General features: G+C 72.7%; 54 protein-coding genes and 1 riboswitch (1 of these 55 running past the window's edge). Of the genes, 25 read left to right on the top strand and 29 right to left on the bottom strand.

Annotated elements, in window-relative coordinates; translation table 11 throughout:
- Window positions 1-153, bottom strand: partial view of a CoA-binding protein gene (locus tag HW130_RS30590; protein WP_177153016.1) — the start only. It extends 255 nt beyond the left edge of the window; only the first 153 of its 408 coding nucleotides appear in the window; its start codon is at window positions 151-153; its stop codon lies beyond the left edge, outside the window.
- 78 nt (window positions 154-231) lie between these two features.
- Between HW130_RS30590 and HW130_RS30585 the strand changes: the two genes are divergently transcribed.
- The 3 genes from HW130_RS30585 to HW130_RS30575 are packed head-to-tail and all read left to right on the top strand — an operon-like array spanning window position 232 to window position 5,528.
- Window positions 232-858: a YigZ family protein gene (locus HW130_RS30585; RefSeq protein ID WP_177153015.1), complete on the top strand. Its 627-nt coding sequence runs from the start codon at window positions 232-234 to the stop codon at window positions 856-858.
- A 42-nt stretch (window positions 859-900) separates the two neighbouring features.
- Window positions 901-2,067: an exonuclease SbcCD subunit D gene (locus tag HW130_RS30580; protein WP_177153014.1), complete on the top strand. Its 1,167-nt coding sequence runs from the start codon at window positions 901-903 to the stop codon at window positions 2,065-2,067.
- On the top strand, window positions 2,064-5,528 hold the full coding sequence (locus HW130_RS30575) for an AAA family ATPase (protein WP_177153013.1): 3,465 nt from the start codon (window positions 2,064-2,066) through the stop codon (window positions 5,526-5,528). Before HW130_RS30580 ends, HW130_RS30575 begins: the two co-directional genes overlap by 4 nt.
- Before the next feature lie 23 nt (window positions 5,529-5,551).
- Here the strand turns inward: HW130_RS30575 and HW130_RS30570 are convergent, their stop codons facing one another.
- Window positions 5,552-5,998: an Lrp/AsnC family transcriptional regulator gene (locus tag HW130_RS30570; protein ID WP_177153012.1), complete on the bottom strand. Its 447-nt coding sequence runs from the start codon at window positions 5,996-5,998 to the stop codon at window positions 5,552-5,554.
- A gap of 94 nt (window positions 5,999-6,092) precedes the next feature.
- On the opposite strand from HW130_RS30570, the gene HW130_RS30565 reads away from it, so the two are divergent.
- A complete protein-coding gene (locus HW130_RS30565; protein ID WP_177153011.1) occupies window positions 6,093-6,593 on the top strand; it encodes a rhodanese-like domain-containing protein in 501 nt (166 codons plus the stop codon).
- 184 nt (window positions 6,594-6,777) lie between these two features.
- Here the strand turns inward: HW130_RS30565 and HW130_RS30560 are convergent, their stop codons facing one another.
- Together HW130_RS30560 and HW130_RS30555 are read right to left on the bottom strand one after the other, a co-directional pair.
- Entirely contained in the window at window positions 6,778-8,460 is a 1,683-nt protein-coding gene (locus HW130_RS30560; RefSeq protein ID WP_177153010.1) for a DUF885 domain-containing protein, read from the bottom strand.
- A 38-nt stretch (window positions 8,461-8,498) separates the two neighbouring features.
- Complete coding sequence (locus tag HW130_RS30555) at window positions 8,499-8,999, bottom strand: Lrp/AsnC family transcriptional regulator (RefSeq protein WP_177153009.1); 501 nt, start codon at window positions 8,997-8,999, stop codon at window positions 8,499-8,501.
- Window positions 9,000-9,058: 59 nt separating this feature from the next.
- On the opposite strand from HW130_RS30555, the gene HW130_RS30550 reads away from it, so the two are divergent.
- On the top strand, window positions 9,059-10,318 hold the full coding sequence (locus tag HW130_RS30550) for a PLP-dependent aspartate aminotransferase family protein (RefSeq protein WP_256356441.1): 1,260 nt from the start codon (window positions 9,059-9,061) through the stop codon (window positions 10,316-10,318).
- On the opposite strand, the gene HW130_RS30545 is transcribed toward HW130_RS30550, so the two are convergent.
- From HW130_RS30545 to HW130_RS30520, 6 genes are all read right to left on the bottom strand, one after another.
- Entirely contained in the window at window positions 10,254-11,645 is a 1,392-nt protein-coding gene (locus HW130_RS30545; protein WP_177153008.1) for a GNAT family N-acetyltransferase, read from the bottom strand. The genes HW130_RS30550 and HW130_RS30545 overlap by 65 nt on opposite strands.
- Window positions 11,646-11,721: 76 nt before the next feature.
- Entirely contained in the window at window positions 11,722-14,418 is a 2,697-nt protein-coding gene (locus tag HW130_RS36600; RefSeq protein ID WP_177153007.1) for a DUF6493 family protein, read from the bottom strand.
- Entirely contained in the window at window positions 14,415-15,812 is a 1,398-nt protein-coding gene (locus tag HW130_RS30535) for an SWIM zinc finger family protein (RefSeq protein ID WP_177153006.1), read from the bottom strand. The genes HW130_RS36600 and HW130_RS30535 overlap by 4 nt, the downstream gene beginning before the upstream one ends.
- A 162-nt stretch (window positions 15,813-15,974) precedes the next feature.
- Complete coding sequence (locus HW130_RS30530) at window positions 15,975-17,234, bottom strand: S8 family serine peptidase (RefSeq protein WP_177153005.1); 1,260 nt, start codon at window positions 17,232-17,234, stop codon at window positions 15,975-15,977.
- A gap of 501 nt (window positions 17,235-17,735) precedes the next feature.
- Window positions 17,736-19,313: an alkaline phosphatase gene (locus HW130_RS30525; RefSeq protein WP_177153004.1), complete on the bottom strand. Its 1,578-nt coding sequence runs from the start codon at window positions 19,311-19,313 to the stop codon at window positions 17,736-17,738.
- A 146-nt stretch (window positions 19,314-19,459) separates the two neighbouring features.
- Complete coding sequence (locus HW130_RS30520; RefSeq protein ID WP_177153003.1) at window positions 19,460-20,290, bottom strand: alpha/beta fold hydrolase; 831 nt, start codon at window positions 20,288-20,290, stop codon at window positions 19,460-19,462.
- 165 nt (window positions 20,291-20,455) lie between these two features.
- Between HW130_RS30520 and HW130_RS30515 the strand changes: the two genes are divergently transcribed.
- A complete protein-coding gene (locus HW130_RS30515; RefSeq protein ID WP_177153002.1) occupies window positions 20,456-21,349 on the top strand; it encodes an RNA polymerase sigma-70 factor in 894 nt (297 codons plus the stop codon).
- 249 nt (window positions 21,350-21,598) lie between these two features.
- Window positions 21,599-22,366, top strand: coding sequence for a GntR family transcriptional regulator (locus tag HW130_RS30510; protein ID WP_177153001.1), 768 nt, complete (start codon window positions 21,599-21,601; stop codon window positions 22,364-22,366).
- A 118-nt stretch (window positions 22,367-22,484) separates the two neighbouring features.
- On the opposite strand, the gene HW130_RS30505 is transcribed toward HW130_RS30510, so the two are convergent.
- Complete coding sequence (locus tag HW130_RS30505) at window positions 22,485-23,642, bottom strand: ROK family transcriptional regulator (protein WP_177153000.1); 1,158 nt, start codon at window positions 23,640-23,642, stop codon at window positions 22,485-22,487.
- A 196-nt stretch (window positions 23,643-23,838) separates the two neighbouring features.
- Between HW130_RS30505 and HW130_RS30500 the strand changes: the two genes are divergently transcribed.
- Complete coding sequence (locus HW130_RS30500) at window positions 23,839-24,273, top strand: hypothetical protein (RefSeq protein WP_177152999.1); 435 nt, start codon at window positions 23,839-23,841, stop codon at window positions 24,271-24,273.
- 20 nt (window positions 24,274-24,293) lie between these two features.
- Here the strand turns inward: HW130_RS30500 and mug are convergent, their stop codons facing one another.
- Genes mug through HW130_RS30485 form a run of 3 tightly spaced genes read right to left on the bottom strand, consistent with a single transcriptional unit; the run spans window position 24,294 to window position 27,171 of the window.
- The gene (gene mug, locus HW130_RS30495; RefSeq protein WP_177153025.1) at window positions 24,294-24,854 is read right to left on the bottom strand and encodes a G/U mismatch-specific DNA glycosylase; all 561 of its coding nucleotides are present in this window, start codon (window positions 24,852-24,854) and stop codon (window positions 24,294-24,296) included.
- Window positions 24,851-26,293, bottom strand: a complete 1,443-nt coding sequence (gene purB / locus HW130_RS30490) for an adenylosuccinate lyase (protein WP_177152998.1) — start codon at window positions 26,291-26,293, stop codon at window positions 24,851-24,853. Before purB ends, mug begins: the two co-directional genes overlap by 4 nt.
- A gap of 59 nt (window positions 26,294-26,352) precedes the next feature.
- The gene (locus HW130_RS30485) at window positions 26,353-27,171 is read right to left on the bottom strand and encodes an SGNH/GDSL hydrolase family protein (protein ID WP_177152997.1); all 819 of its coding nucleotides are present in this window, start codon (window positions 27,169-27,171) and stop codon (window positions 26,353-26,355) included.
- 60 nt (window positions 27,172-27,231) lie between these two features.
- Between HW130_RS30485 and HW130_RS30480 the strand changes: the two genes are divergently transcribed.
- Window positions 27,232-28,239, top strand: coding sequence for a maleylpyruvate isomerase family mycothiol-dependent enzyme (locus tag HW130_RS30480; RefSeq protein WP_177152996.1), 1,008 nt, complete (start codon window positions 27,232-27,234; stop codon window positions 28,237-28,239).
- A 90-nt stretch (window positions 28,240-28,329) separates the two neighbouring features.
- Here the strand turns inward: HW130_RS30480 and HW130_RS30475 are convergent, their stop codons facing one another.
- The 3 genes from HW130_RS30475 to HW130_RS30465 all read right to left on the bottom strand — a co-directional run bounded on the left by HW130_RS30475 (window position 28,330) and on the right by HW130_RS30465 (window position 31,316).
- Entirely contained in the window at window positions 28,330-29,343 is a 1,014-nt protein-coding gene (locus tag HW130_RS30475; RefSeq protein WP_177152995.1) for a hemolysin family protein, read from the bottom strand.
- On the bottom strand, window positions 29,340-30,683 hold the full coding sequence (locus HW130_RS30470; protein ID WP_177152994.1) for a hemolysin family protein: 1,344 nt from the start codon (window positions 30,681-30,683) through the stop codon (window positions 29,340-29,342). The genes HW130_RS30475 and HW130_RS30470 overlap by 4 nt, the downstream gene beginning before the upstream one ends.
- 210 nt (window positions 30,684-30,893) lie before the next feature.
- Complete coding sequence (locus HW130_RS30465) at window positions 30,894-31,316, bottom strand: GNAT family N-acetyltransferase (RefSeq protein ID WP_177152993.1); 423 nt, start codon at window positions 31,314-31,316, stop codon at window positions 30,894-30,896.
- A 113-nt stretch (window positions 31,317-31,429) separates the two neighbouring features.
- Between HW130_RS30465 and HW130_RS30460 the strand changes: the two genes are divergently transcribed.
- Both HW130_RS30460 and HW130_RS30455 read left to right on the top strand, forming a co-directional pair.
- Window positions 31,430-31,645, top strand: a complete 216-nt coding sequence (locus HW130_RS30460) for an antitoxin (RefSeq protein WP_177152992.1) — start codon at window positions 31,430-31,432, stop codon at window positions 31,643-31,645.
- Complete coding sequence (locus tag HW130_RS30455; RefSeq protein ID WP_177152991.1) at window positions 31,642-32,013, top strand: fic family toxin-antitoxin system, toxin component; 372 nt, start codon at window positions 31,642-31,644, stop codon at window positions 32,011-32,013. The genes HW130_RS30460 and HW130_RS30455 overlap by 4 nt, the downstream gene beginning before the upstream one ends.
- 52 nt (window positions 32,014-32,065) lie before the next feature.
- On the opposite strand, the gene HW130_RS30450 is transcribed toward HW130_RS30455, so the two are convergent.
- The 5 genes from HW130_RS30450 to bioB form a co-directional block, all read right to left on the bottom strand.
- On the bottom strand, window positions 32,066-32,740 hold the full coding sequence (locus HW130_RS30450) for a class I SAM-dependent methyltransferase (RefSeq protein WP_177152990.1): 675 nt from the start codon (window positions 32,738-32,740) through the stop codon (window positions 32,066-32,068).
- A gap of 60 nt (window positions 32,741-32,800) precedes the next feature.
- The gene (locus HW130_RS30445; protein WP_177152989.1) at window positions 32,801-33,154 is read right to left on the bottom strand and encodes a VOC family protein; all 354 of its coding nucleotides are present in this window, start codon (window positions 33,152-33,154) and stop codon (window positions 32,801-32,803) included.
- Between the two features lie 5 nt (window positions 33,155-33,159).
- Window positions 33,160-33,873, bottom strand: a complete 714-nt coding sequence (bioD, locus tag HW130_RS30440; RefSeq protein WP_177152988.1) for a dethiobiotin synthase — start codon at window positions 33,871-33,873, stop codon at window positions 33,160-33,162.
- Window positions 33,874-33,936: 63 nt separating this feature from the next.
- Entirely contained in the window at window positions 33,937-35,226 is a 1,290-nt protein-coding gene (locus HW130_RS30435; RefSeq protein ID WP_177152987.1) for an adenosylmethionine--8-amino-7-oxononanoate transaminase, read from the bottom strand.
- On the bottom strand, window positions 35,219-36,397 hold the full coding sequence (bioB, locus tag HW130_RS30430; RefSeq protein ID WP_177152986.1) for a biotin synthase BioB: 1,179 nt from the start codon (window positions 36,395-36,397) through the stop codon (window positions 35,219-35,221). The genes HW130_RS30435 and bioB overlap by 8 nt, the downstream gene beginning before the upstream one ends.
- A gap of 145 nt (window positions 36,398-36,542) precedes the next feature.
- On the opposite strand from bioB, the gene HW130_RS30425 reads away from it, so the two are divergent.
- Together HW130_RS30425 and HW130_RS30420 are read left to right on the top strand one after the other, a co-directional pair.
- The gene (locus tag HW130_RS30425; protein ID WP_177152985.1) at window positions 36,543-37,697 is read left to right on the top strand and encodes an 8-amino-7-oxononanoate synthase; all 1,155 of its coding nucleotides are present in this window, start codon (window positions 36,543-36,545) and stop codon (window positions 37,695-37,697) included.
- A gap of 216 nt (window positions 37,698-37,913) precedes the next feature.
- On the top strand, window positions 37,914-38,345 hold the full coding sequence (locus HW130_RS30420; RefSeq protein WP_177152984.1) for an ATP-binding protein: 432 nt from the start codon (window positions 37,914-37,916) through the stop codon (window positions 38,343-38,345).
- 14 nt (window positions 38,346-38,359) lie between these two features.
- On the opposite strand, the gene HW130_RS30415 is transcribed toward HW130_RS30420, so the two are convergent.
- Window positions 38,360-39,295 (bottom strand): LysR family transcriptional regulator, encoded by a 936-nt coding sequence (locus HW130_RS30415; RefSeq protein ID WP_177152983.1) that lies wholly within the window; start codon window positions 39,293-39,295, stop codon window positions 38,360-38,362.
- An 82-nt stretch (window positions 39,296-39,377) separates the two neighbouring features.
- On the opposite strand from HW130_RS30415, the gene HW130_RS30410 reads away from it, so the two are divergent.
- The gene (locus tag HW130_RS30410; RefSeq protein WP_177152982.1) at window positions 39,378-40,010 is read left to right on the top strand and encodes a LysE family translocator; all 633 of its coding nucleotides are present in this window, start codon (window positions 39,378-39,380) and stop codon (window positions 40,008-40,010) included.
- A gap of 80 nt (window positions 40,011-40,090) precedes the next feature.
- On the opposite strand, the gene HW130_RS30405 is transcribed toward HW130_RS30410, so the two are convergent.
- The 3 genes from HW130_RS30405 to HW130_RS30395 form a co-directional block, all read right to left on the bottom strand.
- A complete protein-coding gene (locus tag HW130_RS30405) occupies window positions 40,091-40,567 on the bottom strand; it encodes a C40 family peptidase (RefSeq protein ID WP_177152981.1) in 477 nt (158 codons plus the stop codon).
- A 3-nt stretch (window positions 40,568-40,570) separates the two neighbouring features.
- A riboswitch (cyclic di-AMP (ydaO/yuaA leader) is annotated at window positions 40,571-40,769 on the bottom strand.
- Window positions 40,770-41,068: 299 nt separating this feature from the next.
- A complete protein-coding gene (locus HW130_RS30400) occupies window positions 41,069-41,377 on the bottom strand; it encodes a hypothetical protein (protein WP_177152980.1) in 309 nt (102 codons plus the stop codon).
- A 7-nt stretch (window positions 41,378-41,384) separates the two neighbouring features.
- Entirely contained in the window at window positions 41,385-42,014 is a 630-nt protein-coding gene (locus HW130_RS30395) for an ATP-dependent Clp protease proteolytic subunit (RefSeq protein WP_177152979.1), read from the bottom strand.
- Between the two features lie 80 nt (window positions 42,015-42,094).
- Here HW130_RS30395 and HW130_RS30390 point away from each other — a divergent pair, with 80 nt between their 5' ends.
- Window positions 42,095-42,382, top strand: a complete 288-nt coding sequence (locus tag HW130_RS30390) for a type II toxin-antitoxin system Phd/YefM family antitoxin (protein WP_177152978.1) — start codon at window positions 42,095-42,097, stop codon at window positions 42,380-42,382.
- A 208-nt stretch (window positions 42,383-42,590) separates the two neighbouring features.
- Here HW130_RS30390 and HW130_RS30385 read toward each other — a convergent pair whose 3' ends face one another.
- The gene (locus HW130_RS30385; RefSeq protein ID WP_177152977.1) at window positions 42,591-43,547 is read right to left on the bottom strand and encodes an ABC transporter permease; all 957 of its coding nucleotides are present in this window, start codon (window positions 43,545-43,547) and stop codon (window positions 42,591-42,593) included.
- A gap of 105 nt (window positions 43,548-43,652) precedes the next feature.
- Between HW130_RS30385 and HW130_RS30380 the strand changes: the two genes are divergently transcribed.
- The 9 genes from HW130_RS30380 (at window position 43,653) to HW130_RS30340 (ending at window position 51,974) form a co-directional block, all read left to right on the top strand.
- Window positions 43,653-44,273, top strand: a complete 621-nt coding sequence (locus HW130_RS30380) for a TetR/AcrR family transcriptional regulator (RefSeq protein ID WP_177152976.1) — start codon at window positions 43,653-43,655, stop codon at window positions 44,271-44,273.
- A 127-nt stretch (window positions 44,274-44,400) separates the two neighbouring features.
- Window positions 44,401-44,703: an urease subunit gamma gene (locus tag HW130_RS30375; RefSeq protein WP_177152975.1), complete on the top strand. Its 303-nt coding sequence runs from the start codon at window positions 44,401-44,403 to the stop codon at window positions 44,701-44,703.
- Window positions 44,704-44,715: 12 nt separating this feature from the next.
- A complete protein-coding gene (locus tag HW130_RS30370; RefSeq protein ID WP_177152974.1) occupies window positions 44,716-45,027 on the top strand; it encodes an urease subunit beta in 312 nt (103 codons plus the stop codon).
- Window positions 45,020-46,741, top strand: a complete 1,722-nt coding sequence (locus HW130_RS30365; protein WP_177152973.1) for an urease subunit alpha — start codon at window positions 45,020-45,022, stop codon at window positions 46,739-46,741. The genes HW130_RS30370 and HW130_RS30365 overlap by 8 nt, the downstream gene beginning before the upstream one ends.
- A gap of 262 nt (window positions 46,742-47,003) precedes the next feature.
- Window positions 47,004-47,666: an urease accessory protein UreF gene (locus HW130_RS30360; protein WP_177152972.1), complete on the top strand. Its 663-nt coding sequence runs from the start codon at window positions 47,004-47,006 to the stop codon at window positions 47,664-47,666.
- Between the two features lie 26 nt (window positions 47,667-47,692).
- Window positions 47,693-48,376: an urease accessory protein UreG gene (gene ureG / locus HW130_RS30355; RefSeq protein ID WP_177152971.1), complete on the top strand. Its 684-nt coding sequence runs from the start codon at window positions 47,693-47,695 to the stop codon at window positions 48,374-48,376.
- 9 nt (window positions 48,377-48,385) lie between these two features.
- Entirely contained in the window at window positions 48,386-49,135 is a 750-nt protein-coding gene (locus HW130_RS30350; protein WP_177152970.1) for an urease accessory protein UreD, read from the top strand.
- A gap of 122 nt (window positions 49,136-49,257) precedes the next feature.
- A complete protein-coding gene (locus HW130_RS30345; protein ID WP_177152969.1) occupies window positions 49,258-50,835 on the top strand; it encodes an alpha/beta hydrolase in 1,578 nt (525 codons plus the stop codon).
- 185 nt (window positions 50,836-51,020) lie between these two features.
- Entirely contained in the window at window positions 51,021-51,974 is a 954-nt protein-coding gene (locus tag HW130_RS30340; protein WP_177152968.1) for an IS481 family transposase, read from the top strand.
- A gap of 192 nt (window positions 51,975-52,166) precedes the next feature.
- Here the strand turns inward: HW130_RS30340 and HW130_RS30335 are convergent, their stop codons facing one another.
- Together HW130_RS30335 and HW130_RS30330 are read right to left on the bottom strand one after the other, a co-directional pair.
- Window positions 52,167-52,880, bottom strand: a complete 714-nt coding sequence (locus HW130_RS30335) for a 1-acyl-sn-glycerol-3-phosphate acyltransferase (protein ID WP_177152967.1) — start codon at window positions 52,878-52,880, stop codon at window positions 52,167-52,169.
- A 345-nt stretch (window positions 52,881-53,225) separates the two neighbouring features.
- Window positions 53,226-54,035, bottom strand: a complete 810-nt coding sequence (locus tag HW130_RS30330; RefSeq protein WP_309140629.1) for a serine hydrolase — start codon at window positions 54,033-54,035, stop codon at window positions 53,226-53,228.
- A 503-nt stretch (window positions 54,036-54,538) separates the two neighbouring features.
- On the opposite strand from HW130_RS30330, the gene HW130_RS30325 reads away from it, so the two are divergent.
- Window positions 54,539-55,483, top strand: a complete 945-nt coding sequence (locus HW130_RS30325) for a nucleoside hydrolase (RefSeq protein ID WP_177152965.1) — start codon at window positions 54,539-54,541, stop codon at window positions 55,481-55,483.
- Window positions 55,484-55,865: the final 382 nt, after the last annotated feature.

Below are 55,865 nucleotides of genomic sequence, written 5' to 3'. Positions count from 1 at the left end.
CGGATGCACCGGCACGACGCGCTTGCCGAAGCGCTGGAGCACCCGGGCCACCCCGTAGGCCGCGCGCGACTCGTTGTTCGACAGGCCCACCACCGCCCAGGTGTCGCCCGTCGAGGTCAGGATTCTGCGGATCGTCTCAGCGTCTGCGTCCATGCACCGGACAACCGGCGGACCCGGCCCGATCATTCCCCGGTGGAAGGGACCCCTGCGGGCGCCGCATAGGGTGGCGGGATGCAGGACCAGTACCGGACGGTCGCCCGCGAGGGCGTCCACGAGAGCGAGATCAACCGCTCCCGCTTCCTCTGCTCGCTCGCGCCCGCCGCGACCGAGGAGGAGGCGCAGGCGTTCGTCGCGCGGATCCGCAAGGAGCATCCGACCGCCACGCACAACTGCTTCGCCTACGTCATCGGCGCCGACGCCGCCGTGCAGAAGGCGAGCGACGACGGCGAGCCGGGCGGCACCGCGGGGGTCCCCATGCTGCAGATGCTCATGCGGCGCGAGGTGCGCTACGTCGTCGCGGTCGTCACCCGGTACTACGGCGGCGTCAAGCTCGGCGCCGGCGGACTGATCAGGGCGTACGGAGGAGTGGTCGGCGAAGCCCTCGACGCGCTCGGCACGATCACCAGGCAGCGCTTCCGGCTGGCCGCCGTCACGGTCGACCACCAGCGCGCGGGCAAGCTGGAGAACGACCTGCGGGCCACCGGCCGCGCTGTCCGCGAGGTGACGTACGCCGACACCGTCACGATCGGGATCGGCCTGCCCGACTCCGACGTCGACGCCTTCCGGGCCTGGCTGGCCGATGCCACGGCGGGCACCGCCACGCTGGAACTGGGCGGGGAAGCGTACGGAGATGTGTGAACCCACCCGCATTGTCCGACCCCGCCGATACGCTCACCGATCATGAGACTCCTCCATACGTCGGACTGGCACCTGGGCCGCTCGCTGCACCGCGTGAGCATGCTCGACGCCCAGGCCGCCTTCCTCGACCACCTCGTGGCGACGGCCCGCGAGCGCGAGGTCGACGCGGTGCTGGTGGCGGGGGACGTGTACGACCGGGCCGTGCCCCCGCTCGCCGCCGTGGAGCTCTTCGACGACGCGCTGCACCGGCTCGCGGCGGCCGGCGTGCCGACCGTGATGATCTCCGGCAACCACGACTCGGCCCGCCGCCTCGGCGTCGGCGCCGGGCTCATCGACCGCGCGGGCATCCACCTGCGCACCGACCCCGCGGGCTGCGGCACCCCCGTCCTGCTCGCCGACGCACATGGGCCGGTGGCCTGCTACGGCCTGCCGTATCTCGAACCGGCCCTGGTCAAGGAGCAGTTGGGGGCCGCCAAGGCCGCGCACGAGCCGGTGCTGGCAGCGGCCATGCGGCGGGTGCGCGAGGACCTCGCCGCCCGGGAGCCCGGCACGCGCTCCGTCGTCCTCGCGCACGCCTTCGTCGCCGGCGGCGAGGAGAGCGACAGCGAGCGCGACATCACCGTCGGCGGAGTCGCGGCCGTGCCCTCGGCCGTCTTCCACGGCGTCGACTACGTGGCGCTCGGCCACCTGCACGGTTGCCAGAGTGTCACCGAGCGCGTCCGCTACTCGGGCTCCCCGCTGGCGTACTCGTTCTCCGAGGCGAACCACCGCAAGTCCATGTGGCTCGTCGACCTCGACGCCCGGGGCGACGTGAGCGCCGAGCGCATCGACTGCCCCGTGCCCCGCGCCCTCGCACGGCTGCGCGGCACGCTCGGCGAGCTGCTCGACGATCCCGCGCTCGCGCGCCACGAGGACTCCTTCGTCGAGGCGACCCTCACCGACGCGGTGCGTCCCGCCGATCCGATGGCCCGGCTCACCGAGCGGTTCCCGCACACCCTCAGCCTCGCCTTCGACCCGGAGGGCGCCGAGCAGCACGGCGCCGTCTCCTACGCCCAGCGGCTCAGGGGCCGCACCGACCAGCAGATCGCGGAGGACTTCGTGGCCCACGTGCGCGGCGGCAGTGCCCCCGACGACGAGGAACGCGCCGTGCTGCACGGGGCGTTCGACGACGTCCGGGTGGACGCGGGTGTGCGCGAGGTGGCCGGGTGAGGCTGCACCGGCTGACCGTCACGGCCTTCGGGCCGTTCGGCTCCACCCAGGAAGTCGACTTCGACACGCTCTCCGCCGCGGGGCTCTTCCTGCTCCACGGCCCGACCGGCGCGGGCAAGACCTCCGTCCTCGACGCGGTGTGCTTCGCGCTCTACGGAGCCGTGCCCGGCGCGCGGCAGAGTCCCGGCACCTCGTTGCGCAGCGACCACGCCGAGGTGGGCACGCCGACCGAGGTCCGGCTCGAACTGACCGTCGCGGGCCGGCGGCTGGAGGTCACCCGCCGGCCCGCACAGCCACGTCCCAAGGCGCGCGGCACCGGCTTCGTCACCGAGCGGGCGCAGAGCCTGCTGCGCGAGTACGACGCCGAGGCCCGTGAATGGCGCCCGCTGAGCAAGTCGCACCAGGAGATCGGCGAGGAGATCACCCAGCTCCTCGGCATGAGCCGCGACCAGTTCTGCCAGGTCGTCCTGCTGCCGCAGGGCGACTTCGCGCGTTTCCTGCGCGCCGACGCCGAGGCGCGCGGCAAGCTCCTCGGCCGCCTCTTCGACACCCGCCGCTTCGCCGCCGTCGAGGAACGCCTCGCCGAGCTGCGGCGCGCCGCCGAGGCGCAGGTGCGCGCCGGGGACGAGCGGCTGCTCGCGCTGGCCCACCGCATGGCACAGGCCGCGGGCGACGCGGCGGACGGCCGGCCCCTGCCCGAGCAGCAGCCCGGCGACCCCGGGCTCGCCGCGGCCGTCCTTCAGTGGGCGGCCGTGGCGCGGTCCGGAGCGCGGGAGCGGCTGGACATCGCAGGGCAGGCCGTCGCGGCGGCGGAGCGCCGGCAGGCCGCGGCCCGGCGCGTGCTCGACACGGAGCGGGACCTGTCCCGCCTCCAGCAGCGGTACGCCGATGCCCGGCGCCGGGCGGAGTCCTTGGAGGCCGCGCGGCCAGGGCACGAGGTGCTCGTCGCGGACCTGGAGCGGGCCCGCAAGGCGGACCTGGTCGGGCCCGCGCTGCGGCTGCGCGACGAGGCCGAGCGCGCGCACCGGGCGGCGGGCGCGGAGCGCGAGCGGACGCGGCGCGGCCTGCCCGCCGACCTGGCCGAGGCGGGCGCGGAGCAGCTCCTCGGACGCGAGCGCACGCTCCGCCAGGAGCTGGGAGGCCTGGAGTCGGCCCGCCGGGCGGAGCAGCGCAGCGCGGACATCGCCCGCGAACGCGCCGACCTGGACCGCCAGGCGCGCGCGGACGAGGAGATGCTCGAGGAGGCGACCGCGTGGCTCGCCGAGTGGGAGGGCCTGCGCCGCTCCCGCCTGGACCGGATCGCGGCGGCCCAGGAGGCCGCGACCCGCGCGGAGCAGCTGGCGGGCCGGCTTGGGCCGGCCCGCGACCGGCTGGGCGCGGCGTGCGAACGGGACGAGCTGACGGCCCGCGCCGAGCGCGCCGAGATCCGCCTGCGCACCCTCCACGAGGGCGCCAACCGGGCGAAGGCGGCCTGGCTGGACCTGAAGGAGCGCCGGCTGCTCGGGATCGCCGCGGAGCTGGCGTCCCAGCTGACGCCTGGTCAGCCGTGCGCGGTCTGCGGTTCGGAGTCCCATCCGGCCCCCGCCCGGGCGGCCTCGGGCCATGTGGACCGGGCCGCGGAGGAGGAGGCGTACGCGGCGAGCGCGCGGGCCGAGACGGCGAGGGCCGAGGCCGAACGAGACCTGGCGGTCCTCCACGAGGCCCGCACCACGGCGGCGTCCCGCGCCCGCACGACCACGCGCTCGCACGCGACGGGCGGAGCCGTCGCGACGGCCGTTCCCGGTGGGGCGGGGGAGTCGGTGCCGCCGGGCGCAGCGGCCGGCGCCGCCGTGGAGGCCGCCGAGCCCCGCGAGGCGGAAGCGGGGGGTGTCGCTGCCCTGGCGGCGGCTCGTGGTGGCGCGGTGGATGCCGTGGAGGCGGCCACGGGCACCACGCGCGCCCGGGACGGGGGCCGCGAGCGGAGCGCCGCCGTGGAGGCCGCGGCTCGCGGCAGCGCGGGCGATCCTGAGCGGTCCGGTGTTCCCGGCGGCGTCGGCGAGGCCGTCCCGGCGGCCTCGGCCGGCGCGCCGGAGGCCGTCGTTGCCGGAAGCGACGTGCAGGCCGTGGCGGAATGCGCGGAGGGCGCCACATCCGGCCCCGCCGACGTACCGCGCGGGCGCGTGCCCGGGCCCCGGGAGGAGATGGGGGATCCCTCCGTCGGTGAACTGCGCGCCGCTCTCGAGGAGTTGGAGCGCGAGCACGCCCAGGCGCATCGCCTCGCCTCCGGTGTCCACGCGGCGCAGGAAGCCCTGGAGCAGGCCGAGCGCGAGCACCGGGAGCGCGTCGACGCGCGGCAGCAGGCGGAACGGCGTATCTCCGCCCGGACATCGCGGCGGGAGGCCCTCGACCAGGAACAGGCGGCGCTGGAGGCCGAGTTGACCCGGGCGCGCGGCGACGCCGCGAGCGTGGCCGACCGCGCCGCGGTCCTCGAGCGCCGCGTCGGGCTGCTCGCCGCGGCCGCGGAGGCCGTACGGGCGCTCGACGCCGCCGAGCAGCGGCTGAAGGACGCCGACGACCGACTGGCCGACGCCGCGTTCCGCGCCGGGTTCGACACCCCGGCCGCCGCGGCGGCGGCCGTCGTCGCCGAGGGCGCCCAGCGCGACATGCAGCGGCGGATCGACGCCTGGCGCACCGAGGAGGCCGCGGTCGCCGAGCGGCTCGCCGAGGACGACGCGAGGAGCGCGGCCGAGCGCCCCGCCGCCGACCCCGCGTCGGCCGAGGCCGGCGCCCTGGCCGCCGACCGGACCCTGCGCGACGCCGCGTCCCGGCTCGCCGCGGCCCGGGACCGCTGCGCCGAACTGGACCGGCTCTCGCGCGAGTCCGAGCGGGAGGTCCTGCGGCTCGGCCCGCTGCGCGAGCGGTACGACCGCGTGGCCCGCCTCGCCGGCCTGACCGCGGGCACGTCCGCCGACAACGAACGCAGGATGCGCCTGGAGTCGTACGTCCTCGCCGCGCGGCTGGAGCAGGTCGCGGCGGCGGCCACCGTTCGGCTGCAGCGCATGTCGTCCGGGCGGTACACGCTCGTGCACTCCGACGCCCGCACCGGCGGCAAGCGCGCCGGGCTCGGTCTGCATGTGGTGGACGCGTGGACCGGCAGGGAGCGGGACACGGCGACCCTCTCGGGCGGTGAGACGTTCTTCGCCTCGCTGGCCCTCGCCCTCGGCCTCGCCGATGTCGTCACCGACGAGGCGGGCGGCATGCGGCTCGACACGCTGTTCATCGACGAGGGTTTCGGCAGTCTCGACGACCAGACGCTCGACGAGGTGCTGGACGTTCTGGACTCGCTGCGCGAGAGGGACCGCAGCGTCGGCATCGTCAGCCACGTCGGCGATCTGCGCCGGCGCGTCCCCGCCCAGCTGGAGGTCGTCAAGGAGCGCCACGGTTCCGCGGTGCGGCTGCGGACCGGCGGGTCCGGGGACTGAACAGGAGGCCGCGGGCCGGCCGGTCAGCGGCTGATCGGCCGGCCCGGCAGGGGCGACGAGTACACCACGCTCGTCGTCACCGATCCCAGCGCGCCGACCCTCCCGGAGACCTCCTCGAGGTGGCGCATGGAGCGGGCGGCGACCTTCAGGACGAAGCAGTCGTCGCCCGTGACGTGGTGTGCCTCGAGGATCTCCGGGGTCGTGTCCAGCAGGTCGTGGAACGGCTTGTAGTTCCCGTTCGGGTACCGCAGGCGGACGAACGCCAGGATGGGCAGCCCCAGCCGGTCCTGGTTGACTACTGCCGCGTATCCCTTGATGACGCCGGCCTCCTCCAGCCGGCGCACCCGCTCGGTGACGGCACTCGCCGACATGGAGACGGACCGGGCCAGCTCGGCGAAGCTGGCCCGGCCCTGCGTCTGGAGGGCCTGGAGGATGCGCCAGTCCGTGGCGTCCGGTGAATATCCGCTCATCCCCGAGAGATAGCAGGGAAATCACCGGCGGATCAAGGGATGTGCCGGGGATCTCCCCTTCAGGGAAGCGATCGGGGAGCCTAGATTTCTGATCATGACAACGACGCAGACCCATGCCCCGCAGACCGCAGCAGCCCACCCCGTCCTGCGAGTGCCGCCCGCCGCCCCGGCCGTCGCGGCCGCGTACTTCAGGGCGAGCCTCGCCTTCCACGCCGACGTCTCCGACGTCGCCGCCGCCCTGGCGGCGGGCGGCGATCCCGGCTTCGTGGTGCTCGACTCCCGGTCGACCGAGTCCTGGGACCAGGGCCATGTGCCCGGCGCGATCCACCTGCCGACCGCGCTGATCCCCGAGCAGGCGGAGACCCTGCTCGACAAGTCCGTCCCCGTCGTCACGTACTGCTGGGGCCCGGGCTGCAACGGCGCCACACGTGCCGCGCTCGCCCTCACCGAACTCGGCTTCCAGGTCAAGGAGATGCTCGGCGGCTTCGAGTACTGGGCGAGGGAGGGCTTCGCGTACGAGACGTGGCAGGGCAGTGCCACCCGCGACACCGACCCGCTCACGGCGCCCGTCGGCGCGGACGACTGCGGCTGCTGATCCGGCCGCTGGGGCATGCCCGACGACCCGGCGCGCCTCATCGCCTGGCCGGCGACGGACGAGGCGCAGTGGGTCACCGGTCAGGTGATCGACTCCGAGGGGGCTTCCGCCGGGGCTGACGGCCGGTGGCCCACCGGAGGACGGGCGTGACCGCTGCGCGCGGCACACCCGTGCCCTCACCCGGTCACAGCTTCGACAGCTCCTCCACCAGGTCGTCCAGCCCCAGCGGCCCCTGGGACAGGGCGGCCATGTGCCACGCCTTGGCGTCGAACGCGTCCCCGTGCGCGCGGCGCGCGTTCTCGCGGCCCAGCAACCAGGCCCGCTCGCCCAGCTTGTAGCCGATCGCCTGCCCCGGCATGGACAGGTAGCGGGTCAGCTCGCTCTCCACGAAGTCCGCCGGGCGGCCGCTGTGGTTCCCGAAGAACTCCTGCGCCAGATCCGGGGTCCACCGCTCTCCCGGGCGGAAGGGCGAGTCCGCCGGAATACGGAGTCCCAGGTGCATGCCGATGTCCACGATCACCCGACACGCCCGCATCATCTGGGCGTCGAGATAACCGAGCCGGCGCTCCGGATCGGGCAGGAAGCCCAGTTCGTCCATCAGCCGCTCCGCGTACAGCGCCCATCCCTCGGCATTGGCGCTCACCATGCCGATCGTCGCCTGGTAGCGGGAGAGGCGGTCGGCGACGTGCACCCACTGCGCCAGCTGGAGATGGTGGCCGGGCACGCCCTCGTGGTACCAGGTCGACACCAGGTCGTAGACGGGGAACCGGGTCTCGCCCCGCGTCGGCAGCCAGGTGCGGCCGGGGCGCGAGAAGTCCTCCGACGGCACGGTGTAGTACGGAGCCGCCGCGCCGCCGGGCGGGGCGATGCAGGACTCCACTCTCCGTACGCGCTCGGCCAGTTCGAAGTGGGTGCCGTCCAGTGCCGCGATCGCGTCGTCCATCAGCTTCTGCAGCCAGGCGCGGACCTTCTCCTCGCCCTCGATGTGCTCGCCGTGCGCATCGAGATGGGCCAGCGCCTCCCATGGGCCCGCACCGGGCAGGATCTTGTCCGCCTCCGCCTCCATCTCGCCCAGCAGACGGTGGTATTCGGACCAGCCGTAGGCGTACGCCTCGTCGAGGTCCAGGTCCGTGCCGTTGAAGTAGCGCGCCCAGCGGGCGTAGCGTTCGCGGCCGACGGTGTCCGGCGCGTCGGCGACGGCGGGGGCGTACACATTGCGCACCCAGTCGCGCAGTGCCACCAGGGACTCGGTCGCGGTGCGGGCCGCCACGTCCAGTTCGACGCGCAGCGACGAGGGGCCGTCCGCGACGAAGTCCTCGAACCAGCTGCGACCGCCGCCGATCCAGTCCGTCATCTGTCCGACGAACGTGCGGGTCGCCCGGGGCCCGCCGAACAGTTTCCGGTCGAGGCCGAGAGCGAGCGAGGCGCGGTAGCCCTCCAGGGCCCGTGGGACGGCGCGCAGCCGTTCGGCGACCGCGGCCCAGTCCTCCTCGGTCCGCGTCGGCGTCACGGTGAACACCTCCCGCACCGCGTGGGCCGGCGACCGCAGGTTGCTCACCGTCCGCAGGCCCTCGTCCGCCTCGTGCACGGCGAGCTCGGCGGTCAGCCGCTCGCGCAGCAGGCGGGCACAGCGCCGCTCGGCGTCGCTGTCGGCGCCCGGCAGCTTCTCGGCGGCGTCGAGGCCGGCGAGGGTGGCGCGGGCGAGGTTGGCGATCTCCTCCTGACCGGCCGGCGAGAAGTCGGGCAGGAGTCCGGAACTCCCCTTGACGCCCAGATACGTTCCGGCGATCGGATCGAGCTCGACGAGTGCGTCGACATAGGCGTCGGCGACCTGACGGGGCAGCGCGCTGCTGGAAGTGGGTGGCATGGGGCCATCCTCGTACGCGGAAGCCCTCCGCGTCACCATCATCCGGCTTCTGACGCCTGACGGCCCTGAGCGGGGGGCAGCAGTGGCCCGCACTCCCACTGCTGGAATATCAACCGGGTCTCCACACGGGCCACTTCGCGCTGCGAGGTGAACTCGTCCAGGACCAGCCGCTGGAGGTCCGACATGTCGGTGACGGCCACGTGCACCAGGTAGTCGTCCGGGCCGGTCAGGTGGAACAGCGCCAGCGACTCGGGCAGCGCCCGGATCCGCTCGACGAACGGTCCGATCAGTTCGCGCCGGTGCGGACGCACCTGGACCATCAGGAGGGCCTGCAGTCCGCGCCCGAGCCGGGCGGGGTCCAGGGAGAGACGGTGGCCGAGGATCACGCCGGAGCGGCGCAGCCTGGTGACCCGGTCCAGGCAGGTCGAGGGCGCCACACCGACCTCTGCCGCGAGCTCCCGGTAGGTGGTCCGGGCGTCGTTCTGCAGCAGGCGCAGGATGTGCAGGTCCACCGGGTCCAGTGCGACGGATTCAGCCATCTGCCGAACGTAACACGGAGAAGAATCGCTACTTCCCGGTAGGTGTTCACAGTGCCGCCATGGAGAACGCAGCAGCGGCCACGCCCGCACCCCGGGCCCTGGCCACCGAAGCCGTGCACGCCGGACGCGAGGACCTCGCGGAGCTGGGCGTGCACGCCCCGCCGCTCGATCTTTCGACCACCTACCCCTCCTTCGACGCCGCTGCCGAGGCCGCACGGATCGACGCCTTCGCCGAGACCGGGGCCCGCCTCGACGGCCCGCCCGTCTACGCGCGGCTGGACAATCCCACCACCGCGCGGTTCGAGACGGCCCTCGCCAAGCTGGAGGGCACGGAGTCCGCGGTCGCGTTCGCCAGCGGCATGGCGGCACTCACCGCCGTGCTGCTGGTCCGCGCGAGCATGGGCCTGCGGCACGTCGTCGCCGTCCGGCCGTTGTACGGCTGCAGCGACCATCTGCTGAACGGCGGACTGCTCGGCACCGAGGTCACGTGGACGGACCCGGCCGGGATCGCCGAGGCCCTGCGGCCCGACACCGGCCTCGTGATGGTGGAGACCCCGGCGAATCCGACCCTGGCCGAGGTCGACCTGCGCGCCGTGCGGCACGCCTGCGGTTCGGTCCCGCTGCTCGTCGACAACACCTTCGCCACCCCCGTGCTCCAGCGGCCCGCCGAGGAGGGCGCCCGGCTGGTGCTGCACAGCGCGACCAAGTACCTGGGCGGGCACGGCGACGTGATGGGCGGCGTCGTGGCCTGCGACGAGGAGTTCGCGCGCAAACTGCGTCAGGTGCGGTTCGCCACGGGCGGCGTCCTGCACCCGCTGGCCGGTTATCTGCTGCTGCGCGGGCTGTCGACCCTGCCCGTACGGGTCAGGGCCGCGTCGACCACTGCCGCCGACCTCGCCCGCCGCCTCGCCGCCGACCCGCGGGTCGCACGCGTGCACTACCCGAGCATCGGTGGCGCGATGGTCTCCTTCGAGGTGTACGGCGACCCGCACGGGGTGATCGCCGGTGTCCGGCTGATCACCCCGGCGGTGAGCCTCGGCAGCGTCGACACCCTGATCCAGCACCCGGCGTCCATCAGCCACCGGATCGTGGCCGAGGGCGACCGGCGCGCTCACGGGGTCAGCGACCGGCTGCTGCGGATGTCGGTCGGCCTGGAGGACGTCGAGGACCTGTGGCGGGACCTGACCGAGGCGCTCAGCGCCAGGCAGGACGACGCCCTGGCCGTCCGGCGCCCGGGCACTGCGGCCGAGGTCCTCAGCGCTCCGCCTGCTCGTAACGGATCGCAGGGCGCACCGGCACCGCATCCAGCCGTGCGGTGACGACCAGAGTGCCCTCCTCGATCTGGTAGTCCAGCGGCAGGCCGAGGCCGCGCATCGCCGCGACCATCCCCGTGTTCGACGCCTGCGTGACGGCGTAGACACTGTCGCAGCCGGCCTCGGCGGCCAGCGCCACCAGACGGCCGAGCAGCTCCGATCCGATGCCGCGGCGCTGCCACTCGTCCTCGACGAGCAGGGCGACCTCGGTCTCGTCGCCGTCCCACAGCAGATGGCCGAGGGCGACCAGCCGGCCCGAGGCCGTCTGCACCGCGAGCGTGCGGCCGAAGCGCGGGCTGAGCAGGTGGTTGAGGTAGCGGTTGGCGTCGCCGACGGGGCCGTGGTACCGCAGGCTCAGCGTCCGGTCCGAGCAGCGCTCGTGCATGGCGAGCGCCGCCTCCACGTCGCCCTGGTCGGCGCGGCGGACGGTGATCTCGTTGCCCTCGGGGAGGGTGAGCACGTCCTGGCTGCGCGGGATGCGCGGGCCGAGGCGTGCGTCGAGCTCGACGAGCGCGCGGGCGCGGGCGAACTCGGTGGGGGTGAAGGGCAGGTAGGGCCGTTCGACGGTGATCGCGCCGCCGTTCGGATCGCGCAGATGCATCACGGTCTCTTCCAGCACGCCCTCCACCGGCGGCATGTCGCCGGTGGGCCGGCCGCTCAGCGAGAGCGCCGGGCGCGAGCGGATCGTGCAGCGTCCGAGCAGCTGGCGCAGGGCGAGCGGCAGCTCCGCGGCGTCGAGAGCGGTGCGCGTGGCGAGGCCGAGCACGCGGGTCGGGGTGTCGACGAGGTCGTGCGCGTCGGCACGCTCGGTCCAGGTGCTCGTGCCGCCGGCCGCGGCGATCTCGCGGCTGAGCTGCTGAGCCTGGAGCGCGGCGGGGGCGCGGAGCAGGAACTCGTCCACTGTGCCGTCGCCCAGGGGGTGGGTCTGCAGGGTCAGGATGTCGACGTCGAGGTGGGCCAGGGCGGTGCAGAGAGCGGCCAGGCTGCCGGGGGCGTCCTTGACGGTCGTGCGCATCCGCCACAGCGCGGTCTCGCGCGGCTCGTCGCCGGACGGATCCGGGCCCACCCCCTCGGCGGGGGCCGTGGTGTCCCGTGCTGCCGTGGTGGGAGGCGCATGACTGTGGCGCCGTGCCCACCATGTGTGGAACGCCGCCGTGGCGATCAGCGCGACGGCGGAGGCGACGAGCAGGAACGGGCCGTCGGGGCTGTGTCCGATCAGGTTGGCGATCGCGTCGGCGACGGCGACGGCGGTGAACAGGGCGGCCAGTTCGACGAGGTCCCGCCGCCAGTGGTGCGGACGGCGGGCACTCTTCGCAGAAGTCACATCGGTCATGGCATCACTGTGACCGAAGGGTGTTGCGTGATCACGAACGCTTTGTGACTGATGGGTTAAGTGTCTATTTGGACTGCTATCGACTGGTTTTGGCCGTTTCTGGCCTGCGATGTTCGCTTCCCTGACGCAGTGCGGCCAGCAACCGTGACGCCTGGACCACGAGCCGGGACGAACCGCCCCGTCCCGCCTGCTCCGTCAGTCCCGGGACCAGGCCGGAGCCCGCGGTCCGCGACGCCGTGTCCGGACCGCAGCGCTCCACGCAGTCGGCGGCCACCTCCAGTATCTCTCCCAGACCGCGCGGAGCGGGCGCGACGGCAGGCAGCGCGGGCAGCGCGGCGGCAAGCAGCCCCCACACCGTCCTGTACGCCCCGGTCGCCGCGGCCGTACGGGCCGAGTCCGCAAGGCGGTTGAGCTTCACCGTGCCGTCCCGCACCAGCGCCGCGACCTCCCGGCCCACGAGCCCGGTGTCGAGCTGCCGCCGGGCGGCCAGCACGAGCAGCGCGTCCACCGCGGCCAGCCGGTCCTCGCCGTACCGCGCGCCGAGCCCGCAGGCCAGAGCGCGGTGCAGATACGGTCCCGGGCGGCCCTCCGCCTCGGCGAGCACCGGCAGACACCAGGCGTCGCCCCGGGCGTCGTCCTGGGCCGTCGCCCGCACGCCCGGCAGCAGCCACATCGCCAGCGCCTCACCGTCCTGAGGCAGCACCGCGGGCCAGTACCGCGCCCCGCCCTCCCAGTGGTAGCAGCGATGCGACGGTATGTCCTGGGTGTGACCGAGCCACTGGAGCGGACGCGGGAACTCCCGCTTGAACGCCGGCCTTTCGCGCGCCTCGGCGATGCGCCGGCCCAGCCCGGACGTCGCCGGGGCCTGCGCACCGCCGTCGTCGTCCGCGGTGGCCGTGCGCAGCACCGGGACCACGGGCTCCGGGTCGCCCAGCCACGCGGCCAGCCGGTCGCCCTCCTGCGTGCCGAGCCCGGCGGCGGCCTTCGCGGCGGCCTCGCCCCCCTCCCGCCGTACGCGCAACAGGGCCTGCGCGAAGTCCACCGGAGCCGGCCGCGCCCCCAGCCGTGCGTACTCCCGGAGCCGGTCGACGAGGACCTCGGCATCGAGCGTCCCCGTGTGCCAGGTGGGCGTCGCGAGCAGGAACGGCAGCGGCCGGGTGATCAGGAAGTAACACACCTCCCACAGGCGGGAGTCGACCGCGTGCGACAGACCGGCATGGGCGCAGAGCCCGGGCCGGACCGGACGGGAGCGGGCCCGGTCGAGCATGCGGGCCGAGACCCGGCCCGTCAGCGCCGCGGCCACCACTTCCAGGCCGCGCGTGTCCTGTGAGAAGCGATCGTCGGCCCACCCGACCGTGCCGTCCGTCCACCAACGGCCCGTCATCGCGGCACGCAACGCCTCGGCCAGCGCCTCCCGTTCCCGGTGCGCCACCCGGACCACACCGTCGAGGACACGCTCGAAGGCCACCACGTCCTCCGCACCGCGCAGGAGCACCAGCAGCTGCTCGACCACCTCCGCGACCGACTCGGGTGCCGGATCCAGTCGCCGCGGTGACGGTGCCGGCGGCAGGATCTCCTCGTAGTCCTCCGACACGGCCTCGCCGTCGCCGTCCCCGAGCGCACCGAACACCGTCTCCGCCTCGCCGCGGTGCGCCGGACCCAGCAGCACCGCCGAGGCGGCCAGCTCCTCCCGGACCCCGGCGTCCACGGCCGGCACGTACCGCGCGACGAGCTTCAGCGCGCGGGCCCGGACCTCGGAGTCCTCGTGGCCGAACGCCTCGGAGACGACCGGCAGCAGCTCCGGCGCGGCAGCGGGGTCACGGCGCAGCTCCTTGCCCAGCAGCGACAACTGGGCCCGCACCAGCTTCTTCTCGGTCCGGAACAGCACACCCGCCGACATCTCGGCCAGTGCCCGCGTGGACAGTTCACCGCGTGCGGCGACCCGTCCCAGCACCTGCTGGGCGTGCGCGGCGACCGTCGAGAGACCGTCGGCGGCCATCCCCGACCAGTCGGCCACCCGGGCGCTCTCCTCGGCCGGGGTGAGACCGAGGCCGCGCAGGACGTGCAGGAGGGAGCGCATCTCCCCGGGGCGTCCGCCGCGCAGCAACCGCAGAACACATCCGTCGACCAGCACCGCCCGGTCCAGCACGCCCTCCTCGGCCAGCCGGGCCAGCGTCGACGGCCAGTGCAGGGGATGGTCCGGATCGTCGTACGTCGTCAGGGCCGACGGCAGCGGCGTCGCCTCGAACATCCGGGGCACGAGGACCGGTGCGTGCCGGTCCTCGCGCAGGGCCACGGGGCCGACCCTGGCCGGGGTGACCGACAGCGCCCAGCCCTGGACGTACTCGTCCGTCGTCGGCGTCTCGCAGCCCGACATGCCGACCAGCTCCTGGATGAGCGGGGCGTCCTGCTGGGCGGTGGAGACGCGGGCGGCGAGCCGATGGGCGACGTCCGCCAGCCAGGTGGGGTCCCGGTCCTCGAGGACAGCGGCGACGACCCCGTACGGAACGACCGTCGCACTGCGCAGGTCGCGCGCGCCGATCCAGGCCGCCGCCGCGGCGGCTCCGGACAGGCAGCCCGCTCCGGCGACCAGCAGCGCGTCCTGGACGGCGCCGCGCTCGCGCCACCGGTCCCAGTCCCAGCCGCGGATCTCGGCACGGATCTCCTTCAGCACGGGCAGTGCCGCCTTGCGCTCCTCGCTCGTCATCGTCGCGAGGAGTCCGGACACATCGCGGACCCTGCCCGCGCCCGCCGCCGCCGCGAGGCCGTTCACCGGGTCGCTCCCCTCGTCGAGGAGACCGACTGCGTCGTGACCGCCGCACCGCGACGGGCCATCCGCACCGCCAGCGCGTGCTTGCACGGTCCGCGCCTGCCCCGATGGCCGGTCCACCACTGGCAGGTACAGCTCAGCGCCCCGCCCGAGTCCCTCACCTGGTAGCGCCGTTCGCCCGAGAACACCGCCGCCGGCTCACCGGAAAGGTCGACCGCGCCGGCGCAGACGAGGTCACGGGCGGCCGTCAGACGGGGGTTGTGCCGCTCGGCGCGGTCGGCGTCGTACGGCAGCTCGCGGTGGAAGTACGCGGCGTCGGCCAGGTCGTATCCGACCCGGCCCGCCGTGCCGAGCCGGGTCAGCGCCGCGCGCACCCGCTCGGGCGTCAGGCCGCTTCGGGCCGCGAGATCCGCGGGGTCGATCCGCGGCTCCCAGGCCAGCAGCACCGAGACGAGCTCCGCGTCCGCCGCGGCCTCCTCGGTGGCCAGGGCCTCCAGCACCCCTCCTTCTCCGGAGAAGCCGCGCGACGCGTCGGGGGAGAGGGTGAGGGTCAGCCGCATACCGGGCAGCACGACCTCCCACGCGCTCGCCGTCGGCAGCCCGTCGGCCACGGGGCCGTACACCCGCAGCGACCGGGCCTGGCGCAGCACCCGCTGCAGCGCGGCGAGGCGCTCGGGGCCCGGCAGGCACACCGCGCCGGGACCCGGTCGCGTGGTGGGCCGCAGCGTCCGGCCGGCGGGCACGACCCAGTGCGCGCCGCGCGCGGCACCGCCCGAGCCGCGCGGCAGCGACCGCAGGAAGCGCACCGCCTCGGCCGCGGGCAGCTCGGCCCGCAGGTCGAAGCCGACGGTCGCCACCTGGGCCTCGGCGAAGCCGCGCAGCCAGCGGTCCGGCAGCGGCACCTTCTTCTCCACCACCGCGCCCGCAAGAGTGGTGATCGCCAACTCGTCCGGGCCCACCCGCAGATGGAGCGGATCGTCGCCGGTCAGCCGGGAAAGCGCCTCCCGCAGAGGGTTGTTGACGTCCACGTTGGTCGTGCCGTGACCCGTGTCGGCACCGTCCAGACCCTCGGGCAGCACGTCCAGGCGGGCGTAGACCCCGTTGCAGCCGGAGAAGGACTCGAAGCGCAGCCGGTCGCCGTTGCCCGTGACGACCGGGTCCAGTATCGGCCGGACCCCGTGGTCGTGGTACCGCGCGGCGGCGACGTCGGCGACCGCGAGCAGGCCGCGAGCGGCGGCCTGCGGGGAGGCGAGGAAGCCGGAGAAGAAGTGCGGATGGGCCTCGGCGCCCCGGGGCGTGAGCCCGCTCGACGTCTCGAGACCGAGAAGCCGGCCGTCCTGCGCGGAGACGAGAGCGGACGCACGGGAATAGGCGAACGCCTGCAGTGATCGCGTCATGGAAGGACCGTAGAACGTGCCACTGACAACGGCCCTGCGCCTGGGCCCTGTCGGCGGTCCGGAGGCCACGTGGCACCCCGGACCCCTGGTCGCAGAAGCACCCATGGCGTGGGCGCGCACCCGCACCGGTGCGCGCCCACGCCATGGGGCAGGTGACCGCCGTCAGAAGGACGTGAGTCTGAGCAGACGCTCCTTGGTGCCGTCGCCGTCCTGCGAGGGCCAGATCCAGTCGAGGCTGCCGGCGCTCTGCAGAGCCGTCTTGACGCTCTGCGGCAGTGCGCCGGGGTGGGTGGCCCGGTACAGCGCTGCGCCGCCTGCGACGTGGGGCGCGGCCATCGAGGTGCCGGACAGCGTGGTGTAGCCGCCGGTGTTGGAGGTGGAGCGGATGCACACGCCGGGCGCGATCAGGTCGACGTCGGAGCCGTAGTTGGAGAAGTCGGCGAAGGTGTCGTCCTGGTCGTTGAGGCACGTCGGCCGGCCGAGACGCCCCGGCTTGCCGTCGAAGTCGGCCAAGGCGCTGACCGTGATCACTTCGTCGTACGCGGCGGGGATCATGTCCTTGGCGTCGGCGTGGTCGTTGCCGGCTGCCACGGTGTAGGTGACGCCCTTGGCGACGGAGTTGCAGATCGCCTGGTGCATCGCGTCGTTGTTGCTCTTGCCGCAGTTGCCGTCGTCGGTTCCCCCGCCGCCCAGGCTCATGTTGGCGACCTCGATCTCGTCGGCGTGCTGGGTGACGTAGTCGATGCCGCAGACGACCGCCGAGGTGGTGCCGCTGCCCAAGGGGTCGAGCACCTGCACCGGCCAGAGCCGGACGCCCGGCGCCGTACCGACCACCCCGGTGCCGTTGTCCAGGGCGCCGATGGTTCCGGCGACATGCGTGCCGTGACCGTGCCAGTCGGAGGGGGGCAGGATGGGCAGCCAGCAGTTCTTGCCGCCGGCCCGGTGCACATTGAGATCGGGGTGGCTCGGGTTGATCCCGGTGTCGATGACGGCGACGTCGGCGTTCACCCGGGTGTCGGCACCGTCGATGGCCGCTGTGGGGCTCTTGTCGGCCTCCACCCGGTCCACACCGGTCGGAACGGACTGCGCGGTGGCCTGTACCCGCCGGTCGGGCTCCACCGAACGCACCCGAGGGTCGTCGGCCAGCGTGGCCGCGACGCCCGGGCTCATGGACGCGGAGTAGCCCTGGAGTGCGTAGCGGTACACGTGCTGCACATCGGCACCCAGGGTGGTGGCCTGCTCGACAGCCGCGCTCACAGCCGCTTCCACGCCGGCGGCGTCGGCAGCGGCTGTGTCCTTCAGGGTCACGATGTAACGGCCGGGAACATGGTCGGACTGCGGAGGCGCCTTGGCCACCGCCGGGGTCAGCGGTGCGGCGGCAAGAGTGAGCGCGAGGAGGGCCACAGGGAAGATTTTGGGCATCCCAGACCTTTCTTGAGGACATTGAGCCCGGAGAGCAACGCGGTGTTTCCGGACAACTTGTCGTAGCGTGTACATTTCGCTACCGCGCTCACAGCTAGCAGGTTCGCCGCGGTGGCGGCAGGCCGACATCCGGCGTTCACCGGATCCGCTGACCCCCTGTCAACCATGTGGTCCTGTGGGGCCCGTGCTCCCGGCCGCAGCCCGCGCAGTCGCTGCCGGTGGAGGCGCAGCCACGCAGGGGCGCACTCCAAGGGGTTGCCGTGCTCGGATCATCGCTCCAGGCTCGGAGGGACGCCGAGTTGCCGGAGGCCGCGGCGGTCCGCAATGAGGTCGCCCCAGGCTGCTGTGCCCCCTTGAACGACCGTCGGCCGTGCCTTCCGGGAGCGGAAGAACACGGCCGACGGGCATGTCGGGCACCAAGGCGAGGCCGGCATCGTTGCGGCGCCCGCGCCGGTCCGGTGCACCACGAGGCGCGGACAGCCGGTGTCCCGACGCCCGCGGCTACTGCCCCACGCGCCCCGGCTGGAGCGTCTTGGTGAACAGGACCGTTCCGCCCTCGGCGCGCAGCCGTACCGTCAACTCCCCGCTGTCACCGTCGATGTCCACCTCGCCGAAGTACTGCGGTGACTCCATCGGTGACACGTTCGCCCGCTGCGGGGCGCGCACGAAGACCCGGTCGGGGCCGAACGTGGCGTCGAGCGCGTTCGCCGGGAAGCCGCCCGCGGCGAGCGGGCCCGAGACGAACTCCCAGAACGGCGCGAAGTCCTTGAACACCGCACGCTCCGGCGCGTAGTGCTGGGCCGACGTGTAGTGCACGTCGGCGGTCAGCCACACCGTGCCGGTGATGCGTCGGTGCTTGACGTACCACAGCAGGTCGGCGATCTGCAGTTCGCGTCCGAGCGGCGCGCCCGGGTCGCCCTGCGCCACGGCCTCGAAGTTCGCCGAGCCGTCCGGCACGATCAGGCCGAGCGGCATGTCGGAGGCGATCACCTTCCACACCGCGCGCGACCGGGACAGTTCGCGCTTGAGCCAGGCGAGCTGCTCCGCGCCGAGGATGCCCTGGGTGTCGTCGGCCTGCCGGCCCGGCGAGTTGGCGTTGCGGAAGCTGCGCATGTCGAGGACGAACACGTCCAGCAGCGGACCGTGGTGCACCACCCGGTGGATGCGGCCCTCGCTGCCGCTCGCGGAGAGCGTGCCGACGGGAAAGTACTCGGCGAACGCCCGCATCGAGCGCCGCGCGAGCACGTCGACGTTCTTCTCCGTGTACCGCGCGTCCTCGAGGATCTGGCCCGGGTACCAGTTGTTGCGCACCTCGTGGTCGTCCCACTGCACGATCGTCGGGACCTGCGCGTTGAACCGCCGCACGTTCTCGTCGAGCAGGTTGTAGCGGAAGTTGCCGCGGTACTCGTCCAGCGTCTCGGCGACCTTGGACTTCTCCTCGGTCATGAGGTTGCGCCACACCCGGCCGTCCGGCAGGGTCACGCTCGGCACGAGCGGTCCGTCCGCGTAGACGGTGTCGCCGCTGCACAGGAAGAAGTCCGGGTCGAGACGGCGCATCTCCTCGTACGCGCGGTAGCCGCCGATGTCCGGGTTGATGCCCCAGCCCTGCCCGGCGATGTCGCCCGACCACAGGAACCGCACGCCCTGCCGGCGCCGCGCGGGCGCGGTGCGGAAGGTGCCCTGGACCGTCTCGCCGGTGCGCCGGGGGTCGTCCGGGTCGGCGAGCGTGACGCGGTAGTGGACCTGCTCGCCGGGCGGCAGCCCGCGCAGCGCGGTCGTCCCGGTGAAGTCGGAGTCCGGCCCCAGCAGCGGACCGTGCCAGGTGCGCGGGTGGTGGAAGGACTCCGTCGCCGACGTCTCCACGATCATGCGGGCGGGCCGGTCGGAACGCACCCAGACGAGCCCTGACGTCGTCGTCACGTCACCGGTCTGCACTCCCCACGCCGCGCGCGGCCGGCCCGACAGAGCCAGGGCGGGGGCCGATCCCACGGCCGGCAGGGCCAGCGCCGCCGAGGCGGCGGCCGTTCCGCGCAGAACGGAACGGCGGGCGGGGGTGAATCTCCGGGGGCTCTGGGACATCGCTGCGCCTCCATACGGGGTCCGGACGGTGTGCCGCCATGCCTAACGCCCGGCCGCGGCCGGGACAAGAACCCCAAATGAACAGCCGGATGCGCTCGTTGTGTCACGGCCTGCCGGCCCACGCGCCCCGGGGCACGCGGGAGGCGTCAGCGGCTGCCGTCCAGCAGGACGCGGGCGACGAGCGCCGGGTCGTCGCTCATGGGCACGTGGCCGCAGCCCGGCAGCCGTACGAGCCGCGCGCCGGGGATCACGTGCTTGGCCCGCAGCCCCTGGCGGCGGAGCAGGAGCCGGTCCTTGCTGCCCCAGCCGATGGTGACGGGAATGTCGCGGATGTCGTGGGTGAACAGCACGTCCCGGCCGGCCGCGAGGGTCCGGTGGAAGCCGGTGGCCCTGCGCAGGGCGTACGTCTCGGCGACGGCGGCCTCGGGCGAACGGCGGGCGGGCCGGGCGTAGATGGTGCTCACGAGCGCCGTGCGGCCCACGGCGGAGCGGGACAGCCGCTCGATCAACGGCCCGGGCATCGAGGTGGCGCCCACTCGCATCGCGCGCAGCAGCCCGAAGGCGTAGATCCGCTCGCGCTCCGACCAGAAGCCGCCGGGGGACAGGGCGGTGACCGACCGGACGAGCTTCTCGCGGCCGAGTTCCAGGGCGAGCAGCCCGCCCAGCGAGTTGCCCGCGGCGTGGGGGCGCTCGATGCCGATGGCCTCGCAGAACGCGCCCAGCGCGGCGCCGACCGTACCGAGGCTGTAGGGCAGCCCGTCCGGCAGTGCGGGCGAGGCGCCGAAGCCGGGCAGGTCCACGGCGACGACGTCCCGTTCCGTGGCGAGGATGTCCATCACGGGCTCCCATGCCTGCCAGTGGTGGCCGATGCCGTGGAGCAGCAGCAGCGGTTCGCCGGCACCCCTGCGCTCGTAGTGCAGGGTCAGGGTGCGGCTGCCGTCGCCGGCCCGGACGGCGAACGTGATCTCTTCGGCCATGTACGCCAACTCCCTGAGCACCCGAAGAATGTAGACGGCTTGTCAGTAACAATTACCGCTCGGTAGTCGGCAGTTCAAGAACCGTGGCGCAAACGCCTGCAGATGTGCTGTGCGCCGCACTGATACCTCCTGGACACCCGGGGTCGCGTCGGCTGGGATGGAAGCGTGGCAGCAGACACCGTGACCGACGTCTTCGAAGAACACCGGCCCGTCCTGACCGGCGTGGCCTACCGCATGCTCGGGCGCGTCGCCGACGCCGAGGATGTGGTCCAGGAGGCGTGGCTGCGCTGGTCGGCGGACGCCCGTGACGACGTGCGTGAGCCGCGCGCTTTCCTCGTACGCATCACGACCCGCCTCTCCATCGACCGGCTGCGGCACGTCCAGTCGCGCCGTGAGTCCTACGTGGGGCCCTGGCTGCCCGAACCGATCGTCACCGACTTCGGCCCGTCGGTCCCCGACACCGCCGAGCAGGCCGTCCTCGCCGACTCCGTCTCGCTGGCCGTGCTCGTGGTCCTCGAATCCCTCTCGCCGCTGGAGCGCGCGGTGTTCGTGCTCCGGGAGGCCTTCGGCTTCCCGTACGCGGAGATCGCCGCCACCCTGGAGAGGTCCGAGGCGGCCGTGCGTCAGCTCGCCGGGCGCGCCCGCAAGCACGTCGACGAGCGCAGGCGCCGCTACGACGTCGACCCCGGCGAATGCCGCGCACTGACCGAACGGTTCCTCGCCGCGGCGTCCGGGGGCGACCTGTCGGGACTGCTCTCCCTGCTCGCCCCCGACGTGACTCTGGTCGGCGACAGCGGCGGCAAGTCCAAGGCGCCGCTGCGGGTCATGCACACCGCCGACAAGGTGGGCCGCTTCCTCTTCGCGGTGTCCCGGGAGCCGCTCGAGGAGATGGAGGTCCGTTTCGTCGAACTCAACGGCGCACCGGCGCTGCTGATCCTGTCGGGCGGGCGGCCGGACAGCGTCTTCCAGATGGAAGTCCTCGACGGGCGCATCAGCCGTGTCTACATCGTGCGAAACCCGGACAAACTCACCTCGCTGGCCGTCGCAGGCGCCGCCTGAAACCGCCTGCGCCGCACGTCAGACCCCGTGTCCGCTTTCGGATGCGGGGTCTTGTGCTGGGCGACGACACCTCGGTACGAACACCCTGTGAACGCTCTGCGAAGCGACCCGGTTCCGCTGCGTGACCGCCGCAGCATTGGTCTTGACCAAGGGTGAGGCCCGTCCTATGGTCGCAGGGATAGTGCAGGAACCTTTAATAAACAAGGGCACGGAAAGCCGCCGGGGACACGGCGATTGCGGAGGATCAGGGTGGGGACCACGCAGCTGGGCACGGTGCCGGAACCTAAGTACTGGCACCTCAAGACCGTGATCGGCGAAGCGCTCGACTCGGACTTCTCGGTGGGCGAGATCCTGCCCAACGAGCGTGATCTCGCCGCCCGTTTCGGAGTCGCCCGCGCCACGCTCCGGCAGGCGCTCGAACAACTGGAGCTGGAAGGCCGCCTCCATCGCCGCCGCGGCGTCGGCACCACCGTCGCCCCGCCCCGCATGGGCGTCGACGTCTCGCCGTCGCCGCACGACTGGCCGGGCGCCGGTGCGACCGAGGCATGGCAGGCCACCGAGTGCGGCTCCGCGGTACCGCCCGCGTCCGTCGCGCGCCTGCTGGACCTCGACGGCGACGAGGAGACGCACGTGGTGCGCCGCGTGCGGGCCGACCACGGTCAGCCCGTCGCCACGGAGCTCCTCTACGTGCCGGCCTCCGCCGTGCCCGAGCTGCCGGCCATCGACGCCCCGTCCGGCCCTGCGCTCGCCCGCGGCGTCCTGCGCGAACTGGCCCGCCTCGACCTGGAGGGCCAGGACCGCGCGGTGGAGCTGGGCTCCGCCGGCGCCGTCGACGCCAAGGAGCTGGACCGGCTGCCCGGCGCCCCCGTCCTGGTCGTCACCACGCGCTACTTCTCCGAAGGCCGCACGGCCGCCGTGTCCGTCGCGACCTACCGGGCCGACACCTGCCGGCTCACCTTCGGCGCCTACGGAGACCTGGAGATCAGCCACGGGGCCGAGGAGCGCCGCGCCTCCTGACGGAGGGTCCACCGCCTTCTCCCGCGGCCCGTCGCCCGAGCGCCCCGCTCGGCGGCGGGCCATTGTAAGCGACCGGGTGCGCATGCGTCGCACCGCCCGGTCCCGGACCCGCCGGTCCTCAACGGCGGGCCGTCACCGTGCCCTCCACGGCGAACAACTGCTCCTCCACGTGATCGAGCGCCAGCCGCAGCGCACCCGTCGCCACCGCGGCCTCGCCCAGCAGCGACAGGGTCACCCGCGGCGGCCGCAGACAGTAACGAGACAACTCGTCGCGCAGCGGCTCCAGTACGCCGTCGAGCCCCGCCGCCCAGCCGCCGATCACCACCAGCTCAGGATCGAGCGCCAGCACCAGCGCGGCGACGTCGTGCACGAGGCGCTGGTTGAAGCGGTCGACAGCCGCCCGCGCCCGCTCGTCCCCGCTCTTCGCGAGCGAGAACACGTCGGCGACCGCCTGTTCGTCCAGCGGATGCAGCGGCTCGTCCGTCGTCGACAGCAGTTTCTCCGGGGTCACCTCGCGGCCCAGCAGGTGCAGCGCCCCGATCTCGCCCGCCGCGCCGCCGTAGCCCCGGTGCAGCCTTCCGCCGATCAGCGATCCGGCACCCGGGCTCAGCCCGGCCAGGACGAACACGATGTCGTCCGATTCCGTGGCCGCGCCCTTCCAGTGCTCGGCGACCGCGGCCGCGTTGGCGTCGTTCTCCACCAGCACCGGACAGCGGAAGGACCGGCGCAGCCGGTCCCCGAGCGGCAGCCCCGTCCAGCCGGGCAGCGCCGTCGACAGCCGCACCGTGCCGTCGGTCTCCACGATCCCCGGCGAGCCCACGCCCACCGCCCGCAGACTGCTGCGCGCCACACCGGTCCTGCGGAGCACGTCCGCGACGACCGTGCGCACCTTCTCCAGCCTGTCGTCCGCGGACGCCGTCTCGGACACGTCCCGCGAGCCGGCGCCGATGATGCGCCCGTCGAGACCCGACATCAGCACCGCGACCCGGTGCGCCCCGATCTCGATGCCCAGCAGATGACCGGCCTCGGCGCGGAACCGGAAACGGCGGGCCGGGCGCCCCTGCCGGCGAGCCTCGCCCTCCTCGGGAACGCTCTCGACGACCAGACCGACCTCGATCAGCCCCTCGACCACGCCCTCGACCGTCGGCCTGGACAGCCCGGTGATCCGGGTCAGGTCCGTGAGCGTGGAGGAGTCGGCGCCGCGCAGGGAATGGAGTACCACTGCGGAGTTGATCCGCCGCAGCAGCGACGGGTCTCCGCCGGTCAGCCGCCCCACTGTGTGTCCTTCCAGCTCGAGCGCGTGTCTGCGGGATCGTACTCGCTGCCGCCGCTCGCCGCCCGCGGACCCCGAAGGACGGCGGACGTCCGCCTCCGGGCGCGGCGCGGGCCGCCCGGGCGCAGGGCCCCAGCGCCGTGGCCGAACGCCGCCTGACGGCATGCCAATTGTCAGTCGGGGCCGCTTTACTGGCGTCATGACCACTGCACAGCACCTCGCTGCGATCGACCTGCTGCGGAGCCGGGCGTTCCCGGCCGTGCGCGGCCGGTCGGAGCTCGGCGACAGTGGCCCCGGCTACCACCTCGCCCGCCTCCCCACGGCGGGGGCGGGCGGGCAGGAGTGCGGCGTGCGGCAGGAGGAGGCGGCCGAGCAGTGCCGCGCGGAGTGCGAGGCGCTGGCCGACGCGCTCAGCACCCGCTGGGGGCAGCCGCAGCGGGTCAGCCTGTGGTCGGTCTCGGTGAGGAGCATCGCGGGGGAGGAGATGCCGGACCCGTGGGAGGAGCTCGGTCAGGTCGCGGACGACCTCGATCTGTGGCGGGTGGACGGCCACTGGATAGCCGTCGGCGTCGCGCGCGCCGACGAGCACCGGTGGGAACTGCTCGCGGTCGTCACGGAGACGGACCCTCCCTGAGGCCGTTCCGGGCGGCCCGCTCACGCAGGAGCGTCGGCCGCCTCGGCGGCCTCGCGCAGCTCCCCGTACGCCGCCGCCATGGTCTGCGCCGTCCAGTGGGCGTTCAGCCCGCTCGGATTGGGCAGGACCCAGATCCGGGTGTCCCCGATCGTCCGCTCCTGCGGCCCGATCGCGGCCCCGCGCTCACCGAAGGCCGTGCGGTACGCGGTCACGCCGACCACCGCGAGCCAGCGCGGCCGCAGCCGCTCCACCTTCGTGGTGAGGATCCGTCCGCCCTCGCGGTACTCCTGCGTGGTCAGTTCGTCGGCGCGTGCGGTGGCCCGCGCCACCACGTTCGTGATCCCCAGCCCGAGCGCCGGCAGTTCGTGCTGCTCCGAGGGCTTCAGCAGCCGGGGTGTGAAGCCCGACAGGTGCAGCACGGGCCAGAACCGGTTGCCGGGACGGGCGAAATGGTGACCCGTGGCCGCCGTCATGAGCCCCGGGTTGATCCCGCAGAACAGCACGCGGAGGCCGTCCGCGACGACATCCGGCACGAGCCGGTCGCGGGCGGCCTCCAGCTCCGCCGGTCCCAGCCGGGTCAGAGGATCGCTCCCGGGGCGTACCCCGCGGCCTCGGGGTGCTGCTTGGCGATCTCCTCGATACGGGAGACGAGAACGGCCACCTGGTCGGCGGCTGCGCCGGTGAACGACAGCTTGTCCGCCATCAGTTCGTCCAGCTGCGCCCGGTCCAGCGGGATGCGCTCGTCGGCGGCCAGCTTGTCGAGCAGCTCGTTGCGCTCCGCGCCCTGCTCGCGCATCGCGAGCGCGGACGCCACCGCGTTCTCCTTGATGGCCTCGTGCGCGACCTCGCGGCCGACACCGGCGCGCACCGCGCCCATCAGCACCTTGGTCGTGGCGAGGAAGGGCAGGTAGCGGTCCAGCTCACGGGCGACCACGGCGGGGAACGCGCCGAACTCGTCGAGCACCGTCAGGAACGTCTCGACCAGGCCGTCGAACGCGAAGAACGCGTCCGGCAGCGCCACGCGGCGGACCACGGAGCAGGACACGTCGCCCTCGTTCCACTGGTCGCCGGCGAGCTCGCCGGTCATCGAGGCGTAGCCGCGCAGGATCACCATGAGCCCGTTGACGCGCTCGCAGGAGCGGGTGTTCATCTTGTGCGGCATGGCGGACGAACCGACCTGGCCCGGCTTGAAGCCCTCGGTCACCAGCTCGTGACCGGCCATCAGACGGATCGTCTTGGCCACGGAGGACGGGGCCGCCGCGAGCTGCACCAGCGCCGAGACGACGTCGTAGTCCAGCGAGCGCGGGTAGACCTGGCCCACGGAGGTGAAGGCGTGCGCGAAGCCGAGGTGGGCCGCGATGCGCTGCTCCAGCTCGGCCAGCTTGCCGGCGTCGCCGCCCAGCAGGTCGAGCATGTCCTGCGCGGTGCCGACCGGGCCCTTGATCCCGCGCAGCGGGTAGCGGCCGAGGAGGTCCTCGAGCCGGCTGTAGGCGACCAGCAGCTCGTCGGCGGCCGTCGCGAACCGCTTGCCGAGCGTCGTGGCCTGCGCGGCCACGTTGTGCGAGCGGCCCGCCATGACCAGCTCGGCGTACTCGCCGGACAGCTTGCCCAGCCGCGCGAGCACCGCCACGGTGCGGTCGCGCATCAGCTCCAGGGACAGCCGGATCTGCAGCTGCTCGACGTTCTCGGTGAGGTCGCGCGAGGTCATGCCCTTGTGGACGTGCTCGTGCCCCGCGAGGGCGTTGAACTCCTCGATGCGGGCCTTCACATCGTGGCGCGTGACCTTCTCGCGCTCGGCGATGGAGGCCAGGTCGACCTGGTCGAGCACGCGCTCGTAGTCGGCGATCGCCGCGTCCGGCACGTCGATTCCCAGGTCCTTCTGGGCGCGCAGCACCGCGAGCCAGAGCTGACGCTCCAGCTTGACCTTCTGCTCGGGGGACCAGAGGACGGCTAGCTCCGTGGAGGCGTAGCGGCCGGCCAGGACATTGGGGATGCGAGGCTTCGCAGACACAGCAGTCACGTGACCAGATTCTACTGGCGGTTTCTGCAGGCCAGCGCCACGGTCCCGGTTGTACCTTGCTACGAACCGGCGACACGGTCCGGTCGCAGGACCAGGTCCTGCGGCGCCGGCGGCTCGTACGGCAGGAGTTCGGGCCGCTTCGCCGGTCGGCCGTCACCCGACGAGCGCCCCGTCAGCCGCCGCCCGATCCACGGCCCCAGGTGCTCGCGGGCGAAGCGCAGGTCGGCCGCCCTGCGCGCCGCCCAGCCCGCCCGCGCCGGCGGCGGCAGCAGCGCCTGCCAGTCGGTCTCGGCGTCCAGGCCCAGCGTCTGCCACACGGCCTCGGCGACGCGTGCGTGCCCCTCGGCCGTCAGGTGCAGCCGGTCCACGTCCCACATCCGCTGGTCGCCCAGCGCCGGTGAGCCGTAGAGGTCGACCACCAGCGCGCCGTGCCGCGCCGCCAGCGCGTCGACGTGGGCGAACAGCTCCTCCATGCGCGGGCGGAACCGTTCCATCACGGGGCCGTTGCGGCCCGGGCTGCGCATCATGACCAGCGTCCTGCACGAGGGCGCGAGCCGCTCCACCGCCTCCTCCAGCAGACCGCGCACCCTGGCCATGTCGCACTTGGGGCGCAGGGTGTCGTTGAGCCCGCCGACGAGAGTGACCACATCGGCCTCCATCGCGGCCGCCACGTCGACCTGCTCGGAGACGATCTGGCCGATCAGCTTCCCGCGCACGGCGAGGTTCGCGTAGCGGAAGCCCGGCGTACGGGCCGCCAGGCGCGCCGCCAGCAGATCGGCCCACCCGCGGTAGGAGCCGTCGGGGAGCAGGTCCGACATCCCTTCGGTGAACGAGTCACCCACCGCGACAAAGCTCGTGTAATTGGCATGCGTCTCCATGGCGGAGCGATCCTACCGCGCGGTAAGGTCCGTCGGTTCCGTACCGGGAGGGGAGCATTCGTGAGCGACGCACTGCTCAACGCGCTGGCCGAAGCGCTGGCCGATGTGGTGATCTCGATCGACACCTGTGACGACGACGTACTCGACCCGGACACCGCGGTGAAGTGGCTGGAGACCACGGGATCCCTGCTCGACCGGCTCCCGCCGGCCGACCGGCGCGAGCTCGCCCGGCTCTTCCGGCGCACTGCCCGCAGGCGCCCCGAAGGGGCCCGGCGTGACGAGCTGCTGCGCATACCCGACGGCTTCGGCCTCGACGACGACCAGCACGAGCTGTACTGCGACGCCATCGAGCACATCGAGCGGCGCTTCGTGGCGACCGTACGGGACGCGGATCCCGCCGCGCCGGTGACCACCTGCCCGGGCTGGACCTTCGCCGACCTCGTACGCCACCACGGCACCACGCACCGCTGGATGGAGCATCTGGTGCGGACCCGGGCCTGCGAGCGCGTCCGGTCGCGCGAGATCCCCCTCGACCTGCCCGACGACCCGGCTGCCTTTCCGGACTGGCTCGCCCGCGGCGCGGACAGCGTGCTCGGCATGCTGCGCAAGGTCGACCCGGACACCCCGATGTGGTCCAACGGGGCGGACCAGCGAGTGGCCTACTTCCCGCGCCGGCTGCTGTTCGAGGCGCTGGTCCACCTCGCGGACGCGGAGCTGTCGCTGGGGCGCGAGCCGAGTGTCGATCCGGGCACGGCCGCGGACGGGATCGAGGAGTTCCTGGAGAACCTGCCGTACTTCTCATGGCTCGCCGAACCGGTGTCACGCCTTGCGAACGGCTCCGTCGTCCTGACGGCGACGGACACCGGAGCGTCCTGGACGGCCGGTTTCGGCGAGCGGGGTTTCCGCTGGTCGAAGTCCGCGACGGCCGCGCCGTCGGCGTGCGTCGAGGGCCCGGCCGGTGACCTGCTGCTCCTGACGTACGGCCGCCGCTCGGCGGACGATCCACGCTTCACGGTCACGGGAGACGTGTCCGTCCTGACGTCCTGGCTCGCCGCGACGGCGTTCTGAGCGACGCCGCCACGCAGCGGATCCCGCACGGACCGGGGCCGGGAGGGCACGTGCCCTCCCGGCCCCGGGACCGCCTGCGGACGTCGCGCGTCAGCCGGGGCGGCCCACCAGCTCGCGCAGGATGTCCTCCATCGTCACCAGCCCCTCCGGCCTGCCCTGCTCGTCGAGGACGGCCGCCAGGTGGGTGCGGCTGCGGCGCATCGCGGTGAGCACGTCGTCCAGCGGGGTCGTCGCCCGTACCCGGGCGATCGGGCGCATAGCGCTCACCGGGAACGGCACGTCACGCGGAGCGGCGTCCAGCGCGTCCTTCACATGGAGGTAGCCGAGGATGCGACGGCCCGCGTCCACGACCGGGAAGCGGGAGTACCCCGACTCCACCGACAGCTGCTCCAGCTGCTCCGGCGTCGTCCCGTCCTTCGCGTACACGACCTGCTCGACCGGCATCACCACATCGCGCACCGGCCGGCGTCCGAGCTCCAGCGCGTCCCGCAGCCGTTCCGCCGAGCGGTCGTCGAGCAGGCCCGCCTCGCCCGAGTCCTGCACGAGGCTCGCCAGCTCGTCGTCCGAGAACGTGGCGGACACCTCGTTCTTCGTCTCGACCCTGAGCAGCTTGAGCAGTCCGTTCGCGAGGGCGTTCACGGTGAAGATCACCGGGCGCAGCGCCCGCGCCAGCGCGACCAGCGGAGGCCCGAACAGCAGCGCGCTGCGCACGGGCTCCGACAGCGCGACGTTCTTCGGCACCATCTCGCCGAGGAGCATGTGCAGATACGTCGCGAGCGCCAGCGCGATCACGAACGAGATCGGGTGGACGGCGCCGTGCGGCACGCCCACCGCGTCGAAGACCGGTTCCAGCAGATGCGCGATGGCCGGCTCGGCGACGATGCCGAGCACCAGGGTGCACAGCGTGATGCCCAGCTGGGCCGCCGCCATCAGCGCCGAGACGTGTTCCAGACCCCACAGCACGCTGCGCGCCCGCCGGTTCCCGGCCTGCGCCTCCGGCTCGATCTGACTGCGCCGCACCGAGATCAGCGCGAACTCGGCACCGACGAAGAAGGCGTTGAGCACCAGGGTCAGCAGACCGATGAAGAGCTGGATCGCGGTCATCGTCCGGCCTCCTCGGCCACATCGCCTGCGGCGGCGTCGAGCGGTGCGTGCATCAGCACGCGCGCGGCGCGGCGCCCGGTGGCGTCGACCACGTCCATCTGCCATCCCCCGAGATCGATCCGGTCGCCCTTGGCGGGGATACGGCCCAGCTCGGTGGCGATGAGACCGGCGAGGGTCTCGTAGGGGCCGTCGGGGACCCGCAGCCCTATGGTCTCCAGCTGGTCGGTACGGGCGGCGCCGTCCGCGGACCACAGCCTGCGGCCGTCCGCGTCCTCACCGGCCCGCGCCAGGTCGGGCGTCTCGTGCGGGTCGTGCTCGTCGCGCACCTCGCCGACGACCTCCTCGACGATGTCCTCCATCGTCACCACGCCGGCCGTGCCGCCGTACTCGTCGATGACGACGGCCATCGTGGACTTGCCCGTCAGCTGGTCCAGCAGCCGGTCCACGGTCAGCGTCTCCGGCACCAGCACCGGCTCACGCAGCAGGTCCGAGACCGAGTGACGGGCCCGGAGCTCCGCCGGGACCGTAAGGATGTCCTTGATGTGCGCGATGCCGACGACGGTGTCCAGGCTGCCCCGGTAGACGGGGAAGCGGGACAGTCCGGTCGCGCGCGTGGCGTTGGCGACGTCCTCGGCGGTGGCGGACGCGTCGAGAGCCATGACCTGCACCCGCGGCGTCATGACGTTCTCCGCGGTCAGCTCCGCCAGGTTCAGTGAGCGCACGAACAGCTCGGCGGTGTCCGCCTCCAGTGCGCCCGCCTTGGCGGAGTGCCGGGCCAGGGCCACGAGTTCCTTGGGGCTGCGTGCGGAGGCGAGCTCCTCCGTGGGCTCCATGCCGAGGCGGGTCACGATGCGGTTGGCGGTGTTGTTGAGGTGGGCGATCAGCGGCCGGAAGGCGGCGGTGAAGATCCGCTGCGGTGTGGCCACCACCTTGGCGACGGCCAGCGGGGAGGAGATCGCCCAGTTCTTCGGGACCAGCTCGCCGACGACCATCAGCACCACCGTGGACAACGCGGTGCCGATGACCAGCGCCGCGGACGACGCGACGGAGGGGGACACGCCGAGCGCCTCGACCGGACCGCGGATGAGCGTGGCGACGGACGGCTCGGCGAGCATGCCGACCACCAGGTTCGTGACGGTGATGCCGAGCTGGGCGCCGGAGAGCTGGAACGTGAGGCTCCGTACGGCCTTGAGGGCGCCGGCAGCGCCCCGTTCGCCGCGCTCGGCGGCCCGTTCGAGCTCGCTGCGCTCGACCGTCGTGAGGGAGAACTCCGCCGCGACGAAGGCGCCACAGGCGAGCGAGAGCAGCACGGCCACGGCGAGCAGAAGCACTTCGGTCATCGGGTCACCTCCGTCCCATGGTCGGACAGAGGAGGCGGAATGCGCGATGTCGGCTACTGGGAGGCTCGCCCATGGGCGGACGCTCACACCTTTCGTACGGGAGTGGATGGTCCACTCATGGTAAAGGACCGGCAAAGCCGCCGGAGCGGCGGACGGGCGACCCGGGCGGACCGCGCGCCCCGGCGGATCGGGTGCCCGCGGACGCCGCGCTCAGACGAACGGCTTGACCCAGCGGCGCCAGTGGTCCTCGCGGTGGTAGCCGGCGGAGGCCCATGCCCGGTGGGCCCGCTCGTTCGCCTCCAGCACCATCGCGTCCCCGCGCCGCCCGCCCGCCGCGACGAACCGCTTCTCGGCCGCGTCCAGCAGGGCCGCCGAGATGCCGCGGCGCCGGTGCGAGGGAAGAACGGCGAGGCGGTACAGCGAGCACCGCCAACCGTCGTACCCGGCGATCACGGAGCCGACCAGCAGCCCGTCGGCCTCGGCCAGGATGAGGGCCTCCGGGTCGCGGGCGATGAGCCGGGTGACGCCGTCCACGTCGTCCGTGATGCTCGTGCCCTCCGCCGCCTCCTTCCAGAAGGCCAGCACGGACGCGGCGTCGTCGACGGCAGCGGTGCGTATGCGCAGGTTGGTCATGCCGGGAGCCAAGCACGCCCGCCGCGCCCCACGCCAGCGACTTCCGGCACCCGGGACGGGCCGCGCCCGGAGAGGACCTTGCCGTGCTAGCGTCCGCGCGCTAGCGTGAGGACGTGGCGAAAACTCAGTTGAACGTACGCGTGGACGAAGCCACCGCGGAGGCCGCCCGCCAGCGGGCGCTCCAGCGCGGGATGAGCGTGAACCGCTACATCGAGGAGCTCGTCAAGCAGGACGCAGGCGAGGTGGGCCGCGCCTTCGTGGACGCGGCGGCCGATTTCATGAAGCAGTACGAGTCGGTTTTCGCCGAGGAGTTCGGCGAGAAGCGTTGAACCTGACGATCGATCTCGCCTGGCTGCTCATGGTCGCCGAGCACAAGACCCCCGGCGACCCCCAGGTCACCGACTGGGGCGCGCTCGTCGCCGCCGTCAGCCGTCACGACGCGGAGATATTCGGCACGCCCGTCTACGCCGATCCGCATGCCCGCGCCGCGGCCCTGCTCCAACTGCTGCTGCACGTGCCCGCGTTGGAGCACTCCAACGCGATGTTCGCCTCCGCCGTCGCCTACGGCTACCTCGTCGCCAGCGGACTCAAGGTGGTCACCTCGCCCGAGCAGGTGCGGGACCTGGCCCGCCTGGTCAAGGAGGGCAAGGCGGACGTACGCGCTGTCGCGGACGAACTGCGCCAGTGGAGCGAGTGACCCCTTCCCGGGGCCGGCCTGCGGACCTCGGCCACCGCCCCAGGACTGTCGTCTAGGACGTGAACGGGCGGCGCGCCACCCCCAGAACGCACGGTGAGGTCGGCAGCCGCAGCCGGCCGTCCGGCACATTGAACCTGCGGTGCGTCCCGAGCTCGAAGCCCGCCGCCTCGATCGCGGCGAGCGTGTCCCTGGCCGTGTGGCAGCCGCCGAACAGACGGGGCCACACCGTGCGGTCCAGCGCGCGCTGCGTCCGCGCCAAGCCGGGGCTGCCGGCCAGGCCGTGCTCGAAGAACCGCAGCTCCCCGCCCGGCCGCAGCACCCGCCGGATCTCCGAGAGGGCCCGCGGCAGGTCCCGTACGGTGCACAGCACGAGGGAGGCCACCGCCGCGTCGAACGCCTCGCTCTTCACCGGCAGTGCCTCCGCCGCACCCGGCACGACGTCCACCGGGACCCCGGCGCGCAGCCCCGCCTCGACGGCCAACTTCCGCAGGGTGCGCTCCGGTTCGAGAGCGACGACCTCGGAGACGGCCGCCGGATAGTGGGCGAAGTTGAGACCGTTGCCCGCGCCGATCTCGATGACGCGGCCGGACAGGCCCGACAGGAGCTCGGCGCGGTAGGCGGCGATGCCGCCCTTCACATCCGCCGAGACGCTCATGCGCGCGTAGAAGCGGGCGAAGACCGGATGGTGGACGGCGTCCTGGGGCGCCTTCGTACTGCGCGGCGGCATCGCGGACCTCCTCGGACGGGGCGGACCGGTCAGGGCCATTCTCCCCCGATAAGTCTCCGCTCAGCCGTCGTTGCCCGCCACGAAGCAGAATTCGTTGCCCTCGGGGTCCCGCAGGACCTGGAAGCGGCCGTGGTCGTCGGGGACGACGGCGCCGACGCGCTCCGCGCCCAGCCGCACCGCCTCGTCGGCGGCGGCGTCCACATCGCCCGCGTACAGGTCCAGATGGAGCCGGTTCTTCGCCGTCTTGCCCTCGGGCACCAGCTGGAACGCCACGCGGGCGAACTCCGGCGGATCGACGTACGACCAGTCCTCGCTGCGGTCCACCGGCTCGCCGCCGAGGAGCGCCGCCCAGAACCGGACGAGGCGGGCGGGGTCGTGACAGTCGAAGACGATCTCGTCGATCCGTGCGCGCATGGACCTCAGCCTACGGCCGAGCCGAACGCCTCCGCGTCCCAGCCGCCGCCGAGTCGCGGGGCCAGCCACTGCCCGGCCCGCTCCCGGAACGCGGCGGGCGCGAGCGCCCCGGCGCCCTCCGGGACCGCCCCCAGCAGCGGAGCGCCCGCCGCCTCCGGCAGGTCCGCGAGATTGCAGCGGGCCGCGAGGTCGGGCCGGCCGGGCCAGCTTCCGACGACCACGCCCAGCTGGTCGAGCCCACGGGCGCGCAGGGCTTCGGCGGTCAGCGCGGTCGTGTTGAGAGTTCCCAGGCCGGCGGGCACGACGACCAGCACTGGAGCGCCCAGCAGACCCGCCACGTCGGCGAGCGTCGCGCCCGCGTCGTCGAACCGTACGAGGAGGCCGCCCGCCCCCTCGATGAGCACGAGGTCGTGCTCCGCGGCGAGCTTCCCGGCCTCCTCCGCCACTGCGTCGGGCGTGACGGGGGCGAGCCCGGCCCGCCGGGCGGCCGTCGCGGGCGCCAAGGGCTCGGGGAACCGGCCCAGTTCGACGCCCGTGACCGGCCCGGCGAGCCGCCGGACCTCGTCGACGTCGCCCGCTTCGTGCGGCCCGACACCGGTCTGCGCCGGTTTGACCACGGCGACCGACCGGCCCTCGGCCACGGCGAGCGCGGCGACGGCCGCCGTCACGACGGTCTTCCCGATCTCGGTTCCCGTCCCGGTTACGACGATCACTGGCATGTGCTTCCCTGTTCTGTCTCGCTCGTCTCTTCCGGACGCCGCATGCCCGCCGCGGCCCTGGCGTCAGCCCGCTGCCGCCGCCGCCCGGACCGCGCGGCACACCCGCGCCAGGTCCTCGTCGCCCGTCACGTACGGCGGCATCGTGTAGACGAGGTCCCGGAACGGGCGCAGCCACACGCCCTCCCGCACGGCGGCCGCCGTCGCCGAGGCCATGTCCACCGCGTGGTCCAGCTGTACGACACCGATACCGCCGAGCACCCGGACGTCCTTCACGCCCGGCAGGGCGGCGGCCTCGGCCAGCCCGGCCCGCAGGCCCGTCTCCAGGCGCTCCACCTCCCACTGCCAGTCCTGGCCGAGCAGCAGATCGATCGACGCGCACGCCACCGCCGAGGCAAGCGGGTTGCCCATGAACGTCGGGCCGTGGGCCAGCACGGGGACCTCGCCCCGCGAGATCCCGTCCGCCACCCGGGAGGTGCACAGCGTCGCAGCCAGCGACAGGTAGCCGCCGGTCAGCGCCTTGCCCAGGCACATCACGTCCGGGGCCACCCCGGCGTGACCGGCCGCGAACAGCGTGCCCGTGCGGCCGAAGCCGGTCGCGATCTCGTCGAAGACCAGCAGCACACCGTGCTCGTCGCACGCCTCGCGCAGCACCCGCAGGTATTCGGGGGAGTGGAAGCGCATGCCGCCCGCGCCCTGCACCACCGGCTCCACGATCACCGCGGCCAGCTCGTCCGCGTGCCGCCCGATCAGCTCGCGCAGCCCGTCCGCGTACACCTCGTCGTAGTCGGCCGGCGGGGCGGGCGCGAAGAGCTGCCGCGGCAGCACGCCCTGCCACAGGCCGTGCATGCCGCCCTCGGGGTCGCACACCGACATCGGCTGCCACGTGTCGCCGTGGTAGCCGCCGCGCCAGGTCAGCAGCCGCTGTTTGGCCGGACGGCCCACCGAGCGCCAGTACTGCAGGCACATCTTCACCGCGACCTCGACCGACACCGAGCCCGAGTCGGACAGGAAGACGTGCCGCAGGGGCTCCGGCGTGATCTCCACCAGCCGGGTCGCCAGCCGTACGGCGGGCTCGTGCGTGAGCCCGCCGAACATCACATGGCTCATGCGCCCCAGCTGCGCCGTCGCCGCCTCGTTGAGGACGGGGTGGTTGTAGCCGTGCACGGCCGACCACCACGACGACATGCCGTCGATCAACTCGCGCTGCCCGTGGATCTCTTCGGCCAGCCTGAGCCGTACCCCGGCCGCGGACTCGACGACCAGCGGCTCCTCCCGGCCGGGCATCGGACCGTACGGGTGCCAGACGTGGGCGCGGTCCAGGGCGCGCAGCTCGCCGGGCGTGAACTCACGCATTGGGCGCGAGGTCCGTCCCGGCGCCGCGGCGGCGCACGGCGACCAGGTCCGTACGGGCCGCCGGGACCTCCGACGGAGCGGCCTCCGCCTCCGCCGCGGCGGACGCGTCGTGGCAGCCGCCCGAGCCCTCGCCGTCGCCGCACACCGAACCGCAGCCGCCGACCGTCCCGCGGTGCTCGGGCAGGGTCGTCGTGTCGGTGCCCTCCACCTCGAAGCCGGCGTCCGCGATCATCTCCAGGTCGGCCTTGCCCGCCTGGCCCTCGCTGGTCAGGTAGTCGCCGAGGAAGATGGAGTTGGCCAGGTGCAGCGCGAGCGGCTGCAGCGTGCGCAGATGGACCTCGCGCCCGCCCGCGAGACGCACCTCGACGTCGGGGCAGACGAAGCGCACCATCGCCAGGATGCGCAGCGCCCGCTGCGGAGTCAGATTCCACTCCTTGGCGAGCGGGGTGCCCTCGAAGGGGATCAGGAAGTTCACCGGCACCGAGTCCGGGTCCAGCTCGCGCAGGGCGAAGACCACGTCCACCAGGTCCTCGTCGCTCTCGCCCATGCCGGCGATCAGACCGGAGCACGCGGACAGGCCCGCGGCGTGCGCCTTGTTCACCGTGTCCACGCGGTCCGCGTAGGTGTGCGTGGTCGTGATGTCCCCGTACGTCCCCTCGGACGTGTTCAGGTTGTGGTTGTACGCATCGGCGCCCGCCTCGCGGAGCCGTTCGGCCTGGCCGTCGGAGAGCAGACCGAGACACGCGCACACCTCGACGCCCTCGTTCTCCTCCTTGATCGCCTCGATCGTCTTCGACACCCGGTCGACGTCCCGGTCCGTCGGGCCGCGCCCGCTCGCCACCAGGCAGACGCGCTTGGCGCCGCCCGCGACACCGGCGGCCGCGGCCCGGGACGCCTCGTCCGGCTTCAGCCAGGTGTACTTGAGGATCTCCGCCTTCGACCCGAGCCGCTGCGAGCAGTACGAACAGTCCTCGGGGCACAGGCCGGACTTCAGGTTGACCAGATAGTTGAGCTTCACCCGCCGTCCGAACCACTGGCGGCGCACCTTGCCGGCAGCGGCCACCACATCGAGCAGATCGTCGTCGGAGGTCGCCAGTACGGCGAGCGCTTCTTCACGGGTCGGCAGCTCGCGCCGCAGCCCCTTCTCCACCAGCGTGTTCAGCAGGTCCATGGCGCTGATCCTTACCCACAGCAGCCGCCCCGGCCAAGGAGGAACCCCACAACAGCGACGGATTGAGGTGTGTGCATGGCCACATCCGCACCCCGCCCGCGCGCGGTTAAGGTCTGTGCGCTGCCTACAAAAGGACCGAACCCTCATGCCGCAGGCCACTCAGGATCCTTTCGGCTGGATCGACGACGAGGCGCGCCGCCGCGAGCGCGCGGGCCTCGTGCGCACGCTCCGGCCGCGCACCGCCGACTCGCCCCTGCTCGATCTGGCGAGCAACGACTACCTGGGACTGACCCGCCGGCCCGAGGTCACCGCGGGGGCCGCCGACGCCGCCCGCCGCTGGGGCGCGGGCGCCACCGGCTCCCGCCTGGTCACCGGCACCACCGCGCTCCACGCCGAGCTGGAACGCGAACTCGCCGCGTTCTGCGGTTTCGAGGCTGCCCTCGTCCTGTCCTCCGGCTACGCGGCCAATCTCGCCGCCGTCACCGCTCTCGGCGGACGCGACGCCCTCGTCGTGTCCGACGCGGGCAACCACGCCTCCATCGTCGACGGCTGCCGGCTCGCCCGCGCCGAGACCGCGGTCGTCCCGCACGCCGACCCCGACGCCGTACGCAAGACCCTCGGCGCCCACCCGGACCGCCGCGCCCTCGTCGTCACCGACTCGGTGTTCTCCGTCGACGGCGACGCCGCGCCGCTGCCCGCCCTCGCGGCAGCCTGTCGCGAACACGGCGCGGCCCTCCTCGTCGACGACGCCCACGGCCTCGGCGTCCTCGGCGACGGCGGCCGGGGTGCGCTCGACGCCGCCGGACTGGCCGGCGCGACCGGAGTCGTCGCCACCCTGACCCTCTCCAAGTCCCTCGGCAGCCAGGGCGGCGCGGTCCTCGGCCCGGCGCGGGTGATCGAGCACCTGGTCAACACGGCCAGGACCTTCATCTTCGACACCGGACTGGCACCGGCCGCGGCGGGCGGCGCGCTCGCCGCCCTCGGGGTGCTGCGCCGCGAACCGGAGCTCGCCGGCCGGGCACGGGAGGTAGCGGCCGTGCTGCACCGGCGGCTCACGGACGCGGGACTGACCGCCGCGCGGCCGGACGCGGCTGTCGTGTCCGTGCAGGCGCCTTCCCCGGAGGCGGCGTTGCGCTGGGCGGCGGACTGCCGGACGGCAGGTCTGGTCGTGGGCTGCTTCCGGCCTCCGTCGGTGCCGGACGGCATCTCGCGCATCCGGCTCACCGCCCGCGCCGATCTGACCGCCCGGCAGGTCGACACGGCCGCCGCGACGATCATCGCCTCCGCGCCGCGCGGCTGAGAACTGCCGGTCCGGAGAGTGCGGTCCGTCCCCAAATACGGTCTCTCGTCGCAGACTTCACCGCTTTGAGCGACAGATATGCACGTATCTCGGTGGATTGCCGCACCGGCCTGACGACAAGTGGCAGTCTGACGCCGAAGCGCAATCCGTGGCCGTCCTCGCGTGTCATCCGCTACGAGTCGGAGCCCGGCCCGGTGGGAAAGGGACAGCGTCGCCATGGCAGACCGTCAAGAAGCATCCGTCACTCTGCCCAGCGATCCGGCATCGGTCTCCGCCGCCCGGAGATATGTCACCGATGTCGTCTGCGGATGGGGTCTGCCGGACGGCACCGACGCCGTCGACACGCTGCGGCTGATCGTCTCCGAACTGGCGACCAACGCAGTCCAGCACACCTTCGGCCAGTCGCCCACCTTCACCGTCGACGTGCGCCTCGAACGGGACGAGCGACTGTGCGTCGGCGTCACCGACAGCCACCCGCGCTGGCCGCGCCGACTGCCCGCGGCCGTCCGCCAGGACAACGGCCGGGGGATGGTCATCATCCGCAGTCTCACCGCACAGTACGGCGGGCGGCTCTCCGTGACACCCACCGAGGAGGGCGGCAAGACCGTGTGGATCGCCCTGCCGTGGACCGTACCCGTGCAGGGCTGATCCGCGCCCAAGGTTCACCACACCCTGGCCGCAGTGCCCTGTTGACCCGCCCGTCCGAACGAACTCCGCAGGAGAGCCCGCAGCGACTGCGCCGCCGGCCCCGACTCCTCACCCCGGTGCGCCACAGAGATCGTCCGGCGGAAGGCCGCCGGCTCCAACTGCCTTATCTGCAGCGGTGTGGCGGACATCGTCGCCACCATCTCCGGCACCACCGCCACCCCGATCCCCGCGCTCACCAGGGCGCACACCAGCGCGTAACCGGGCGACTCGCACACCACGGCGGGCGTCGCCCCCGCCTCGGCCAGCGCACCCTCCACTCCCTTGCGCGGCGGATGCGCCGGAGCGCTGCTGATCAGCGGCTGCCCGGCGAGTGCGCTCACCGGCAGCCGTCCCGATCCGCCCGCCAGGGCGTGCCCGGGAGCGGTGATGAGCACCAGCTCCTCGACCAGCAGCGTTTCCACGACCACCCCCGGCGGGGGCGACGCCGGCTCGGCGGGCTCGTAGGCATGCGTCAGCGCGAGATCCACAGCGCCGCGCGCCACCGCCGTGACCCCGTCCGGAGGTTCGTACTCCGCGACGGTCAGTTCCACATCCGGATGGGCGCGGCGGAAGGCGCTCAGCACCGGGGGCAGCAGGTGGATGCCGACCGTGGTGAAGGTGGCCACCCGCAGCCGGCCGCCCGCGAGCCCCGACAGCCGGGCCAGCTCGTGCCGCGCCCGGTCCATCTCGTCCAGCACCCGGCGCGCCCGCTCCGCGAGCAGCTCACCCGCGGCTGTGAGCCGCGCCCCGCGGTGGTGGCGCACGAGCAGAGGCGCCCCGGCCTCGCGCTCCAGCTTGGCCAGCTGCTGGGAGAGCGCCGGGGCGGTGTAGCCGAGGCGGGCCGCGGCGCGGGTGATGGAACCGGCCTCCGCGACAGCGACCAGGGCGGCCAGCCGGGTCGGGTCGTACATCGCACCCCTTAAGCGTTGCTTTCAGCTGACCCAGGATATTCCCAGTACATGCTGAAGGCACTGAGGCGGCAGGCTGAAGGGCATGGACGCACAGCTGATCGCTTTCACCGCTGTCGCCGGGGGCATGGTCGCCATGCCGGGCGCCGACTTCACCGTGGTGGTCCGCAGTGCGCTCGCCTCGCGCCGCGCGGGCGTCGCCTGCGCGGTCGGTGTGGCGGGCGGGCTGCTGGTGCACACCGCACTGGCCGTGGCGGGACTCGCCGCGGTGCTGGTGGCGGTGCCCGTGCTCTACCGGACGTTGCAGATCGCCGGCGGGATCTACGTGCTGTGGCTGGGCCTGCGCGCCGTGCGCTCCGCGCTGCGCCCGCTCGAAGGGCCCGCCGCCCCCGACGGCGCCGCGCCCTCCCACGGCGTCGGGCGCGGCCTGCGGCAGGGCTTCCTCACCAACGTCCTCAACCCGAAGGCGCCGGTGCTGTTCCTGAGCCTGCTGCCGCAGTTCGTGCCCGACGGCGCGGCGGTGCTGCCGCGCACCCTGCTGCTCGCCACGATCGTCGTCGTCCTGGCGCTGATCTGGTTCCCGGCGGTGGCCCTCCTGGTGGACCGGCTGGGCCGGTGGCTGCGCAGGCCGCGCACCACGCGTGCCGTGGAAGGAGTCACGGGCGGCGCGCTCACCGCGCTCGGCGCGACCCTGCTGGTCCAGCCGCTGGCACACTGACCGGCGCCGGCCCGTCGCACCGTGGTCGGTGCGGACGATTCTCAGGCGCGGGGCCGCCGGGGAGCCGCAAAGCCGGGGCCTCAGCGCACCCGGCCGTACGAGACGCCCCTGGTCCAGATCTTGGCCAGCCGCACGACGTCGCCGGTCTTCGGCGAATGCCAGATCCGCCCTCTGCCGGCGTAGATGCCCACGTGGTAGACGTAGCCGCCGGAATGGAAGAAGACCAGGTCACCGCGTTTTCGTTGGGAGGCGGAGACATGGCGCGTACGGTTGTACTGCTGCTGAGCGGTGCGCGGCAGCTTCTTGCCGGCCTTCTTGTACGAGTACTGCGTCAGCCCGGAACAGTCGAAGCGGTGAGGGCCTACGGCGCCGAATCTGTACGGCGACCCCTTCTTCGACGCCGCGACCTCCAGTGCCCTGTTCGCGTGGCTGGTGATCGCGTGGGCCTCGGGGGCGGTGCCGGGAGCGAGGAGCGTGCCGCCGACGGCGGCGATGGTCAGTGCCGATACGGCGCCCGCACGTGTGAGCAGGAACGGGACATGCATCTGCGCAGTCATGCGCAACCCTTCGTCAGCCGCCTGTGAAGGGTGACCTGTCGGGTTCGGACTGGCGAAGACGCCCGGCCGCCGAAGCGGCTTCACCCCAAGGGGCCTACCGGGATCACCGGTCACCCCGTGCTGCTCGGGTCCTCCACTCCTGCCGATGCACTTCTGTCGACCAGTCGTCCGGTGCGGCGGCAGGATTCAGCGTCCGCCCGGACCGCCCCGTCAAGGTGACGGGGGCTTGTCGTCCCAGGGATCGTGACTCATGGATGTCCGATTTCCGAGTTGAAACGGCTTTTGTGAAGGCAATCACGACTGATCTGTTCGGGTGGACAGGGGTGTTGGCGGTCGTCTCGCCTGACGAGGAATCATGGTCGTACCAGCACGGAAGCCGTTCGACTCCGCCAAATCGGTGGTGCGCGTGGCGCAACTCCTGTGGCACGGAACAACGTCGCCGAAGCTCCACCGAACGGGGTACGAGAGCCGGGCCCCCTTGGCAGAGCAGCGGATCGACCGTCAACTCGTCGAAGCCGGGGGCATGGTCACCCGGTTCACCCTGCGTTCCCCGTCGAGAATCCGCAGCGCCTCGGCGAGCGTGTCCGCGTAGACCTCGTTCTCCCCGCGCAGGTGCATCAGCGTCAGGGCGTCCTTCAGGGCGGTCGCCCGCCCGACCAGCGCCTGGGCGGCGCGCAGCGCGCCGTAGGTGTGGGTGACGCGGGCCGGGTTGATCCGCCCCAGCAGATCGACCACTTCGAGATACCTGTCGATCAACTCCGCTTCCGCGCGGGTCAGCGCGGGGAGCGGCGGCAGCTCCGGGAGCAGCATCCCTCGCTCACCTCACCCCGGCCGGCGAGCCCTTGCGGCTCCCGATGACGTGGTCCACCAGGCCGTACGCCTTCGCTGCCTCGGCGTCGAAGATCCTGTCCCGCTCCAGATCGGCCGCGATGCGCTCGGCGCCCTGTCCGGTGTGGCGCACGAGCATGGCCGCCAGCTGCTCCCGCAGGCGCAGCAACTCGGCGGCGTGGATCTCAAGATCGGACGGCTGGCCGCGCAACGGCTCCTCGACGGCGGGCTGCTGGACCACGACCCGTGCGCCGGGCAGCGCCGACCGCTTGCCCGGGGTGCCCGCGGCGAGCAGCACGGCGGCGGTCGAAGCGGCCTGGCCCAGGCAGGTGGTGGCGATGTCGCAGGTGATGACCTGCAGGGTGTCGTAGATCGCGGTCATGGCGCTGACGGGGCCGCCGGGGGAGTTGATGTACAGGCAGATGTCCTGATCGGGGGCCGCGTACTCGAGGTGCAGCAGCTGGGCGACGACGTCGTTCGCGGCGGTGTCGTCGACGGCGGTGCCGAGAAAGACGATCCGCTCGTCGAGCAGCTTCGAGTACGGGTCGAGGGTGCGCGTGCCCGAGCTGGTGCGCTCGGTGAACTCGGGCAGGACATAGCGCGCGGCAGGACGGTTCATGGCATGCCTCTCGTCGGAGTCGAACGAAGCTGTGTTCCGTAAAAAATGTACAGGACGTACAGGCCGTTATGATGGGGAGCATGGCCTACGAGATTCCGGTGACGCAAGCCCGCGCAGAGCTCGCCGAACTGATCAACCGCGTCGTCTACGGCGGGGAGCGCGTCGTGGTGACCCGTCACGGGAAGCCGCTCGTGGCGCTGGTCTCCGCGGCTGACCTGGAGCGACTGGAGAGCGAACGGGGGGCGGCGGAGGAGCAGGTGATCCGCTCCGTCTCGTCGCTCGGCTCGTCGTCGTCCGCTGCCGGCGAACGCGGCCGGTTCGGCCTGGCGGCCGAGCACCACCGCCCGGGCGACGACCGCCGCGCCTGAGCACCCGGCGGCGGCTGCGCGCCGCGCTCGGTGGCGCTCTGCGTCGCATTCCCGCGACGCCTGCATCCCGTCCGGGCGCGGCCGCGTCCGCTCCTGGCGGAGTCCGTGCGGTGCCGAGGCGACCCACGCCGCACCCGCGCAGGCAAGAGGCCGCGTGCCTCCCCGTGTGCTGCAGCGGGGGCACGCGGCCGGCTCAGAGGGTGGGGGGTCAGACCGTCGTGGCCGGGGTGCGGCGGAGACGGGGGCCCACGACGACCGCGAGCAGACCCAGACCCGCCCACAGCGACAGCGTGAGCAGGGCCGATCCGATCCCGTTCCCGTCGAAGTAGGCAACCGAGCGCAGCAGCCACGCCCCCGCGCCCGGCGGCAGCCACTGGCCGATCGCGCCGGCCGGGTCCGGGAGCAGTTCGGGCGCGCTCGACGCACCCGAGAACGGGTTGCCGATCAGGATCATCAGCAGCGCGCCCACACCGATGCCCGGCACCCCCAGCAGCGCCCCGAGCCCGGCGACGGACGCGCCGACCGCGAGGACCGTCAGGCCCAGCGCCCCCGCCTCGGCCCACCAGTTGCCGTCCAGTACGCCCAGCCAACTGTGTGCGATCCCGGCCGCGGTCACACCGACCAGCAGCGCTGCACCCGTCAGCGCGGCGGCGCCGCGCAGCCCGCGCAGACCGAGCACGGTGACCAGCGCCCCGGCCGCGACCCCGGCCAGTGCGAGGGGGAGCACGCTCGCCGCGAGGGCGCTCCCGCGCGGGTCGCCGGAGGGGAGCGGGACCACGTCCGCCACCTGGACCCGCGTGCCGTCCGGCGCCGCCGCGGTCACGGCCTCCTTGAGTATCTGCGCCACGGCAGGGCTCCCGGCGGGCGCGGTCAGCACGGTCACGCCTTCGGGGGACGCGACGACCGCTCCGTATACGACCCGGTCCTCGACAGCGGCCCGTGCGGCCGTCTCGTCCTCGTACCGGTGCACCTCGAACGCGCCCGCGCGCTGCTCGAAGCCCCGCTCGATCCCCGCCGCCGCGGCGGCGGGACCGGCGACACCGACGGGAACGTCGCGGGGTGCGGTACGGGCCGCAGGCCATGCGAAGGCCCACAGGGCCAGGGCGACCACGACCGGGACCAGGACCGTCACCGCCACCATGCGGCGTGTGGGTGTGGCACTCATGAGAGGGCTCCTCTAAAGAGAAGGATCGTTCGTTTTGCTTTGTGGCCACTGTCGTCCTGGGGTTGTTCCTTGTCAAGAAGGAACGTTCGTTTTAAGTTGGTCCTCATGGCACGCGTATCCCAGGAACACCTCGATGCCCGCCGCCGGCAGATCCTCGACGGCGCTGCGCGGTGCTTCGCCCGCAACGGCTTCCACGCGACGTCGATGCAGGACATCCTCCGCGAGGCGGGCCTCTCGGCAGGCGCGGTCTACCGCTACTTCCGCAGCAAGGAGGAGCTGATCGAGGTCATCGCCGACGAGGCGTTCGGCGGTATCCGGGCCGCCTTCGACGACGCCGCCCGCACGACCCCACCGCCCATGCCGGACGTGCTCCTCGGGCGGGTGCTGCGCAGGCTGCTGAGCGACGAGGCTCCCGGCGGCGACGCGAGGGCTTTCGCCCGGCTCGTCGTCCAGGTGTGGACGGAGACCCTGCGCAACGAGACGCTGGCCGCCACGCTCGCCGAGGGATACCGCGGCATGCGCCTGGCGTGGGCCGAGCTGGTGGTCGCCTACCGCGCGGCCGGCCTGATGGAGAAGGAGGTGGACGCCGACCACGTCGCGCGCACGCTCATCGCGACCGCCCAGGGCTTCATCGCCCAGCAGGCGCTCTTCGGCGATGTGCGCGTCGAGGTGCTGGAGGAGGGGCTGCGCGCCCTGATGTCCATGCAGGAGCCCCGGATCAGTTAACGCGCCGGAAAAACTTGCGTCCTAACGTTCACCCCCTGGTCGTGAGATGCCCGTGCCCAGGTCGACACCGCGGTGGCCTGGGCCAGGGTCCACACGCCCCCGGGCCGGACGACAGTGAGGTGGACGCGTGCAACTCTCCCCGCACGAGCAGGAACGACTTCTCATCCACGTGGCCGCCGACGTGGCCGAGAAGCGCAGGGCGCGCGGGGTGAAGCTGAACCACCCCGAATCCGTCGCCCTCATCACCTCGCACATCCTCGAAGGCGCGCGTGACGGACGCACCGTCGGTGAACTCATGGCCTCGGGGCGCAAGGTGCTCACCCGCGCCGACGTCATGGAAGGCGTCCCCGAGATGATCCACGACGTCCAGGTCGAGGCCACCTTCCCGGACGGCACCAAGCTCGTCACCGTCCACGACCCGATCGTCTGAGGGGCGGAGCCGATGATTCCCGGAGAGATCCTCTTCGACGACGAGCCCGTCGTGCTCAACGAAGGCCGCGAGACCACCCGCCTCACCGTCGTCAACGCCGCCGACCGGCCCGTCCAGGTCGGCTCCCACTACCACTTCGCCGAGGCGAACCCGGGCCTGGAGTTCGACCGGGCGGCCGCCCGCGGCAAGCGGCTCGCGATCGCGGCCGGCACCGCCGTACGGTTCGAGCCGGGCATCCCCGTCGACGTCGAACTCGTCCCGCTGGCCGGCCGCCGCATCGTCGCCGGACTGCGCGGGGAAACCGGAGGTCACCTCGATGGCTGAGCTGGACCGCGCCGTGTACGCGGATCTCTTCGGGCCCACCACGGGCGACCGCATCCGCCTCGCCGACACCGATCTGCTGGTCGAGATCGAGGACGACCGCTCCGGCGGCCCCGGCCGGGCGGGCGACGAGGCCGTGTTCGGCGGCGGCAAGGTGATCCGGGAGTCGATGGGCCAGTCCCGTGCGACACGGGCCGACGGGGCCCCCGACACCGTCGTCACCGGCGCCGTCGTCATCGACCACTGGGGCGTCGTCAAGGCCGACATCGGCATCCGGGACGGGCGTATCACCGGCATCGGCAAGGCCGGCAACCCCGACACCATGGACGGCGTCCATCCCGACCTCGTCATCGGGCCCGAGACCGAGATCATCTCGGGCAACGGGAAGATCCTGACGGCCGGGGCGGTCGACGCCCACGTCCACTTCATCTCGCCGACCCTCGTCGACCAGGCACTCGCCACCGGAGTGACGACCCTCGTCGGGGGCGGCACCGGACCGGCCGAGGGCACCAAGGCCACCACCGTCACGCCCGGCTCCTGGCACCTCGCCCGGATGTTCGAGGCCCTGGACACGTACCCGGTCAACATCGGCCTGCTCGGCAAGGGCAACACGATGTCGCGCGAGGCCATGCACGCGCAGCTGCGCGGCGGAGCACTCGGGTTCAAGATCCACGAGGACTGGGGCGCCACCCCTGCCGTCATCGACGCCTGCCTGACCGTGTGCGACGAGACCGGCGCCCAACTCGCCATCCACACCGACACGTTGAACGAGGCCGGATTCGTCGGCGACACGCTCGCCGCCATCGCCGGCCGCACGGTCCACGCGTACCACACCGAGGGCGCGGGCGGCGGCCACGCGCCCGACATCATCACCGTGGTGTCCGAGCCGCACGTGCTGCCGAGCTCCACCAACCCGACCAGGCCGCACACCGTCAACACCATCGAGGAACACCTCGACATGCTGATGGTCTGCCACCACCTCAACCCCGCCGTGCCGGAGGATCTCGCCTTCGCCGAGTCCCGCATCCGGCCCTCCACCATCGCGGCCGAGGACGTCCTGCACGACCTCGGCGCCATCTCGATCGTCTCCTCCGACTCGCAGGCCATGGGCCGCATCGGCGAGGTGGTCATGCGCACCTGGCAGACAGCGCACGTGATGAAGAAGCGGCGCGGCGCCCTGCCCGGCGACGGACGCGCCGACAACCACCGGGTCCGTCGCTATGTCGCCAAATACACGATCAACCCGGCGGTCGCGCAGGGACTCGCCCACGAGATCGGCTCGGTCGAGACGGGGAAACTGGCGGACCTGGTGCTGTGGGATCCGGCGTTCTTCGGCGTGAAGCCCCAACTCGTCATCAAGGGCGGGCAGATCGCGTACGCGCAGATGGGCGACGCCAACGCCTCCATCCCCACGCCGCAGCCGGTGATGCCGCGGCCGATGTTCGGCGCGCTGGGGCGCGCGGCGGCGCACGGGTCGTTCAACTTCGTCGCCCGGGCGGCGATCGAGGACGACCTCCCGGAACGGCTGGGGCTGGCGAAGACGTTCGTACCCATCACGAGCACGCGGCGGATCACGAAGGCGGACATGCGGGAGAACGACGCACTGCCGCGGGTCGAGGTCGACGCGGACACGTTCACGGTGACGATCGACGGCGAGCCGGTCGAGCCCGCGCCCGCCACGGAACTGCCCATGGCGCAACGGTACTTCCTGTTCTGATGCTCCCACCGAACACACCACGGGTGCCCACCGCTGCGCCCGCGACGCCACGTCCGGCTCCGACGGCTGCGCCCCCGTGCGCCGGCGCCCGCCCTGCGGCGTGCCCGCGTCCCCGGGACGGCGGGCAGGGCCGGCCCCCGACCGCTTCCCCGCCCCGGCCCGGCACCGGTGCCCCGTCGTGCGCCGGGTTCGTCGGGAGCCCGGTGCGCGGCTCGCGCCCCGGGCGCGGGACGGCCCGTCACGCAGCCATGGCGGGTGGCGCATGAGCCGCGCCGCGCTGCTCGTGCTGGCCGACGGGCGGTTCCCCGCCGGAGGGCATGCGCACTCCGGCGGCGCCGAGCCGGCCGTGCGGGAAGGGCGGATCCGGGACGCCGCAGGACTCGCGGACTTCTGTCGCGGGCGTCTGCACACCACCGGCCTCACCTCCGCCGCGCTCGCCGCCGCTGCCGCCCTCGGGCACGACTCCACCGAGCTCGACCGCGCCGCCGACGCGCGTACGCCCTCACCCGCCCTGCGGGGAGCCGCACGCAAGCTCGGGCGCCAGATGATGCGCGCCGCCCGCGCCGCCTGGCCGGGCCCCGAACTCGACGCCCTGGCCGCCGCGTTCCCCCGCGGAACGCACCAGCCCATCGTGCTCGGCACCGCCGCCCGCGCCGCCGGTCTCGGACCGTACGACGCCGCCCACTGCATCGTCTACGAGACGGTCAGCGGCCCGGCGACCGCCGCCGTACGGCTCCTCAGCCTCGACCCCTTCCAGGCCACGGCGGTCCTCGCCCGCCTCGCGCCCGAAATGGACGAGGTCGCCGCCCGGGCCGCCGGGGCCGCCCACGAAGGAGTGGACGCCCTTCCCGCCGCGTCCGCCCCGCTGCTCGACATCACTGCCGAGCAGCACGCGACCTGGCCCGTACGCCTCTTCGCGTCCTAGACGCCCGCACCAAGGAGCCGCACCCCATGCATCTCGATCACAGCCATGACGAGGCCGGCGCATCCGCCGTCGGCGCTGATGCCGTGCGTCCCGACGGCACACGGCGGGCCCTGCGGATCGGGCTCGGCGGGCCGGTCGGCTCCGGCAAGACCGCCACCGTCGCCGCGCTGTGCACCGCCCTGCGCGACCAGTTCTCCATCGCGGTCGTCACCAACGACATCTACACGCGCGAGGACGCCGAGTTCCTGCTGCGCAACGCCGTGCTGCCGCCCGAACGCATCCAGGCCGTCGAGACAGGAGCCTGCCCGCACACCGCGATCCGCGACGACATCTCCGCCAACCTCGAAGCGGTCGAGGACCTGGAGGACAGCGTCGGCCCGCTCGACCTCGTCCTCGTCGAGTCCGGCGGCGACAATCTCACCGCCACCTTCTCCAAAGGGCTCGTCGACGCCCAGATCTTCGTGATCGACGTCGCCGGGGGTGACGACATCCCGCGCAAGGGCGGCCCCGGCGTCACCACCGCCGACCTGCTCGTCGTCAACAAGACCGACCTCGCGCCGTACGTCGGCTCCGACCTCGCGCGCATGGCCCGCGACGCCAAGGAGCAGCGCGGCGAACTGCCCGTCGCGTTCACCTCGTTGCGCGAGGGCGACGGCGTCCGCCCGGTCGCCGACTGGGTGCGGGCGCGGCTGGCCGCCTGGACCGCCTGAGCACGCCGGATGAGTATCGAGGCCAGAGCCCGTATCGTCGCCGACCGTACCGGTCTGCCCGTCCTCGTCAGCGACGGGCCGCTCGCCCTGCGCCGTACCCGCGCCACCGGTCCGGGCAGCAAGGTCACCGTCGTCGGCGCGATGAGCGCGCCGCTCGGCGGGGACCGGCTCGCCATCGAGGCCGAGGTGCGCGAGGGGGCCCGGCTCACCGTGGACTCCGCCGCCGCGACCATCGCGCTGCCCGGACCCACCGGCGAGCACGCCCGCTACGACGTGACCCTGAAGGCGGGGGAGGACGCCGTACTGCACTGGATGCCCGAGCAGCTCGTCGCGGCCAGGGGGAGCATCCTGCACCAGCGCACCCGCGTCGAACTCGCCCCCGGCGCACGGCTGGTGCTGCGCGAGGAGCAGATCCTCGGCCGCCACGGCGAGGAGCCGGGCACGCTCGTGACGCGTCTCACCGTCCACCGCTCCGGCCGCCTCCTGCTCGACACGGAACTCGCCTGCGGTCCCGGCGCGCCCGGCGGCTGGGACGGCCCGGCCGTTCTCGCCGGGCACCGGGCCGTCGGCCAACTCCTCGTCGTGGACCCGGCATACGCCGACAAACCGCGTGAACCGCTTCTGCTCGGACCGACCGCCGCACTCGCACCCCTGGCCGGACCCGCCGTTCTCGTCACGGCCGTTGCCGACGACGGGCGCGCCCTGAGGCGGCTGCTCGACGACGGTCTGGCCGTGGCCGCCCCGGATCTGCACCGCTGAGCGGAAACCGTTCACCGGTTATTGGTTCGGTAAAGAACACCTGTACGGACTGTCCCCGCTGCCCCGTTGGCGAAAGGATCCCCCGGAGCCTTACGACAACAGCAGCAGGGGGAGGTTTCCACGTGAGACGCACAGCAGTGCTCGGCTCGGCCGGCACTCTGATAGCGGGCACGCTCATGGCCGGTGCCATCGCGGCACCGGCGGCGAACGCCGACAGCCGTGACCACGGTTGGTCCGAGGCCCGCGGCGCGCGGATCGCCGCCGAGCGGGCGGCGGAGCGAGGAATCGACTGGGCGGACTGTCCCGAGGACTGGGGGCTCGCCAAGCCCATCCAGTGCGGATGGGTGACCGTACCCCTCGACTACAGCCGGCCCGACGGCAGGCAGATCAGGCTGGCCGTCGACCGTATCGGCAACACCGGCGCCAAGGACGAGCGCCAGGGCGCACTCGTCTACAACCCGGGCGGTCCCGGCGGCTCGGGCATGCGCTTCCCGGTCCGCGTCACCGGCAAGAACCCGTTGTGGGCCAAGACCGCGAAGGCGTACGACTTCGTCGGCTTCGACCCGCGCGGCGTCGGCCACTCCACGCCCATCTCGTGCGTCGACCCGCAGGAGTTCGTCAAGGCGCCCAAGCCCGACCCGGTGCCCGACAGCGAGGCCGACAAGCTCGCCCAGCGCAAGCTCGCCGCCGAGTACGCGGACGGCTGCGCCGAGCGCAGCGGCTGGATGCTGCCGCACATGACCACGCCGAACACCGCGCGCGACCTGGACGTCATCCGGGCCGCACTCGGTGAGAAGAAGCTCAACTACCTGGGCGTCTCCTACGGCACCTACCTGGGCGCGGTGTACGCCACCCTGTTCCCCGGCCACGTCCGCCGGATGGTCGTCGACAGCGTCGTCAACCCGTCCCGGGAGAAGATCTGGTACCAGGCCAACCTGGACCAGGACGTCGCGTTCCAGACGCGCTGGGACGACTGGAAGGCCTGGGTCGCGAAGAACGACGCCGCCTTCCACATCGGCGAAACCCCCGAGAAGGTCGAGGCCCAGTGGGTGAAGCTGCGGGCCGCCGCGAAGGCGAACCCGATCGGCGGGGTCGTCGGCCCGGCCGAACTCATCGGCTTCTTCCAGAGCGCCCCGTACTACGACTCCGCCTGGGTGCCCGTCGCCCGCACGTGGAGCAAGTACCTCGCCGGTGACACCCAGGCACTGGTCGACGCCGCCGCGCCCGACCTGTCGGACACCGCGGGCAACATCAGCTCGGAGAACGGCAACGCGGTCTACACCGCCGTGGAGTGCGCGGACGCCAAGTGGCCCACCAGCTGGAAGAAGTGGGACCGCGACAACACCCGGCTCCACCGGGACCACCCCTTCATGACGTGGGCCAACGCCTGGATGAACCTGCCGTGCGCGACCTGGTCCGTCAAGCAGCAGACCCCGGTCGAGGTGCGCACCCGCAAGGGCCTGCCGCCCGTGCTCATCGTGCAGGCCACCCGTGACGCCGCGACGCCCTTCGAAGGCGCCGTCGAGCTGCACGAGCGGCTCAAGGGCTCGCGCCTGATCGTCGAGAAGGACGCCGGGTCCCACGGTGTGACCAGCCTGGTCAACCCGTGCGTCAACAACCGGGTCGACGCGTACCTGCTCAGCGGCGAGCTGGACAGCAGCGACGTGACGTGCGAGCCGCACGCCACGCCGAAGCCGTAGCAAGGACACGGACGAACGGGAGGGGCGGCCGGACACCGGCCGCCCCTCCTGCCGCACGGCCCGGAGCGGGTCTAGGTGTGCTGTCCCGGGACGTTGGTGACACGCCTGCTGGGTGCTTGAACAGGTGAGGGCCTTCTGGGTTCGGTGTGGATTGCGACATCTACGCCCGACCGCAGGAGGCCCTCGTGTCCCACCGTAATGCCCCGCTGACGCCGACCGGCAGGCTGCGTCTGGCCCGGTGTGTCGTGGACGACGGCTGGCCTTTGCGACGGGCCGCGGAACGCTTCCAGGTCAGTCACACCACCGCCGCCCGATGGGCCGGCCGTTACCGGCAGTGGGGCGCCGAGGGCCTGCACGACCGCTCCAGCCGCCCGCACCACCAGCCACGCCGCACCCCGCCCGCGATCGAGACCCAGGTAGTGCGCCTGCGCCGCGAACACCGGATCGGACCGGTCCGTCTGGCCGCTCGATGCGGCATCGCCGCCTCCACCGCGCAACGCATCCTGGCCCGGCACCAGCTGCCCGTTCTGGCCGCGTGCGACCGGGCCACCGGCGAACCCGTACGCCGCTACGAACGCTCCCGGCCCGGCGAACTGGTGCACATCGACGTCAAGAAGCTCGGCCGCATCCCCGACGGCGGCGGGCACCGCACCCAGGGCCGTGCCGAAGGCCGCCGCAACCGGACCGGGACCGGCTACGCCTACCTGCACACCGCCCTGGACGACCACTCCCGCCTGGCCTACACCGAAGACCTGCCCGACGAGACCGCCCCGACCTGCGCCGGCTTCCTCACCCGTGCCACCGCCTGGTTCGCCGCCCAGGGCATCACCGTCGAACGGGTCCTGACCGACAACGCCTGGGCCTACTCCAAGAACACCTGGCGGCAGACCTGCCACCAGCTGGGCATCAGCCCTCGCTGGACACGGCCCTGGAGGCCTCAGACGAACGGCAAGGTCGAACGCTTCCACCGCACCCTGCTCGAGGAATGGGCCTACCAGCGGCCCTACACCACAGATGCCGAGCGGCAGGCAGCGTTTCCCGACTGGCTGGACTGGTACAACTACCACCGACCCCACACCGGCATCAGCGGCCAAACACCAGCCAGCCGCGTCACCAACCTGTCCGGTCAGCACATCTAGGGCCTCTCGTTTGGATCATGCCGGGCTCGCGGGCCCTGGCACGCACGCTCGCCGCGTTGTCGTCGGTCGCCATGGCTCCGCCATTGTCTCCCTCCTCCGCCTTGCGATCGCACGCACCAGACCCTCCCCCTACGCCCTGCGGGCGTGGGGGGACCCCCACTCACTGATCCGGCCTGATCCAAACGAAAGACCCTAGCGCTTGCGCCGCGCCGGGAACCGTTTCGGCTGCTCCTGCTGCTCCGCCTTGACCTCGGCCGCGTACCGGTCCACGTACTCCTGGCCGGACAGTTCGAGGATGGCGTACATGATCTCGTCGGTGACCGCCCGGATCGCCGCCTTCTCACTCTCCATGCCCGCGTACCGCGAGAAGTCCAGCGGCTCGCCGAACCGGACCGTGACCCGCTTGATCTTCGGGAGCACCTGGCCCGGCGGCTGGATCTCGAACGTGCCCACCATCGCGCACGGCACCACCGGCACACCGGCCTTGAGCGCCATGACCGCGACACCCACCTTGCCCTTGTAGAGCCTGCCGTCGTGCGAACGGGTGCCCTCCGGGTAGATGCCCAGCAACTCACCCTTGCTCAACACCCCGAGGCCCTCACGGATGGCCGCCTGCCCGGCCTCCTTGCCGGATCGGTCCACCGGGATCTGGCCGGCGCTGCGGAAGAACGTGGCGGTCAGCCGGCCCTTGAGGCCCGGCCCGGTGAAGTACTCGGCCTTCGCCAGGAAGGTGATGCGCCGCTTGAGGATCGCGGGCATCAGGAAGTGGTCGGAGAACGACAGATGGTTCCCGGCGACGATCGCCGCACCCTCGGCGGGGATGTGCTCAAGTCCCTCGATCCTGGGGCGGAACAGCAGCCGCAGCAGCGGCCCCAGAAGGACGTACTTGAGCACGTAGTAGAACACGGTGGCTCTCTCCCATCTCGGCGCGTCCGCGGCGATCGATCGTAGCCCGACCAGGTCGGGAGGCTCACCGGCTCTGCATCAGGTGCTCATGGTGAGCCTGACGCACAGGCATGTCGCGTACCGCCCCTTCCTGTCCGGTGCCTGCCGGCACGTCTGACGAAGGGTGGGAACCCCCTCAGGGGAATGCTCTTCCACTTCCTCCCAATTGGCCAGGGACGTGGAGCAATGACCATCAGTCCTCTGTGCGGGCGGGGGACAAGGACGCCAGGGCGCCGAGCGCGGAGCCTCAGCGCCCCTCGGCGGTTTCCCAACACGTCGAGCCGCGACGCCGAGGCGCCCGCTGCCTCACCGCCCGGGGTACAGGTTCCGGTGGACGGCCTTCGCCACGCCCTCGATCGTGTCCATGCCGTAGGCCCACCCCGCATCCGGGTCCTCGGGGACCCGGTTGTTCTCGGTCAGGACCACCAGGCCGTAGTCGTAGGCCCGCCCGGTGAGCGCGCTCATGCTGTTGACCTTCCAGTCCCCGCGGTCCCGGGGGTCCTTGAGGTTCTTGTCGGAACGCTGAAGCCATCCGTTCTTGACCTGGACGGCAGCGTCCGCGGGCGCCCCGGCGGGCGCTCCCCAGCGCTGATCCTCCTGCACATCGTGCATGAGTCCGAGGATGTAGGCGCGCTCCTCCTCGCCCAGGACCGCATCGTCCTCGCCGGTGAGCAGTTCGAGCAGGGTGGCCTGGTCCCGGGCGGTGACCTGCGTCAGGCCCATGAAACCGGCTTCGTCGATGATGGTGTTCGTCATTCCGGCGGCGTCCAGAAAATCCTGGATGTTTTCGGGGCCCACGATGTCCCACAACACATACGTCGATGCGTTGTCCGAATGCACAATCATTTTCCTGGCGAGATCCTGCTCCTCTGCGGACAGTTCCCCGCCTGTGGCGTGAAGCAGCGCTCCCAGGACGATCGGTTTGACAATGCTCGCCGAGTCGTAGTGTTCGTCGGCGCGGTACATGCAGGAAGTGCGCGTGGTCCGGTCGTACAGCACTATCGAGACCCGGCTGTCGCGACTGGCCAGGGACCGGGTTATGTCGCGGGTCAGGGCCTGGGCGAGCCGGGGTTTCGTGGAAGCGCACTGGATGGGCTCGCCCTCGAGCCGTTGCACGGCGGTTCCCGCATTTCCCGTCCCGCGGGAGGCTGCGGGAGCGTGGGCCGGTGGCGAGGCGGGAACGGAAGGAACAGCCGAAGCCGGACGTGGGGCGGAATTCTGGGAAGGGGCCGAAGCGGCTATGGCGAAGGCAAGGGCGGCCGCGACGGAAATCGTTCCCGAGGTCACCTTCGACGTCGTCTCACTGAACATCAGCCCCGCTGCCCTTTCGATTGTCGGCCCGCCTCCGTGAATGTGGCGAGCGTCGATGCGGCGCCGTCCGGCGCCCGTGAATGCGACGCTACAAGTGGGTAATCCGTCCGGCCCGTTCTGTCGGCCGATAGGCCTAGGCGGGCAGGTGCGGGTCGGATCGCGGCGCGAGTAGCCACAAGATCGACAACGTGCGGTCCCGACCGGGCCGTGATGTCGGGAGCCGGTATGTCCCGGACGGGGGAGCACGGGAAGCGCGGCGCGTGAGGAGAGACTGAGGACGTCCACGCCCCCGCGAGCCGAGGAGAGCCGTGCCCGTCCCCCTCATCATCGACTGCGACCCCGGCCACGACGACGCCATCGCCCTCATGCTCGCCGCAGCCGACCCGGCGGTCGACCTGCTCGCCGTCACCACCGTCGCCGGCAACCAGACCGTCGAGAAGACCACGCTGAACGCCCGCAGGGTCTTCACCGTCGCCGGCATCACCGGCGTCCCCCTCGCGGCCGGCTGCGCCAGGCCCCTGGTGCAGCCCCTGACGGTCGCGGACGACGTGCACGGTGCCTCCGGACTGGACGGCCCGCGGTTCCCCGCCCCCGCCGTGGACGTCGTTCCGGAACACGCCGTGGAGCTGATGCACCGCGTCCTGACCGGGCATCCGGAACCGGTCACCCTCGTCCCCACCGGGCCCCTGACCAATGTGGCGCTGCTGCTCACCCGGTACCCGGACGTCGCCGCGCACATCCGCGAGATCGTGTTCATGGGCGGCTCCACCGAGCGCGGCAACCGGACACCCGCCGCCGAGTTCAACGTCCACGTGGACCCCGAGGCCGCCGACATCGTCCTCACCAGCGGTGTGCCGGTCACCATGTGCGGGCTGAACGTGACCCACCAGGCCCTCGCCACCCCGGCCGTACTGGCCCGCCTGGAGGCCCTGGACACCGAACTGGCGCGGACCTGCGTCGAGTTGCTGACCTATTTCGCGTCCACGTACCGGCGGCTGTGGGGCTTCCCCGCGCCGCCGGTGCACGACCCCGTGGCCGTGGCCCGCGTCATCGACCCCGCGACGGTGCGCTGCGTGGACGCGCATGTGGCCGTCGAGCTGTGCGGGCGGTACACGCGGGGGGCGACCGTGGTGGACCTGCACCGCTACACCGGCCGGCCCGTGAACGCGCAGGTGGCGGTCGGTCTGGACGCCGACAGATTCTGGGACCGGGTGATCGCCGCGGTGGACGCTCTGGGGCGGCGCGCGACGTGAGGAAAGCGGCGGGACGTCGGCATTTGAGCCGTGACGCCAAGCCAAACCTGGTCTCGGCGTGGCGTGCAGTCCCCCGGGTGAATTTCGCGCCGAGGGTCACTCTTCGGGCCCATGGTGTCGCCCGGATGCCAGGCTCTCCAGTGGTGGCCGACCGCGAATGGGCTGACGGTGAATCACGTCGCCACTGCGATGAGACGAGCCGACGACGTGTCGGCCCTCGCAGTCGCGGCGAAAGGAAAGGCTCACCATGCGCTCTGCCCGCATCCTGCTCGCCTCGGCCGTTGCCACGGCGGCCCTCGCGATCTCCGGTCCGGCCTACGCCGTGATCACCGCCGACGACTGGGATGACTCCTCCTCCTCGAGCAGTGAGAAGAAGGACGAT

The organism is Streptomyces sp. PKU-EA00015 (assembly GCF_013387495.1).
Lineage (GTDB): Bacteria > Actinomycetota > Actinomycetes > Streptomycetales > Streptomycetaceae > Streptomyces.
This window is presented reverse-complemented; position numbering and strand designations above follow the sequence as displayed.

What these genes read in the sequence shown, in the direction of transcription:
- HW130_RS30585 (WP_177153015.1), top strand. Translation starts at nt 232, where the DNA reads ATGCAGGACCAGTACCGGACGGTCGCCCGCGAGGGCGTCCACGAGAGC.
- HW130_RS30580 (WP_177153014.1), top strand. Translation starts at nt 901, where the DNA reads ATGAGACTCCTCCATACGTCGGACTGGCACCTGGGCCGCTCGCTGCAC.
- HW130_RS30570 (WP_177153012.1), bottom strand. Translation starts at nt 5,998, where the DNA reads ATGAGCGGATATTCACCGGACGCCACGGACTGGCGCATCCTCCAGGCC.
- HW130_RS30565 (WP_177153011.1), top strand. Translation starts at nt 6,093, where the DNA reads ATGACAACGACGCAGACCCATGCCCCGCAGACCGCAGCAGCCCACCCC.
- HW130_RS30560 (WP_177153010.1), bottom strand. Translation starts at nt 8,460, where the DNA reads ATGCCACCCACTTCCAGCAGCGCGCTGCCCCGTCAGGTCGCCGACGCC.
- HW130_RS30555 (WP_177153009.1), bottom strand. Translation starts at nt 8,999, where the DNA reads ATGGCTGAATCCGTCGCACTGGACCCGGTGGACCTGCACATCCTGCGC.
- HW130_RS30550 (WP_256356441.1), top strand. Translation starts at nt 9,059, where the DNA reads ATGGAGAACGCAGCAGCGGCCACGCCCGCACCCCGGGCCCTGGCCACC.
- HW130_RS30545 (WP_177153008.1), bottom strand. Translation starts at nt 11,645, where the DNA reads ATGACCGATGTGACTTCTGCGAAGAGTGCCCGCCGTCCGCACCACTGG.
- HW130_RS30535 (WP_177153006.1), bottom strand. Translation starts at nt 15,812, where the DNA reads ATGACGCGATCACTGCAGGCGTTCGCCTATTCCCGTGCGTCCGCTCTC.
- HW130_RS30530 (WP_177153005.1), bottom strand. Translation starts at nt 17,234, where the DNA reads ATGCCCAAAATCTTCCCTGTGGCCCTCCTCGCGCTCACTCTTGCCGCC.
- HW130_RS30525 (WP_177153004.1), bottom strand. Translation starts at nt 19,313, where the DNA reads ATGTCCCAGAGCCCCCGGAGATTCACCCCCGCCCGCCGTTCCGTTCTG.
- HW130_RS30520 (WP_177153003.1), bottom strand. Translation starts at nt 20,290, where the DNA reads ATGGCCGAAGAGATCACGTTCGCCGTCCGGGCCGGCGACGGCAGCCGC.
- HW130_RS30500 (WP_177152999.1), top strand. Translation starts at nt 23,839, where the DNA reads ATGACCACTGCACAGCACCTCGCTGCGATCGACCTGCTGCGGAGCCGG.
- HW130_RS30485 (WP_177152997.1), bottom strand. Translation starts at nt 27,171, where the DNA reads ATGGAGACGCATGCCAATTACACGAGCTTTGTCGCGGTGGGTGACTCG.
- HW130_RS30475 (WP_177152995.1), bottom strand. Translation starts at nt 29,343, where the DNA reads ATGACCGCGATCCAGCTCTTCATCGGTCTGCTGACCCTGGTGCTCAAC.
- HW130_RS30470 (WP_177152994.1), bottom strand. Translation starts at nt 30,683, where the DNA reads ATGACCGAAGTGCTTCTGCTCGCCGTGGCCGTGCTGCTCTCGCTCGCC.
- HW130_RS30465 (WP_177152993.1), bottom strand. Translation starts at nt 31,316, where the DNA reads ATGACCAACCTGCGCATACGCACCGCTGCCGTCGACGACGCCGCGTCC.
- HW130_RS30450 (WP_177152990.1), bottom strand. Translation starts at nt 32,740, where the DNA reads ATGCCGCCGCGCAGTACGAAGGCGCCCCAGGACGCCGTCCACCATCCG.
- HW130_RS30445 (WP_177152989.1), bottom strand. Translation starts at nt 33,154, where the DNA reads ATGCGCGCACGGATCGACGAGATCGTCTTCGACTGTCACGACCCCGCC.
- bioD (WP_177152988.1), bottom strand. Translation starts at nt 33,873, where the DNA reads ATGCCAGTGATCGTCGTAACCGGGACGGGAACCGAGATCGGGAAGACC.
- HW130_RS30435 (WP_177152987.1), bottom strand. Translation starts at nt 35,226, where the DNA reads ATGCGTGAGTTCACGCCCGGCGAGCTGCGCGCCCTGGACCGCGCCCAC.
- bioB (WP_177152986.1), bottom strand. Translation starts at nt 36,397, where the DNA reads ATGGACCTGCTGAACACGCTGGTGGAGAAGGGGCTGCGGCGCGAGCTG.
- HW130_RS30425 (WP_177152985.1), top strand. Translation starts at nt 36,543, where the DNA reads ATGCCGCAGGCCACTCAGGATCCTTTCGGCTGGATCGACGACGAGGCG.
- HW130_RS30420 (WP_177152984.1), top strand. Translation starts at nt 37,914, where the DNA reads ATGGCAGACCGTCAAGAAGCATCCGTCACTCTGCCCAGCGATCCGGCA.
- HW130_RS30415 (WP_177152983.1), bottom strand. Translation starts at nt 39,295, where the DNA reads ATGTACGACCCGACCCGGCTGGCCGCCCTGGTCGCTGTCGCGGAGGCC.
- HW130_RS30410 (WP_177152982.1), top strand. Translation starts at nt 39,378, where the DNA reads ATGGACGCACAGCTGATCGCTTTCACCGCTGTCGCCGGGGGCATGGTC.
- HW130_RS30405 (WP_177152981.1), bottom strand. Translation starts at nt 40,567, where the DNA reads ATGACTGCGCAGATGCATGTCCCGTTCCTGCTCACACGTGCGGGCGCC.
- HW130_RS30400 (WP_177152980.1), bottom strand. Translation starts at nt 41,377, where the DNA reads ATGCTGCTCCCGGAGCTGCCGCCGCTCCCCGCGCTGACCCGCGCGGAA.
- HW130_RS30395 (WP_177152979.1), bottom strand. Translation starts at nt 42,014, where the DNA reads ATGAACCGTCCTGCCGCGCGCTATGTCCTGCCCGAGTTCACCGAGCGC.
- HW130_RS30390 (WP_177152978.1), top strand. Translation starts at nt 42,095, where the DNA reads ATGGCCTACGAGATTCCGGTGACGCAAGCCCGCGCAGAGCTCGCCGAA.
- HW130_RS30385 (WP_177152977.1), bottom strand. Translation starts at nt 43,547, where the DNA reads ATGAGTGCCACACCCACACGCCGCATGGTGGCGGTGACGGTCCTGGTC.
- HW130_RS30380 (WP_177152976.1), top strand. Translation starts at nt 43,653, where the DNA reads ATGGCACGCGTATCCCAGGAACACCTCGATGCCCGCCGCCGGCAGATC.
- HW130_RS30370 (WP_177152974.1), top strand. Translation starts at nt 44,716, where the DNA reads ATGATTCCCGGAGAGATCCTCTTCGACGACGAGCCCGTCGTGCTCAAC.
- HW130_RS30365 (WP_177152973.1), top strand. Translation starts at nt 45,020, where the DNA reads ATGGCTGAGCTGGACCGCGCCGTGTACGCGGATCTCTTCGGGCCCACC.
- HW130_RS30360 (WP_177152972.1), top strand. Translation starts at nt 47,004, where the DNA reads ATGAGCCGCGCCGCGCTGCTCGTGCTGGCCGACGGGCGGTTCCCCGCC.
- ureG (WP_177152971.1), top strand. Translation starts at nt 47,693, where the DNA reads ATGCATCTCGATCACAGCCATGACGAGGCCGGCGCATCCGCCGTCGGC.
- HW130_RS30350 (WP_177152970.1), top strand. Translation starts at nt 48,386, where the DNA reads ATGAGTATCGAGGCCAGAGCCCGTATCGTCGCCGACCGTACCGGTCTG.